Consider the following 57,671-nt stretch of genomic DNA (forward strand, 5'->3'; position numbering starts at 1 on the left):
CCTGCCCGGGGGCCGACCCCCGGACCCCCAGCAGCGGCCGGGCCACCGGCGTCAGCGCCCGTTGAACGCGTCCTTCAACCGAGAGAACAACCCCTGCGGCCCGGGCTGACTGTGCCTGCCCGGGGGCCGACCCCCGGACCCCCAGCAGCGGCCGGGCCACCGGCGTCAGCGCCCGTTGAACGCGTCCTTCAACCGAGAGAACAACCCCTGCTGCCCGGGCTGGAACTGGCCCGTCGGCCGTTCCTCGCCGCGCAGCTTGGCCAGCTCGCGGAGCAGGCGCTCCTGCTCGACGTCCAGCTTGCTCGGGGTCTGGACCTCGACGTGGACGATGAGGTCGCCGCGTCCGCCGCCGCGCAGGTGCGTGACACCGCGGCCGTGCAGCGGGATCGACTGGCCGGACTGGGTGCCCGGGCGGATGTCGACCTCCTCCATGCCGTCCAGCGTCTCCAGCGGCACCTTCGTGCCGAGGGCGGCCGCCGTCATCGGGAGCGTGACCGTGCAGTGCAGGTCGTCGCCGCGCCGCTGGAACATCGCGTGCGGCAGTTCGTGGATCTCGACGTACAGGTCACCGGCCGGGCCGCCGCCGGGACCGACCTCGCCCTCGCCCGCGAGCTGGATCCGCGTGCCGTTGTCGACACCGGCCGGGATCTTGACGGTGAGCGTACGGCGGGACCGCACGCGCCCGTCGCCCGCGCACTCCGGGCACGGCGTGGGCACCACGGTGCCGAAGCCCTGGCACTGCGGGCAGGGCCGCGAGGTCATGACCTGGCCGAGGAAGGACCGGGTGACCTGGGACACCTCACCGCGGCCGCGGCACATGTCACATGTCTGAGCGGAGGTCCCCGGCGCCGCGCCCTCACCGCTACAGGTGTTGCAGACGACCGCCGTGTCGACCTGGATGTCCTTCGTCGTGCCGAAGGCCGCCTCGTCGAGCTCCACCTCGATGCGGATCATCGCGTCCTGGCCGCGGCGGGTGCGCGAGCGCGGACCGCGCTGCGACGCCGTGCCGAAGAACGCGTCCATGATGTCGGAGAAGTTCCCGAAGCCGCCGGCCCCGAAGCCGCCCGCGCCGCCGCCTCCGGCCTGCGAGAGCGGGTCGCCGCCGAGGTCGTAGACCTGCTTCTTCTGCGGGTCCGACAGCACCTCGTAGGCGGCGTTGATCTCCTTGAACCGCTCCTGGGTCTTCGGATCGGGGTTGACGTCCGGGTGCAGCTCGCGCGCGAGCCGCCGGAAGGCCTTCTTGATCTCATCCTGCGACGCGTCGCGGCGCACGCCGAGTACGGCGTAGTAGTCCGTGGCCACTACGACTCCGCCAGGATCTGTCCGACGTACCGTGCCACTGCGCGTACCGCTCCCATCGTTCCCGGGTAGTCCATGCGGGTCGGTCCGACCACGCCGAGCTTGGCGACAGCCTCGCCGCCCGAACCGTAGCCGACCGACACGACGGACGTGGAGTTGAGTCCTTCGTGGGCGTTCTCATGACCGATACGTACGGTCACGCCCGGATCCTTCGCCTCGCCGAGCAGCTTGAGGAGCACGACCTGCTCCTCCAGCGCCTCCAGCACCGGCCGGATCATGAGGGGAAAGTCGTGCCCGAAGCGGGTCAGGTTGGCGGTGCCGCCGATCATCAGCCGCTCCTCGTTCTCCTCGACGAGCGTCTCCAGAAGTGTGGAGAGCACCATGGAGACCGTACCCCGGTCCTCGTGCTCGAATGCCTCCGGCAGATCCTCCACCAGACTCGGCACATCTGTGAAACGGCGGTTCGCGACACGGCTGTTGAGCCGCGCGCGCAGATCCGCGAGCGATGCCTCGCCGAAGGGCGCCGGGCAGTCGACCACGCGCTGCTCGACCCGCCCGGTGTCCGTGATCAGCACGAGCATCAGCCGCGCGGGCGCGAGGGCGAGCAGCTCCACGTGCCGCACGGTCGAGCGGGTCAGCGACGGGTACTGCACGACGGCGACCTGGCGCGTGAGCTGGGCCAGCAGCCGTACCGTACGCGCCACGACGTCGTCGAGGTCGACGGCACCCTCGAGGAAGTTCTGGATCGCGCGCCGCTCGGGCGCGGTCATCGGCTTGACGCCGGCCAGCTTGTCCACGAACAGCCGGTAGCCCTTGTCGGTGGGGATGCGCCCGGCACTGGTGTGCGGCTGGGCGATGTACCCCTCGTCCTCGAGGGCCGCCATGTCGTTGCGGACGGTGGCCGGCGAGACGCCGAGGTTGTGCCGCTCGGTGAGGGCCTTGGAGCCCACCGGCTCCTCGGTGCCGACGTAGTCCTGGACGATGGCGCGCAGCACCTGAAGCCTGCGTTCACTGAGCATTCGCGCACACCTCCAGAAGTCGTCCGCCTGGTGTCCTGCCTGTCGTGCCTGGCACTCTGCGCGTGCGAGTGCCAGCATTCCCCGCCCAGTGTACGGCGGTGGGGTGCACCCCCGGCAAGGCTGGTCGCCTGCTGCCGTGCCCCGGGCGGGGGTCACCGCTAGCGTCGCCGTATGACGGTGACTTGGGAAGAGCTCGGGTGGGAGCGGGTGGCCGCCGGGGTGGGGCGGTGCCGGCTGCCGGTGTGGGACTGCACGGCGGGGCTGGTCGCCGGAGAGGGCGCGGTCCTCATGATCGACGCGGGGTCGAGCCCGGCCGAGGGCGTGCGGTTGCGCGACCAGGCGCAGTCGCTCACCGGTCACGGTGTGACGCATCTCGCGCTGACCCATCCCCACTTCGACCACGTCTTCGGTGTGGCGGCCTTCACGGACGCGGAGGTGTTCGGCGCGGTGGGCGTGGACGCGGTGCTGACGCGCGTACGGGACCGCGAGGAGCTGCTCGCCGACGCGGTACGGAACGGCCTGGCGGAGACCACCGCGCGGGAGTCGGCGGACCGGCTGACCCCGCCCCGCCATCTGGTCTCCGGCGAGTGGACCCTCGACCTGGGCGGCGGGCGCCAGGTGCTGCTGGCGAACGTGGGCCCCGGACACACCGCGCACGACCTGGCGGTGCTGGTGCCGGGTGATCCGGAGGTGGTGTTCTGCGGCGACCTGGTCGAGGAGTCCGGCGAGCCGCAGGCGGGTCCCGACGCCGTGCCGTCGCACTGGCCGGCCGCCCTGGACCGGCTGCTCGACCTGGGCGGGGAGGACGCGCTGTACGTGCCCGGTCACGGAGCGGTGGTGGACGCGGCGTTCGTCCGCGCCCAGCGGGACACGCTGGCGACACGCTTCGGCGTGTCGCCGTGACCACCCACCGGCTTCTCTTATCGTCATTCGAATGCGCCAGTACTCGCCCGATCTGACCCCGCCGTGGAAGAAGCCGCAGCCGGTGCCCGAGGTTCCGGCGGAGCCGGACCTGGTGGTCGAGGAGGCCGGGACCGGCTTCTGCGGTGCGGTGATCCGCTGCGAGGCGGGCACGGTGACACTGGAGGACCGCTTCGGCAAGCACCGGGTGTTCCCGATGGAGCCCCGCGGTTTCCTGCTGGAAGGCAAGGTGGTGACGCTGGTCCGCCCCACGCCGGGCGGCCCCGCGCGTCCCACCCGCACGGCCTCAGGTTCGGTGGCCGTCCCCGGCGCCCGCGCCCGCGTGGCCCGCGCCGGGCGCATCTACGTCGAGGGCCGCCACGACGCCGAGCTGGTCGAGAAGGTCTGGGGCGACGACCTGCGCATCGAGGGCGTGGTCGTGGAGTACCTGGAGGGCGTCGACGACCTGCCGTCGATCGTCGACTCCTTCGCCCCCGGTCCCGACGCCCGTCTCGGCGTCCTGGTGGACCACCTGGTGCCGGGCAGCAAGGAGTGGCGCATCGCCGAGTCGGTGACGAGCGACCACGCCCTGATCGTCGGCCACCCCTACATCGACATCTGGGAGGCGGTGAAACCGTCGTCCCTGGGCATCGAGGCATGGCCTCGGATTCCGCGCGGCCAGGACTGGAAAACAGGGGTGTGCAGGGCGCTGGGCTGGCCGGAGAACACGGGTGCGGCCTGGCAGCGGATCCTGTCGGGGGTGCGCTCGTACAAGGACCTGGAGCCGGAACTGCTGGGCCGGGTCGAGGAACTGATCGACTTCGTGACGGCTCCGGCGTAGCTGCTGAGCTGCGGGCAATCGTGCCGCCAAGGGTGGCACGGGTGGGCGCAGCGGCACCCCGCTACGCCGGGCTGCGCAACGCCCCGGCCCCAGCACCAACGGGCAGCACCTCAGTCCACGAGGTCCCGAACCACCGCATCGGCCAGCAACCGCCCCCGCAACGTCAGCACGGCACGCCCCTCCTCGTACGGAGCGGCATCCAGAAGCCCGTCCGACAACGCCCTGCGCGAGGCGGCAAGCCCCTCCTCCCGCAGCAGAGACAACGGCACGCCTCCCCGCAGCCGCAGCTCCAGCAGAATCCGCTCGACCCGCCGGTCCTCGTCCGACAGCACCTCACGCCCGGCCCCCGGCGACCTCCCCGCCGCCAGCGCCGCCGCGTACGCCCCGGGATGCTTCACGTTCCACCAGCGCACCCCGCCCACATGACTGTGCGCGCCGGGCCCGGCCCCCCACCAGTCGGCCCCCCGCCAGTACAGCTCGTTGTGCAGACAGCGCCCCGCCTCCGAGGTCGCCCAGTTCGACACCTCGTACCACTCGAAGCCCGCGCCCGAGAGCACCTCGTCCGCGATCAGGTACCGGTCGGCGTGCACGTCGTCGTCGGTCATCGGCACCTCGCCCCGGCGGATCCGACGAGCCAGCTGCGTCCCCTCCTCGACGATCAGGGCGTACGCGCTGACATGGTCCGGCCCGGCCCTCAGCACCGCGTCGAGCGAGGCCCGCCAGTCGTCGTCGGACTCCCCCGGTGTGCCGTAGATCAGGTCGAGATTCACATGCTCGAACCCGGCCGCCCGGGCCTCCGCGACACACGCCTCGGGCCGCCCCGGCGTGTGCGTGCGGTCCAGCACCTTCAGCACATGCTGCTTCGCGCTCTGCATGCCGAACGAGATCCGGTTGAATCCGCCCTCCCGCAGGGCGGCCAGATACGCCGGATCCACCGACTCCGGGTTCGCCTCGGTCGTGACCTCGGCGTCCGGCGCCAGCCCGAACTCGTCGCGGATCGCCCCCAGCATCCGTACGAGATCACCGGCGGCCAGCAGCGTCGGCGTACCCCCGCCCACGAACACCGTACGAACGGGTCGGGGGTCGTCCCCCAGCACCTTCCGCGCCAGCCGGACCTCGTCGGCCAGCGTCTCGGCGTAGTTGTCGCGCGAGGCCAGCACGCCACCGGTGCCGCGCAGCTCGGTCGCCGTGTAGGTGTTGAAGTCGCAGTAGCCGCAGCGGGTCGCGCAGTACGGAACGTGCAGGTAGAACCCGAGCGGGCGGTCGGCGGCCCCGGCGAGCGCGGACGCGGGCAGCGCGCCGTCGTCGGGGACGGGCTCGCCGTCGGGGAGTGCGGAAGGCATACGTTCCATTGTCCAGCACCCGGGCGGTCATTCCGCCTGGAGCACCAGCAGCGCCAGATCGTCCGCCGGGGGCCGCGCCCCGAACTCGTGCACGAGCCGCTTGATCCGCTCGGCTATCAGCTCGGCGTCCAGCCCGGCGCAGCCCGCCAGCGCCGCCGCCAGCCCGTCCCCGTCGTCGAACTGGCGGGAGCCGGAGCGGCGCTCGGTCACACCGTCGGTGACGCACAGCAGGGTGTCGCCGGAACGCAGCTCGAAGGTCTCACTGGTGTACGTGGCGTCCTCGACGACGCCCAGGAGGGTCTGGGGCTGCGCGGCCGTGTGGACCTCACCGCCCGCCCCGAGGAGCAGGGGCAGCGGGTGCCCGGCGGAGGCGACGGTGCAGCGGACGCCGCCGTCGAAGGGGACCAGCTCGCCGTACAGCAGAGACAGGAAGCGCGTCTGGGGGCTGTCGCCGGGCGGGGTCGGACGGGCGCCCGCGGCCACCAGCGCGCGGGCCGCCGCGTCCGCGGCCTCCGTGGCGTCGTCGAGCAGAAGCTGGTTGAGGCGGTCGAGAACGTCGGCGACCCGGTAGCCTTCCCTGGCCAGCAGCCGCAGCCAGGGCCGGGCCAGGCCGATCACCACGGCGGCCTCGGGACCCTTGCCCTGGACGTCGCCGACGGCGAAGCACCAGCGGCCGTCACCGGCCGGGAACAGGTCGTAGAAGTCGCCGCTGGGCCCGCCCTTGTCGCACGGCTCGTAGACGAGGGCGCTGCGCACCCCGGGGATCTCGGCCACGGCACCGGGCAGCAGTCCGCGCTGGAGTACGGCGCTGATGGTGGCCTGGCGGGCGTACTGGCGGGCGGCGCCGATGGCGAGCGCGACCCGGCGGCTGAGGTCCTCGACGAGGCCGGTGATCTCGTCGGGGAAGCCGGCGGCCCCGGACCGTCCGATGACGAGGGTGCCCAGCGGGCGTCCGCCGGCGACGAGCCGGTATGCGAGGGCCGAGCCCGGCTCGCCGGGGGCGTCACCGAGCGCCTCACCGGGCCAGGGGTAGTCGGCCGGCCCGGACCTCCCCCGCTCTCGACTGTGCTCGAACGGGGGCGCCCCCGACGGGTCGTACGGGTGCGGTGCGTCCTTCTCCAAGGCCCGGCGCAGTTCCTCGATGCGGTTCTCGCTGCCGTGCCAGACCCGGGCCAGCCGGGCGCCCGCTCCGGCCCCGCCGCCCCAGCCGCCGCCGGTGGCCTCGTCCTCCAGCCACACCGCGCACCAGTCGGCCAGCCGGGGCACGATCAACTGCCCGGCGAGGGCGGCGACCAGGTCCTCGTCGAGCTGCCCGGCGAGGAGGTCGGAAGCCTCGGCGAGGAAGGAGAGGGCCCCACGGCCCAGCCAGGCGCCGTCGCGCCCGTCACGGCCGTCACAGTCCTCGTACCGGTCCCGCCAGTCCCGCAGGTCCCGCCAGTCCCGCAGGTCCTGCCAGTCCCGCAGGTCGCGCGAGCCACGCGGGTCATGGTCATGGGAGCTGCCAGGGTCATGGGTGTCCCGTAGGGGGTGCCCGGTGTGCCCATCCTGTCGCTCGTTCCCGCCGCGCCCGGCACGCCGTCGGCCCTGGTCGCCCTCCCGGTCGTCCTGACCAGGGGGCGGATCCGGCGCCAGGATCTCCGCCACCCGCAGCCCGCGCGCCAGCGCGTGCTCCCCGGCGTACGCCTCGATCTGATCGCCCGCCGCACAACCCCCGGCGGGCAGTCGCGCCCACACGGTCTTCCGGCCCGTGCGGTACGTGATGCCCCAGGCCTCGGAGAGCGCTCCGACGAGCCGCAGGCCACGCCCGTACTCCGGGGTGTCGTGCGGCGTTTCCGGCTCGCCGCCGCGCGGGGCGCGTGAGGGGTGGTGGTCGGAGACCTCGACGAGGAGCGCGGCCGTGTCCTTGCCGTCGCCTTCCAGCCGGCACTCCAGCTCGACGTCGGTGCCGGCGTGGACGACGGCGTTGGTGACGAGTTCGCTGACGACGAGCAGGGCGTCGTCGGCGAGACGGTCGGTGAGGTGCTCGGCGCCGGGCAGACCGAGGCCGGTCCACTCGGCGAGCGCCGCGCGCAGCAGGGCGCGGGCGGAGCCCGGCGCGAGGGAGCTGCCGGACAGGGTCGCGTACGCCCGCGCGCGCTCCTTCTCGGGCGCCTCGGAAGCGACCACGGACACCTCGGACGCGAGCACGGGCGCCTCAGATGCGAGCACGGGCGCCTCAGTAGTCAGCCCCGGCGCCTCGGAAGACAGTGCGCACTCCTCGGAGACGGCCCCCTCATGCACGGGCACCGGCATCTCCGAAGCGTGGGCAGGCGCCTCGGAGGCGCGGGAAGCGGTCTCCCGTTGCGTCGGAATGGCCCCCATGGACAGCTCCCCGGGCAGTTCGTACGAATACGCCACAGTCGATGCCGACAGGGTGACAGACTGGCCACGCCCATAAGCGCCGAGTTACCGAAGTGGGCCGCCATGAGTGAGAACAGTGGTACTCCTGTGGTCGAAGACGGGCACGAAGACGGTCAGATTCGTGCATCCGATCTCCGTCCCCTGCTCGCAGCCATGACAGCCGCACGCGACGGCGACTTCACCAAGGTGCCGGAAACCGGCCACGGGATGGTGGCCGAACTCTCCTCGGTCTTCAACCAGATCATGGACCGCAGCGTCCACTTCACCACCGAGGTGCGGCGGGTGAGACGGGAGCTGGTGCGGCACGGCCGGCTCGACGAGCGGCTCTCGGCCAGCCCGGGACAGGGCCTGTGGACGTCGCGCGTCAACGACGTGAACCAGCTGCTCGACGCCCTGGTCGCCCCGGCGGCGAACGCCACGCGCGTGCTGGACGCGGTGGCCGGCGGCGATCTGACCCAGCGGGTCGATCTGCACGACGGCACGCGGGAGTTACGCGGCGACCTCCGGCGCCTCGGCCGGGCCGTGAACAAGATGGTGGACCAGCTCTCCCTGTTCACCGGCGAGGTGACGCGGGTCGCGCGCGAGGTCGGCACCGAGGGGCGGCTCGGTGGCCGGGCCAAGGTGCAGGGCCTGTCGGGCAGCTGGCGGGACGTGACCGAGGCCGTCAACACGATGGCCGCCCGGCTGACGGCCCAGGTGCGGGACATCGCGGCGGTCACGACGGCGGTGGCACGCGGCGACCTGACCCGCACGGTCACGGTGGAGGCGACCGGCGAGCTGCTGGAACTGAAGCTGACCGTGAACACCATGGTCGACCAGCTCTCCGCCTTCGCCGACGAGGTCACCCGCGTCGCCCGCGAGGTCGGCACCGAGGGCCAGCTGGGCGGCCGAGCCCAGGTGCGGGGCGTGTCCGGGGTGTGGAAGGACCTCACCGACAACGTCAACTTCATGGCGTCGAACCTGACCTCGCAGGTCCGCAACATCGCCCAGGTCACGACTGCCGTGGCCAACGGCGACCTGTCCCAGAAGATCACGGTCGACGCGCAGGGCGAGATCCTGGAGCTCAAGTCGACCATCAACACGATGGTCGACCAGCTCTCCGCCTTCGCCGACGAGGTGACGAGGGTCGCCCGCGAGGTCGGCACCGAGGGCAATCTGGGCGGCCGGGCTCAGGTCCGGGGTGTCTCGGGCGTCTGGAAGGACCTCACCGACAACGTCAACTTCATGGCCGACAACCTCACCTCCCAGGTGCGGAACATCGCCCTCGTCTCCACCGCCGTCGCCCAGGGCGACCTCGGCAAGAAGATCACAGTGGAGGCCAAGGGCGAGATCCTGGAGCTCAAGTCCACCATCAACACGATGGTCGACCAGCTCTCCGCCTTCGCCGACGAGGTCACCCGCGTCGCCCGCGAGGTCGGCACCGAGGGCAACCTCGGCGGGCAGGCGCAGGTCCGGGGCGTCTCCGGCGTCTGGAAGGACCTCACCGACAACGTCAACTTCATGGCGCTGAACCTGACCTCGCAGGTCCGCAACATCGCCCAGGTCACGACTGCCGTGGCCAACGGCGACCTGTCGAAGAAGATCACGGTCGACGCGCGTGGCGAGATCCTCGAATTGAAGGACACCGTCAACACGATGGTGGAGCAGCTGCGCGCCTTCGCCGACGAGGTCACGCGCGTCGCCCGCGAGGTCGGCACCGACGGCCGGCTCGGCGGCCGGGCCCAGGTGCTGGGCGTCTCCGGCGTCTGGCGTGACCTGACGGACAACGTCAACTCCATGGCCGACAACCTCACCTCCCAGGTGCGCAACATCGCCCAGGTCGCGACGGCCGTGGCGCAGGGCGACCTGTCCCGGAAGATCGACGTGGACGCGCGCGGCGAGATCCTGGAGCTGAAGACCACGATCAACACGATGGTCGACACGCTGTCCTCCTTCTCCTCGGAGGTCACGCGCGTGGCCCGCGAGGTCGGCTCCGAGGGCCAACTCGGCGGCCAGGCCCGGGTCGAGGGCGTCTACGGCACCTGGAAGCGCCTGACGACGAACGTCAACGAGCTGGCCTCGAACCTCACCACCCAGGTCCGCGCGATCGCCGAGGTCGCCTCCGCCGTGGCCCAGGGCGACATGTCCCGCTCGATCACGGTCGAGACCCGCGGTGAGGTCACCGAGCTGAAGGACAACATCAACCTGATGGTGGCCAACCTGCGCGAGACGACCCGCGCGAAGGACTGGCTGGAGTCCAACCTGGCGCGCCTGGCCGCCCTGATGCAGGGCCACCGCGACCTGATGGAGGTCGCCGACCTGATACTCCGCGAGCTGACCCCGCTGGTGAACGCCCAGTACGGCGCGTTCTACCTGGCCGACCCCGACGAGGACGGCGCGGCCCTGCGCACCACCGTGCCGACGAAGGGCCTGGCCTTCATCGCCGGCTACGGCGCCGCCCAGGACGCGACCGTCGAGACCGGCGCCCTCCCGGTGCACGGTCTGGTGGCGCAGGCGGCCCGGGAGAAGAAGCGAATCCTGGTCGAGGGCGCCCCGCCCGACTACATCAAGATCAACAGCGGCCTCGGCGAGGCGGCTCCCACGACGATCGTCATCATCCCGATCCTCTTCGAGGACAAGCTCCTCGGCGTCATCGAGCTCGCCTCCTTCTCTCGCTTCTCCGACGTGCACCTGGCGTTCTTCGACCAGTTCGTCAACACCATCGGCGTCGCCATCAACACGATCATCGCCAACTCCCGCACGGAGTCCCTGCTCGGCGAGTCCCAGCGCCTCGCCATGCAGCTCCAGGAACGCTCGGACGAACTCCAGAAGCAGCAGGGCGAGCTTCAGCGCTCCAACGCCGAACTGGAGGAGAAGGCCGCCCTGCTGGCCACGTCCTCCCAGTACAAGTCGGAGTTCCTGGCGAACATGTCGCACGAGCTGCGCACCCCGCTCAACTCCTTGCTGATCCTGGCCCGGCTGCTCTCCGACAACCCGGACGGTCATCTCTCCGACCAGGAGGTGCAGTTCGCCACGACGATCCACCGCTCGGGCTCGGACCTGCTCCAGCTGATCAACGACATCCTGGACCTGTCGAAGATCGAGGCCGGCCGGATGGACGTACGCCCCAAGCGGCTGCCCCTCATCAAGCTGCTCGACTACGTCCACGCCACGTTCCGCCCGCTCACCCTCGACCGGGGGCTCGCCTTCGAGCTGGCGGTCGGCGAGGACGTACCGCGCGAGATGTACTCGGACGAGCAGCGCCTCCAGCAGATCCTGCGCAACCTCCTCTCCAACGCGGTCAAGTTCACCGCGACGGGCAAGGTCGAGCTACGGGTCGACCGGGTCCAGGACGCCGAGCACCGATGGGGGTCCCCCCGCTCATGGGGGTCCCCCCGCTCATGGGGGTCCCCCCGCTCGAGCGAAGTCGAGAGTGGGGGAGAGGCCGAGAGTGGGGGAGTCCGGGACACCGACGACGTCATCGCCTTCGCCGTGTCCGACACCGGCATCGGTATCGCGCCGGAGAAACTCCCGGTGATCTTCGAGGCGTTCCAGCAGGCCGACGGCACCACCAACCGCAAGTACGGCGGCACCGGGCTCGGCCTGTCCATCAGCCGGGAGATCGCGGGCCTGCTCGGCGGTCGGATCGTCGCCGAAAGCGAACCCGGCAAGGGCTCCACGTTCACCCTGTACGTGCCTGTCGTGAGCCCCGGTCACACGGCACCGGGACCGGCCCCCGAGGACCGCCCCGAACTGCCCCTGCCCCTCCAGCCGGCCACCGCCGGACCGTTCCCGGCCGCGTACGACACGGACGAGGCCTGGCCCTTGCCGACCAGGCTGGAGGCGTGGACGTCCGGCAGGCCGGGCCGGATCCTGGCCGGGCGGCGGGTGCTGATCGTCGACGACGACATCCGCAACGTCTTCGCCCTCACCCATGTCCTGGGCCGCGTCGGCATGACCGTGCTGTACGCGGAGAACGGCCGCGAGGGCATCGAGACGCTGGAGCGCAGCGCGGACGTCGAACTGGTCCTGATGGACATCATGATGCCGGAGATGGACGGCTACGAGACCATCTCCGCCATCCGCCGCACCCCGCGCTGGGCGGACCTGCCCATCGTCGCCCTGACCGCGAAGGCGATGCCCGGCGACCGTGAGAAGTCCATCGCCCGCGGCGCCAACGACTACGTGCCCAAGCCGGTGGACATCGACCGGCTGCTGACGGTCGTCTGCGAACTGCTGAACCCTGAGGACCCCGAGGACACGAAGGAGGAGGCACGGACGTCATGAGCACCACGGGCACACACGACGAACGCGCCGGAATACTCCTCGTCGACGACATGGAGGACAACCTGACGGCCCTGGAGGCCGTCCTCGCCTCCCTCAACGAACCGCTGGTGCGCGCCCGTTCCGGCGAGGAGGCGATGAAGGCCCTGCTGCGGCAGCCCATCGCCCTGGTCCTGCTCGACATCCGCATGCCCGGCATGGACGGCTTCGAGACGGCCGCCCACATCAAGCGCCTGGACCAGACCCGCGACGTCCCGATCATCTTCCTGACCGGCGCGGAGGACGACTCGGGCTACGCCTTCCGCGGCTACGCGACAGGCGCCGCCGACTACCTGACCAAGCCCTTCGACCCCTGGGTCCTCAGGGCGAAGGTCAGCGTCTTCCTGGACCTCTACCGCAAAGGCAGAGAGGTGGAGCGCCTGCGGACGGAGGTCCAGGAGCTGAAACGCCGGGTGGATGAAGGTACCTAAGGGGCGCGGGGCTGTGCCGATTTGCGGCTCCGCCGCGTGGGCGCGAGCAACCACAACGGACCCGCAGCCGCTCACACAGCCCCCGCCACCCCCTACGCCTCGCGAGACCCCTCATACATCTCGTCGATCAGGTGCCGGTACTCCCGCTCCACCACCGGCCGCTTCAGCTTCAGACTCGGCGTGATCTCCCCGTGCTCCACATCGAGATCCCTCGGCAGCAACCGGAACTTCTTGATGGTCTGCCACCGCTGAAGCCCCTCATTGAGCTGCTTCACATACCCGTCGACCATCTCCACCGTGACCGACGAGGACACGATCTCCGCGTACGACTTCCCCTCCAGCCCGTTCTCCTTCGCCCACTCCGCGATCGCGACCTCGTCGAGCGCGATGAGCGCCGTGCAGAAGTTCCGGTCGGCCCCGTGCACGAGGATGTTGGAGACGTACGGGCAGACCGCCTTGAACTGCCCCTCGACCTCGGCCGGCGCGATGTACTTGCCGCCCGACGTCTTGATGAGGTCCTTCTTGCGGTCGGTGATCCGCAGATACCCGTCGGGCGACAGCTCCCCGATGTCCCCGGTATGGAACCAGCCGTCCGCCTCCAGCACCTCGGCGGTCTTCTCGGGCAGCTTGTGGTAGCCCTCCATGACGCCCGGGCCGCGCAGCAGGATCTCCCCGTCGTCGGCGATCCGCACCTCCGTGCCGGGCAGCGGCTTGCCGACCGTACCGGTGCGGTAGGCCTCGCCCGGGTTCACGAACGACGCCGCCGAGGACTCGGTCAGGCCGTAGCCCTCCAGGATGTGGATGCCGGCGCCGGCGAAGAAGTACCCGATCTCGGGTGCCAGAGCCGCCGAACCCGAGACGCACGCCCTCAGGTTCCCTCCGAAGGCCTCCCGGATCTTGGCGTACACCAGCGCGTCCGCGACCTTGTGCTTCGCGCCCAGCCCGAACGGCACGGACGCGGTTCCGGTACGCCGGAAGTTGTCCTGGGCGACCTTGGCGTACTCGCGGGCGACCTCGGCGGCCCACTGGAAGATCTTGTACTTGGCCCCGCCACCCGCACGGGCCTTCGCGGCGACGCCGTTGTAGACCTTCTCGAAGATACGCGGCACGGCCGCCATGTAGGTCGGCTGCACCACCGGCAGGTTCTCGATGATCTTGTCGACCCGGCCGTCCACGGCGGTGACGTGCCCGACCTCGATCTGGCCGGAGGTGAGCACCTTGCCGAAGACATGCGCGAGGGGCAGCCACAGGTACTGCACGTCCTCGCCACTGATCAGGCCGGTCGCGGCGATCGCCTTCGCCATGTACGACCAGTTGTCGTGCGGGAGGCGCACGCCCTTGGGGCGGCCGGTGGTGCCGGAGGTGTAGATGAGGGTGGCCAGCTGGTCCTTGCTGATCGCGCCGACCCGGTCCTTGATCAGATCGGGGTCCTTCTCCAGCCGGGCCGCGCCGCGCTTCTCCAGCTCGTCGAGGGTGAGGATCCAGTCGGCGGTCTCGACCCCGGCCGGGTCGATGACCACGACGTGGGTGAGGTCGGTCAGCTCGGCGCGCTTCTCCTGCGCCTTGGCCAGCTGCTCGACGTTCTCCGCGATGAGCACCCGGCTCTCGGAGTCCGACAGGATGTACGCCGACTCCTCGGCGTTGGTCTGCGGATAGACCGTGGTCGTGGCGGTGCCGGCGCACATGATGCCCAGGTCGGCGAGGATCCACTCGATGCGGGTGCTGGACGCGAGGGCGACGCGCTGCTCGGGCTGCACGCCCAGCTCGATGAGCCCGGCCGCGATGGCGTAGACCCGCTCGGCGGCCTGCGCCCAGCTCAGCGACTTCCAGTCGTCCGGCCCCTGCCCGGAGGACGCGGGCACCGGATAGCGGTAGGCCTCGGCGTCCGGCGTGGCAGCCACGCGGTCCAGGAAGAGGCCCGCCACGGACGGCGGACGGTTCTCGATCAGTGTCTGTGTGTCGCTCACGACATCCTCCGGGGCCCGCGACAGTGCGGCTGGCTCAGGTGCGGCTGGTTTGTACTCACGGGGCTGTTCACACACTCTTGTTTAACTCGTGAGTAACTATGGAGCAGGGACAGAGTAAAGGGCGGCCAGCCGCTTCGTAAGGGTCCGCAGCCTGTCAGTTCGTACAGAGAGCTACCCCGCGTACGCGCAGGGGCCCGCCGCACTTTCGTGCGACGGGCCCCTGTTCCACCCGGTTTGCGGTGTAACCCACGGTAATCCGTGATTACTTCTTGCCCTTGCCCGACCCCGCGCTGTCATCACTCGACAGGACGGCGATGAACGCCTCCTGCGGAACTTCCACGGAACCCACCATCTTCATCCGCTTCTTGCCCTCCTTCTGCTTCTCCAGCAGCTTCCGCTTACGGGAGATGTCACCGCCGTAGCACTTGGCGAGGACGTCCTTGCGGATGGCGCGGATGGTCTCGCGGGCGATGACCCGGGAACCGATGGCGGCCTGGACCGGCACCTCGAAGGCCTGCCGCGGGATGAGCTCCTTGAGCTTCGCGACGAGCCGCACACCGTAGGCGTACGCCTGGTCCTTGTGGGTGATCGCCGAGAAGGCGTCGACCTTGTCGCCGTGCAGCAGGATGTCGACCTTGACCAGGCTGGAGGTCTGCTCGCCGGTGGGCTCGTAGTCGAGCGAGGCGTACCCCCGGGTCTTGGACTTCAGCTGGTCGAAGAAGTCGAAGACGATCTCGGCGAGCGGGAGGGTGTAGCGGATCTCGACCCGCTCCTCGGAGAGGTAGTCCATGCCGAGCAGGACACCGCGCCGGGTCTGGCACAGCTCCATGATCGAGCCGATGAACTCGCTGGGCGCCAGGATGGTGGCCCGCACCACCGGCTCGTAGACCTCCGAGATCTTGCCCTCGGGGAACTCGCTCGGGTTGGTGACCGTGTGCTCGCTGCCGTCCTCCATGAGGACCCGGTAGACCACGTTCGGGGCGGTCGCGATCAGGTCGAGTCCGAACTCGCGCTCCAGCCGCTCCCGGATCACGTCCAGGTGCAGCAGGCCGAGGAAACCGACGCGGAAGCCGAAGCCGAGGGCGGCGGAGGTCTCCGGCTCGTAGACCAGCGCGGCGTCGTTGAGCTGGAGCTTGTCGAGGGCCTCGCGCAGCTCCGGGTAGTCCGAGCCGTCCAGGGGATAGAGGCCGGAGAAGACCATGGGCTTGGGGTCCTTGTACCCGCCGAGCGCCTCCTGGGCCCCCTTGTGCTGGCTGGTGACGGTGTCACCGACCTTGGACTGGCGGACGTCCTTCACGCCGGTGATGAGATAGCCCACCTCGCCGACGCCGAGACCGTCGGCCGACAGCATCTCCGGCGAGTTCGTGCCGATCTCCAGCAGCTCGTGCGTCGCGCCGGTGGACATCATCCTGATGCGCTCACGCTTGTTGAGCTGCCCGTCGATGACACGGACGTACGTCACCACGCCCCGGTAGGAGTCGTAGACGGAGTCGAAGATCATGGCACGCGCGGGGGCGTCCTTCACGCCGACCGGGGCCGGGACCTGCTCGACCACCTTGTCCAGCAGCGCCTCGACACCGAGCCCGGTCTTGGCGGAGACCTTCAGCACGTCGTCGGGCTCGCACCCGATGAGGTGGGCGAGCTCGTCGGCGAACTTCTCGGGCTGCGCGGCCGGCAGGTCGATCTTGTTCAGCACGGGGATGATCGTGAGGTCGTTCTCCATCGCCAGGTAGAGGTTGGCGAGGGTCTGCGCCTCGATGCCCTGGGCGGCGTCGACCAGGAGGATGGTGCCCTCACAGGCGGCGAGCGATCGCGAGACCTCGTAGGTGAAGTCGACGTGCCCCGGGGTGTCGATCATGTTCAGGATGTGCGTGTTGCTCTTGTCGTGGGACGGGGCCCACGGGAGTCGCACCGCCTGGGACTTGATCGTGATGCCGCGCTCACGCTCGATGTCCATGCGGTCGAGGTACTGAGCACGCATCTGCCGCTGCTCGACCACTCCGGTCAGCTGGAGCATCCGGTCGGCGAGCGTGGACTTGCCGTGGTCGATGTGCGCGATGATGCAGAAGTTGCGGATCAGAGCCGGGTCGGTACGGCTCGGCTCGGGCACATGGCTTGGGATCGCGGGCACGCAGGGTCCTGATTCTTGAGGCGTCCGCAGTGTCTGCGGTCTCGGGTCGGATCGATACGTAGCCTCCATGGTCCCACGCGTGGGGACCATGGACGGGTTTGGGCCATGAATGAGCCCGCTGGTACCGTGGGGGGCTGTGCCTCATGCCCTCTCGCAGGAGGCACTCCTTCAAGAAATCACCCGGTACAGGACCGTGCGGCACCCGTGCGGCTCCGTGCCAGAACCTGAGAAGGCTCATTCGTGGCGAACATCAAGTCCCAGATCAAGCGGATCAAGACCAACGAGAAGGCGCGGCTGCGCAACAAGGCCGTCAAGTCCTCCCTCAAGACCGCGATCCGCAAGGCCCGTGAGGCTGCTGCCGCGGGTGACGCCGAGAAGGCCACCGAGTACCAGCGCGCTGCCGCGCGTCAGCTCGACAAGGCCGTCTCGAAGGGCGTCATCCACAAGAACCAGGCTGCCAACAAGAAGTCGGCGCTGGCTCAGAAGGTCGCCGCGCTCAAGGGCTGACATCTGATGTGACGCCGGAGGGAATCGAGCGGGCCCTCTCTCATCCGCTCCCGTCCGGCACCCCTCGGGTCCGCGCGCGGCCTGCGTTCGCCACGCGGGCGCGGATCCAACAGCTTGAACCGTAGGCCGGGTGCCCTCCTGTTCCCCATGGGAAGGCCCCGGCCTTCGACCTGTTCAGGACCAGAATTCGTTGTTCTTGTCGATGTCCTCGACACATTCGTCGAGGTCGGTGACCTTGTCCCCGACGATCCGGAAGATGATGCATCCGGTGTCGTCCAGGTGCTTGCCGTTGCGCTCGGCCGTGAAGCGGGTCATGCCGACCGCGTGGCCGCGGCCGTCGACACAGACGCCGATCAGCTCGGCACGTGCCGTCCCGTTGGTCTCCGTGCCGAGCCGTTCGTACATCTCGATGATCGCGTTCACCCCTTTGAAGTCGCCCGACAACGGGTGCTCTCCGGGTACGTGGTGCGTGGCGTCCGCCGCGATCAGCCCGCGCAAGGTGTCCATGTCACCGCGCGAGAAGGCCTCGAATCCCTTGCGGACCAGTGCTGCGTGCGGGTGTTCAGCCATGGCCTTCGCCACCTCTCCGTCTCTTGGCGATGTACGGCTGACACCCCCGATTCTCCCTCCGCACGGCTCTGGCGGCACAGTGGAGACATGGACGCGGACGACAGGAACGTGCTGGCCGGAGCCCGTGTGGCGACCAGGCTTCCCGCCCAGGACCTGGACCGGGCGCGGCGCTTCTACTCCGAGAAACTCGGTCTGGAGCCGGTCGATGAACGGCCCGGTGGGCTGCTGTACCGGTGCGGCGGCGCGGAATTCGTGCTGTTCCGCTCGACGGGAGCCTCGCCCGGCACCTTCACCCAGATGGGAGGTGGGCGACATAGAGGCCGCCGTGGCGGAGCTCAAGCGGCGCGGCGTGGCCTTCGAGGAGGTCGACGTGCCCGACTTCCGCACGGAGGGCGGGATCGCCGAGATCGAGGGGAACTACCCGAGCAAGGGCGCACGGGGTGAACGCGGCGCCTGGTTCCACGACAGCGAGGGGAACCTGCTGGGGATCGGGGAGCCGGTCGTCTGAGCGGAGGCTCGGTGGCCCGGGTGACCGGGCGACCGGGGTAGCCCCGGTGGCGCGGGTGACCGGGGCGCGGGCGACCTTGGTGACCGGTGGCCCGGGTGATTGGGGGCACGGGTGATTGGGGGCACGGGTGACCGGTGGCCCGGATGGCCGGTGGCCCGGGTGATCGGGGGCACGGGGTACTGCTGCGATTACCCCCGGCCCCTGGAGCGCGCCGCCCGTGCGATGGTGACCACCGCCTTCTCCAGGGCGTACCCGGGATCGTCCCCGCCACCCTTCACCCCCGCGTCCGCCTCGGCCACGGCCCGCAGCGCCACGGCCACCCCGTCCGGAGTCCAGCCCCGCATCTGCTGCCGCACCCGGTCGATCTTCCACGGCGGCATGCCCAGCTCCCGGGCGAGATCGGCCGGCCGCCCGCCACGCGCCGACGACAGCTTCCCGATCGCCCGGACGCCCTGCGCCAGCGCACTCGTGATCAACACCGGCGCCACTCCGGTCGACAGCGACCAGCGCAACGCCTCCAGCGCCTCCGCCGCCCGCCCCTCGACCGCCCGGTCGGCGACCGTGAAGCTCGACGCCTCGGCCCGGCCCGTGTAGTACCGCCCGACGACCGCCTCGTCGATCGTCCCCTCGACATCCGCGACCAGCTGCGAGACCGCCGACGCCAGCTCCCGCAGATCGCTCCCGATCGCGTCGACGAGCGCCTGGCACGCCTCCGGCGTGGCGGACCTCCCCACCGCCCGGAACTCCTGCCGCACGAACGCCAGCCGGTCCGCCGGCTTCGTCATCTTCGGGCAGGCCACCTCACGCGCCCCCGCCTTGCGCGCCGCGTCGAGCAGCCCCTTGCCCTTGGCCCCGCCGGCGTGCAGCAGGACCAGGGTGATCTCCTCGGCGGGCGCCCCGAGATAGGCCTTCACGTCCTTGATCGTGTCGGCCGACAGGTCCTGCGCACTGCGTACGACGACGACCTTGCGCTCCGCGAAGAGGGACGGACTCGTCAGCTCGGCGAGCGTGCCGGGCTGCAACTGGTCCGGGGTCAGGTCGCGTACGTCCGTATCGGCGTCGGAGGCCTTCGCGGCGGCCACCACTTCCTGCACGGCACGGTCGAGCAGCAGCTCCTCCTGGCCCACGGCGAGCGTCACCGGGGCGAGAGGGTCGTCATTCGCAGTCTTCCTGGCCATCGCGACAAGCATCCCACGCGGCACTGACAGCGGGCCCCAAGGGCTTACGGCTCCCTGCCAGGGAACCACCACTCGCCCCGCCGGAGGCCCACGGCTCCTCCCGCCAGAGGCCTACGGCTCCTCCCGCCACCCTTCCCACTCCCCCGCGAACCGGTCCAGCTCCCCGGGGTCCAGCCGCTCTTCCTCGTCCCTCAGGACGACCAGCCACTGCGCGTCCTCGGCATCGTCCTCGCCGGCCAGCGCGTCCCGCACGAGCTGCGGCTCCTCGACGACGCCGAAACGCTCGGGAAGCGCCTGCACCACCTCTTCCGCCGCATCCCTGTCGGGCAGCACCAGCACATGTCGCACATCACTCACGCCGGCCATTGTCCGACACCCCGCCGCGGCCGAACCGCCGGCTCAGCTCTTGCGGACGGCCTGCACGTCGAGGGCGACCTTGATGCTCGGTCCCACCACCGCGATGCCACGGGCCAGCATCGTCTGCCAGCTCACCGTGAAGTCGTCCCGGTGCAGTTCGGTCGTGGCCCGGCAGGCCACCCGCACCTCACCCTCCATGCCGTTGCCGAGCCCCAGGTACTCCGTGTCCAGCGTGACCGTGCGCGTCACGCCGTGCAACGACAGCGCCCCCGTCACGGCCCACCGGTTCCCGCCCTTGTGCACGAACCGTTCGCTGTAGAACTCGAGGGTCGGGAACTTCGCGACGTCCAGGAAGTCCGCCGACCGCAGATGGTCGTCGCGCATCCTCACGTTGGTGTCGATGGACGCCGCGTCGATCACCACGTGCATCGCCGACTGCTCCAGCGGCTCGGTGATCCGTATGACTCCCGCGAAGGACTTGAACTGTCCGTGGATCCGGGCAAGTCCGATGTGCCGCGCGGTGAAGCCGATCGAGGAGTGCGCCGACTCGATCTCCCAGTCGCCGGGCCCGGGTAGCTCCGGCGGCCGGGCCACCTGGAGCGTCACGTCACCGAGCGACGCGAGCGAGTTCTCGGCGACCTGCGTGGTCGCCCGGTACGGCGTGTACCCCTCCGCCGACACGGCGAGCCGGTACTCGCCCGCGGGCACCGTCGTGACGAACGACCCGAACGGATCCGCTCCTCCGCTGACCACCGGACGCCCCATGGTGTCGATGACCGCGAACTCCGCGTGTCTGACCGGTTCGTTGACCGGGTCGAGCGCCCGGCAGGCCAGCACCCCTGCGCTCGGCGGCATCGGCACAGCCGCCAGGGGGCTCGTCCGTTGCACCCGGTTGGTTCGGCTTCCCAGCCAGCGACCGATCATCTGGACACCTCGCGCGACTCGAATGCAGTTGTTTGATCACTGTTCACCGAGGAGGCATTCGACCACCGATGAGGCTTTCGAGGCAACACGGGACCACATCACGGGAATCCAGCACTTGTGCTGGGACTACGCACGAGTAGCACCATGTGGGCCAAGCAGGGTTTCTGCCCCCTCTACCCCTTCTGCTCTCACTACCCCCTTATCCCTCTTACCCCTCTTGTCCCTCTGTCTCTCTGTCTCTCTTGTCCCACTGTCTCTCTGTCTCTCTTGTCCCACTGTCTCTCTTGTCCGGATCAGCCGTCCTGGCCGGTGCCCCGAACCGTCGGCACCGATCCGAGCTCGATACCGAACCGCTCCCGGTACACCCCGAGCACCTCCTCGTCCGTCCCCAGCTCCCGCTCCTCCCGGCTGCCGTCGGCACCGGTCGCCGTGAACCTGCGGCCGCTGAGCGTGATCCGCCCTCCGTCCTCCATGACCCGCGAACAGACCAGCGACCGCGTGAAGTGCGACACCGGCGACGTGCTGTGCCACCACACCCCGGCCACGAAGTCCCCGAGCACCCGCGGCCGTATCTCCATGCGGTACTGCGGTCTGCCGTCGCGGATCACGTCCAGGTCCGCCGCTTCCACCGTGTCGTGCCCGCCGCACACCCCCGCCGCGTCCGGCTGCGCCTCGACGATCCGGAACGTGCCCCCGGGATCCGCCTGTTCTCCCCTCTCCCCGAACGCCAGCGGCAGGTGGCTGTGCGCCCCGAACCCGACGTCGGCCAGCCAGTCGCCCCCGTCCACCGTCCGCACCCGCAGCGCGAGATGGTCGTAGGGGATTCCGAGCCGTTCCTCGTCCCCGTAGACCCGCGCCGCGAGCAGCGCCACGTCGTAGCCCAGCGCGGCGAGCAACGCACCGAAGGCGCCGTTGAGTTCGTAACAGAACCCGCCCCGCCGGGCGCCCACCACCTTGTCCAGCAGTCGCTTCTCCTCCAGCACGATCTCCTCGCCGAGATGGATCGACAGGTTCTCGAACGGCACGGTCTGGAGGTGGCGCAGGTGCAGTTGGCGGAGCACGTCGACGGTGGGCCACGCCGGGTGCTCGACTCCCAGGCGGCGGAGATAGGCATCAACCTGTGCAGAGTGCATGTCCTCAGTCTCGCGCCACCCTCAGCTCTCCGTCCTCTCCTACGACCGCCAGCGCGCCGTCCCGGTCCGTCCGCAGCACCGCCGCACCCCCGGCGCGCAGCGCCGCGACCGTGCCGGGCGCCGGATGCCCGTACGTGTTGTCCGCACCGCAGCTGATCAGGGCCAGCCGCGGAGCCGCCCGGCGTATCAGGCCGGGGTCCTGGTAGGCCGAGCCGTGGTGGGCGACCTTCAGCACGTCCACGCTCTCCAGTGCCTCGGCCGCCCGTGATCTCGCCAGAGCCCGCTGGGCCGGGGGTTCGAGGTCCCCGAGGAGCAGCAGGCGCAGTCCGGCCGACCGGACCAGCATGGCGACACTGGCGTCGTTCGGCCCCTCCGGCGCCGGGTGGGCCGGGAGCAGCTGCGGATGCGAGCCCGGGGGCGGGCTCGGGGGCGGCCACACCACCTGCCAGGACAACTCCCCCGTGCGGCGCTGCTCCCCGGCGGCGGCCCGCGTCACGGGAACCCGCCGGGCCGCCGCCTGTCTCCGTACGAACGCGGCCTGGTCCGGGGGCTCTTCAAAACCGGTCGTCTCGATCGCGCCCACCGCCCGTCCGCGCAGCACCCCGGGCAGGCCCGCCACGTGATCGGCGTGGAAGTGGGTGAGCACGATCAGCGGAATCCTGGTGATGCCGAGTGAGCGCAGGCAGTGGTCGACGAGTTGCGGATCGGGCCCCGCGTCCACCACCACACCGGTTCCCTCGCCCGCCGCGAGCACCATGGCGTCGCCCTGCCCCACGTCGCACATCACCAGCCGCCAGCCGGGCGGCGGCCAGCCCGTGACCACCCGGGTCAGCGGCGCCGGCTGCGCGACGACCAGCACCAGCAGCAGTCCGCAGGCCCCGCACCACCAGGGATGCCCGAGCAGCCGCCGCCCCACGAGCAGCACGACCAGCGTCACGGCCGCGAGCAGCGCCGCACCCGCCCAACTGCCCGGCCAGTCCACTCCCGCTCCCGGCAGGGCCGCCCCGGTACGGGCGACCTCCGCGATCCACTCGGCGGGCCAATGCGCGCACCACGCCAGGGCCTTGGCCGCCGGCATGGCCACCGGTGCCATGGCCAGTGCCGCGAAGCCCAGCACGGTGGCCGGCGCGATCGCGAACTCCGCGATCAGATTGCACGGCACCGCCACCAGGCTCACCCGCGCCGACAGCACGGCGACGACGGGCGCGCACAGGGCCTGCGCGGCGGCAGCGGCGGCCAGCGCCTCGGCGAGCCGCGTCGGCACCCCGCGCCGCCGCAGTCCGGCGCTCCAGCGCGGCGCGAGCGTGAGCAGGGCGCCGGTGGCCACGACGGAGAGCAGGAATCCGTAACTCCGCGCCAACCACGGGTCGTACAGCACCAGCAGCAGGACCGCCGTCGCCAGCGCCGGGATCAGTGACCTGCGGCGGCCGGTCGCGAGGGCGAGCAGCGCGACGGCTCCGCAGGCCGCGGCCCGCAGCACGCTCGGATCCGGTCTGCACACGACGACGAACCCGAGTGAGAGCGCGCCCCCGAGCACCGCGGTCGCCCGCAGGGAGACACCGAGGCGAGGCGCGAGCCCCCGCCGCTCGACGTGCTGCGCCAGGCCCGGCGGCCCGAGCAGCAGGGCGAGCAGAATCGTGAAGTTGGCCCCGGAGACGGCCAGCGTGTGCGTCAGGTCGGTCTCCTTGAAGGCCTCCTCCAGCTCCGGGGTGATCCGCGAGGTGTCCCCCACGACCAGCCCCGGCAACAGCGCCCGAGCATCCGCCGGCAGCCCGTCGGTCGCCTCCCGCAGCCCTGCCCGCAACCGCCCGGCGAGCCGCTGAGCAGCCGAGGGCTCTCCCACCACCTCCGGTTCGGCCTGGCCCCGCACCCGCAGCACGGCCGCGACCCGGTCACCGCCCGTCATCGCGGGCGCCAGCCGCGCGCTGACCCGCAGCCGCGTCGAGGGCAGCAACCCGAGCCACGGCGACCGCACCGGCCCACCGGCGGTCTGCCGCCCGCCCCCGACAGACCCGGTCGCGGGTACCGGCTGCCCGTTCCCGACGGCCCCGGTCGCCCCGCCCGCGGGTGCCGACCGTCCACCCTCCGCGGCCCGGGCGGCCGACCCCACGTCGACGATCATCAGCACCGGCGCCCGCGTGACCACGGTCGCGCCACCCGCCTCCTGGACGCGCCGTACATCGGCGTCGATCAGCACGGCGGTCGGGGCGACGTGATCGCCCCGGACCTTCGGCCGGGTGAGCCGGGGGTCGGAGGTGAGCTCGACCTCGGCGGTCACCGTCGCGTAGTCCCGCGCCAGGCCGGGCACGGGTCCCCGGCGCAGATCCGCCCCGTGCAGCCCGGCCGATGCGGCAGCCGCGGCCACGCACAGCAGCACAGCTGCGGCCGACGCCCGTGACCAGGATGCCCACCCCGCTCGCCGAGCCAGCGGCAGCAGGCCGACCGCGGCCAGACAGCCGATCACGACGCCCAGGACCCACCCCGGCGACGCGTCCAGCACCAGCGCCGCCGTGCCCCAGGCCGCGAGGGCAGGCGGGACGAGCCGTAGATCCGTGGGTCCTTCCTGCCTCGGACGGGAGCTGCCCAGCCGTTTACCGGAGGAGGCGTGCACGGACGACCGGGTGGGCGAGGCCGACTGGGCGGGAGCCGCCGACCCGGCGGTGAAGGCCTCAGGTGCCGCCTCGTCCCGCCGCGCCGACAGCTCAGGAACCCTCCTCATGGCCGTACGAGATTCCGCAGGTCGGCGAAGCGGCGGTCGCCGATGCCGTTCACCTCGCGCAGCTCGTCCACGGAACGGAACCCGCCGTGCTGCGTGCGGTAGTCGATGATGTGCTGCGCCAGCACGGGGCCGACCCCCGGCAAGGTGTCGAGCTGGTCGGCGGTGGCCGTGTTGAGGGAGACGGGCGCCCCCGGCATCACGCCGCCCGCCGCCGCACCGGCGGTGCCTCCGGCAGCCGTACCACCCGCCCCGGTCCCCGGGGCGGGAGCCGGTGCCCCGACGATCACCTGCTCGCCGTCCACGAGGAACCGGGCGCGGTTGAGACCGTCGGTGTTCGTGCCGGGCTTCACCCCGCCCGCCGCGCGCAGCGCGTCCGCGACACGCGAGCCCGACGGCAGCCGGTGGATCCCGGGTTCACGGACCTTGCCGCCGACGTCCACGACGATCTCGGCCGCCCCTGCCGCACCTGTCGCCTTCGCCGCGCCTACGGGCGCACCCGGTCCTCCTTCCGGCTCGGCCAGTCCGCCCTGCCCCTGCTCCCCGTACGGCGCCGCCGCTCGCACCACCTCGGGCGGCCGCACGGACTGAGTCCGGCCGACCCAGAAGTGCTGCACGGCGAACGCCGCGGCGACGACGAGCAGCACCGTCAGCGCGAGCACGCTCCGCCGCTCCAGGCCGCACCTCGCCTGCAACCACACGGGCATGCGCTCCCGCACCGCGAGCCCGGCCCGCTCCCGCCAGGCCCCTTCCCCAAGGCGATCTCCGCCGACTGTCCCGGCGCCCGGCCCACCGTCGACACCGACGGGGACACGGACGGACCCCACATCGGCATCCAGGCCGGCTTCCGCAGCAGCCCCCGGCTGACCCGGCTCTCGCCGGACACCCCCTGGGGCAACCGTCTCCTCGGGCGGACCGTGCCCCGACTCCCGCCGCTCCCCGCCTCGTTCGGCAGGCTCACCGAACAGCACCTCCGCGCGCCGGCGGAGTTCCTCCGCCGAGGCATGACGATGCCGTGCCCGGCCGCGTGCGACAGGCCGGTGACGGCGGTGACGGATGCGGCCGTCGGACGCCGGTCCACGGCCCGGCCCGCTGGTCGCAGTCGCTGTGCGTGAACGTGATCGAAGTGCCATGCGACGAGGATCGGCCACGTCGGCACACTTGCGATGATCTTGGTCAATTCCCGGGGAGAACGGCCGGCTTGTGGATACCCCGGCCACCCACACGGGTGATCAGAGCCCGCCGTAACCGTTCACTGCGGCGAAACCACGACCCCCAGCAACCCGGGCCCGGTGTGCGCCCCGATCACCGCCCCGACCTCGCTGACATGCAGATCGGCAAGCCCGGACACCCGCGCCCGCAACCGGTCGGCGAGGGCCGACGCCCGGTCCGGGGCGGCGAGATGGTGGACGGCGACATCGACCTGGGCGCTGCCCGCACGCTCGGCCGCGATCTCCTCGAGGCGGGCGATCGCCTTCGACGCGGTCCGCACCTTCTCCAGGGGTTCGATACGGCCGTCGGCCAGTTGCAGCAGCGGCTTCACCGCGAGCGCCGAGCCCAGCAGGGCCTGCGCGGCACCGATACGGCCGCCGCGGCGCAGGTAGTCGAGGGTGTCGACGTAGAAGTAGGCGGACGTGCCCGCGGCCCGCTTCTCCGCGGCGGTGACGGCCTCGTCCACCGTGCCGCCCGACTCCGCGGTCTCCGCCGCGGCGAGCGCGCAGAAGCCGAGCGCCATCGCGATCATGCCGGTGTCCACCACCCGCACCGGCACCGGCGCCTGCCGCGCGGCCACGACGGCCGCGTCGTACGTACCGGAGAGCTCGGCGGAGAGATGGAGGGAGACGATGCCGGTGGCGCCGGACTCGGCGACCTTGCGGTACGTCTCCTCGAAGAGGGCGGGGCTGGGCCGCGAGGTCGTCACCGGGCGCCGCTTCTGCAAAGCCTGGGCGAGGGCGCGGGTCGAGATCTCGGTGCCCTCCTCCAGCGCCCGGTCGCCGAGGACGACGGTCAGAGGCACCGCTGTGATGCCGTGGCGCTCCATCGTCCGGGCCGGCAGGTAGGCCGTTGAATCGGTGACGATCGCGACATGGCGGGACATGAGCTGGAGGTTACCTGCCGTAGTTCCCGTGCGGCAGCCCCGCCCCCGTGCCCTGTGACGCGAGTGGCCGGATCAAGTGGTGCTCTCCGGGCGGGGCTTCTTCTGCCAGGGGTAGGTGGGGCGCGGTCCCGGCGGGGTGATGGCGGGCCGTGCCGACTCGTCCGCCCGGCTCGGCTGCGGGGTCTCCGGCCAGGTCTGCCCGGCGGTGGCGGCATCGGCGGCGGGCGCCTCGGGCCACGGCGTCGCGGCGGGCTGCGGCTCCGGCGAGGAGGCGGGCCGGGACTCAGGCGTCGTCGTCCAGTGCCGTAGCGCCCCGGCCTCCATGTCGATCTGGGCGCTGAGTGTGTCCAGGTCGTCCCCCGCGAAGCGGCGGGCGCGGTCGCGAGCGGCCCAGCGCAGGGCGTCCGCCGACTGTGTGATGCCTTCGGTGCGCTCGCGCAGTACGGGCAGCCGCTCGCCGAGCGCGGTGCGGTCGGGTTCGGACTCCAGGCGCTTCAGCTCGTCGTCCAGCTCGTGCCCGTGCGCACTGAGCCGTTCGAAGAGGCCGATGGACTCCTTCAGGGACTCGTCCTCGGCGACGGCCGCGTTCAGCGCGTCCTGGGTGGCACGCATCGAGGTACGCAGTTTCAACCGGAGTTGGGCGAGTTCGCCCGCGGCGCCCGGCTGGGCGAAGGACTTGGCCCGCAGGGTGTGCTCCTCGACCGTGCGGCGGGCCTGCGTGATGCTGCGGTCCACGCCGCGCTTGGCGGCGCCGACCACCTTCACCGTGGCGTACGCACCGAGCCCGAGAAAGAGCACGAAGAGCAGAGCGAAGACTGCGATCACTGCTTCCACCGGCTCCTCCTCAGGGCGTCTCGGCACATCTCACGCCGCTCTTCCACGGTAAACGCAAAAGGCAGGCTCGGAGTTCCAGAAAACCCCGAACCTGCCCGTAGGGGACTACCCCGAGAGCGGTCGCAGTGCCTGTCGGCTACGCCGGAACGATGTTCACCAGCTTCGGCGCCCGCACGATCACCTTCCGGATCCCGGCCCCGCCCAGCGCGGCGACGACCTTCTCGTCGGCCAGCGCGACCTTCTCCAGCTCGTCCTCGGAGATCGACGGCGAGACCTCCAGCCGCGCCTTGACCTTGCCCTTGATCTGCACGACGCAGGTCACGGTCTCGTCGACCACGTACGCCGGGTCTGCCACCGGGAAGTCCTGGTGCACCACCGAGTTCTCGTGCCCCAGCGTGCGCCACAGCTCCTCGGCGATGTGCGGGGCCAGCGGCGCGACCATCAGCACCAGCGGCTCGGCCACGGAGCGCGGCACCGCCCCGCCCGCCTTGGTCAGGTGGTTGTTCAGCTCGGTGACCTTGGCGATGGCGGTGTTGAACCGCATGCCCTCCAGATCCCCGCGCACGCCGTCGATCGCCTTGTGCAGGGCGCGCAGCGTCTCCTCGTCCGGCTCCGCGTCGACGACGGTCACCTCGCCGGTCGCCTCGTCGACGATGTTGCGCCACAGCCGCTGCAGCAGCCGGAACTGGCCCACCACCGCGCGCGTGTCCCAGGGCCGGGAGACGTCCAGCGGGCCCATCGCCATCTCGTACAGACGCAGCGTGTCGGCGCCGTACTCGGCGCAGATCTCGTCCGGAGTGACCGCGTTCTTCAGGGACTTGCCCATCTTGCCCAGCAGCCGGGAGACCTTCTCGCCCTGGTAGAAGTACGCGCCGTCGCGCTCCTCCACCTCGGCGGCCGGCACCGCGATGCCACGGCTGTCGCGGTAGACGTAGGCCTGGATCATGCCCTGGTTGAACAGCTTGTGGAACGGCTCCGCGGAGGAGACGTGCCCCAGGTCGTACAGCACCTTGGACCAGAAGCGCGCGTACAGCAGGTGCAGCACGGCGTGCTCGGCGCCGCCGACGTACAGGTCGACGCCGCCGTGCGGCTGGCCCTCGCGCGGCCCCATCCAGTACCGCTCGACCTCCGGGTCGACCAGCTTCTCGGAGTTGCGCGGGTCCAGGTAGCGCAGTTCGTACCAGCAGGAACCGGCCCAGTTGGGCATGGTGTTGGTCTCGCGGCGGAACCTGCGCGGGCCACGGCCGTCGCCCAGGTCCAGCGTGACGTTGACCCAGTCCTCGTTGCGGGACAGCGGCGTCTCGGGCTGGGTGTCGGCGTCGTCCGGGTCGAAGGTGCGCGGCGAGTAGTCCTCGACCTCGGGCAGCTCCAGGGGCAGCATCGACTCGGGCAGCGCGTGGGCGATGCCGTCCTCGTCGTAGACGATCGGGAAGGGCTCGCCCCAGTAGCGCTGGCGGCTGAACAGCCAGTCCCGCAGCCGGAAGTTGACGGTGCCCTCGCCGACGCCCTTGCTTTCCAGCCACTCGGTGATGCGCGCCTTGGCCTCGACGACGCCCAGGCCGTCCAGGGAGATGCCGTCGCCCGCGGAGTTGACGATCTTCGCGTCGTACGAGGCGAAGGCGTCCTCCCAGGTGCTGGTGTCCGTGCCGCGGCCGTCCGCCGGCTCCACGACGCAGCGGATGGGCAGCTCGAAGGCACGCGCGAACTCGAAGTCACGCGTGTCGTGCGCCGGGACGGCCATGATCGCGCCGGTGCCGTAGCCCATCAGCACGTAGTCGGCGATGAAGACCGGGACCTGCTCGCCGTTGACCGGGTTGGTCGCGTACGCGCCGATGAAGACGCCGGTCTTGTCCTTGGCCTCGGCCTGCCGCTCCACGTCGGACTTGGACGCGGCCTGCGCGCGGTAGGCGGCGACGGCCTCACCGGGGGTGGCGTGGCCGCCGGTCCACACCTCGTGGGTGCCCTCCGGCCAGGCGGCCGAAGTGAACTTCTCGACCAGCGGGTGCTCGGGCGCCAGCACCATGTAGGTGGCGCCGAACAGGGTGTCCGGGCGGGTGGTGAAGACGGTGATGCGCTCGCCGTCGATCGGGAAGTCGACGCGGGCGCCCTCGGAACGGCCGATCCAGTTGCGCTGCTGGAGCTTGATGGCCTCGGGCCAGTCCAGCTCCTCCAGGTCCTCCAGCAGCCGGTCGGCGTAGGCCGTGATGCGCATGTTCCACTGGCGCAGCTTGGCCTTGAAGACCGGGAAGTTGCCGCGCTCGGAGCGGCCCTCGGCGGTGACCTCCTCGTTGGCCAGCACGGTGCCCAGCCCGGGGCACCAGTTGACCGGCGCGTCGGAGGCGTAGGCCAGCCGGAACCCGCCCAGGACGTCGGCCTTCTCGGCGGCGCTCAGCTCGCTCCACGCGCGCGTGTGCCCCGGCACGGGCCGCTCACCCGACTCGAACCGGTCGATCAGTTCGGAGATCGGGCGGGCCTTCTTCGCCTCGTGGTCGTACCAGGAGTTGAAGATCTGGAGGAAGATCCACTGGGTCCACTTGTAGTACTCCGGGTCGATCGTGGCGAACGACCGGCGCTTGTCGTGGCCCAGGCCCAGCCGGCGCAGCTGGGACTTCATGTTCTCCATGTTGGCTTCGGTGGACGCGCGCGGGTGCGTGCCGGTCTGCACCGCGTACTGCTCGGCGGGCAGGCCGAAGGCGTCGAAGCCCAGGGTGTGCAGGACGTTGTGGCCGGTCATGCGCTGGAAGCGGGCGAAGACGTCCGTGGCGATGTAGCCCAGCGGGTGGCCGACGTGCAGGCCCGCACCCGAGGGGTACGGGAACATGTCCATGATGAATTTCTTGGGCTTGGCGACGGCCCCCTGGTCGTCCGCCAGGTCGCCCTTCGGGTTGGGCGCGCCGTAGGTGCCGTCGGCGTCCCAGAAGTCCTGCCAGCGTGCCTCGATCTCGGCAGCCATGGCGGCCGTGTAGCGGTGCGGCGCTGCCACCTCGGAGGCGGCAGCGGAGTTCGTCTCGCTCATGATCCTCAAAGCTCCATCGATCGTCTCTGCCTGCGGCTGTGTCGTTCGAGAAACGAAAAATCCCCTCGCACAGGAGGGGACGCCGCGCCGATTCCGGCCACTCGACTCGTCCGGTGGCCGGGACTGATCAGCGCGGCCCGCTAAGCAGAAGGCGTACGGCACGCATGGCGTTAGGGTACCGCAGGCCCCCAGCGCGCCGCGACGCGCTTCCGGTGGGCCGTCTCGGTGCCCAAAAAGCTGAACCAGGGTCAAAAGTTACTTCGCGTAACAGTCACTAAGGGACATCACAACAACCACATTGTCCTTTGATAACAACGCAATAACTCAAACCTCGTACCCATCGGTATGGCGCGGCTTAGAGTGCGGCAGCGGGACCGCTTTCCCGAACCGCTCGGAGTTGCCCCCATGAACCCTCATCGCAGTAACAGCTCGCTACACCCGGTCACCGGGATGTGGGGAGGCCGGTCGTGACGAACTACGACTCCACGGCAGACGACACGTTCGCCGAGTTCCTCAACTTCGGCGCCGGCGTGCTGTCCCTCGTGTGCCTGTCCTGCTCGGTGATCTGGGGGCTCGTCGCCCAGGACCGGGTCCTGCTGGACGCGCGCAGGCGCATCCTGGCGCAGGCCGTGCACCGGACCACGGCGGTCGCCTCGATCGTCTTCCTCCTGGTGCACATCGGGGTCAAGCTGGCGCTCGCCCACACCACGTGGGTCGCGGTGTTCATCCCCTTCGGTCTCATCGCCAGCGACAACGACGAGATCATGGGCCGGTCGTTCCTCGTCGGTCTCGGCACCCTGGCCAGCATGCTCATGATCTTCGTGGGCGTCACCGGCGTGCTGCGCAACCGCTTCGCGTCCCCGGCGCCCGTCGCGGCCCGCTGGCGGGCCATGCACATGCTGGCCTACCCGGCCTGGTGCGCCGCGCTGGTCCACGGCCTCTACGCGGGTCGCCAAGCCAAGCCGATCTTCGTCATCCTGTACTGCCTGTCCCTGGCCGGTGTGGCCGGCGCCCTCGCTCTGCGCGCCGCTCCGCGCCCGGTCAAGCGCAAGGTCGCCGACAAGTTCGCCCAGCTCATCGGGCCCGGGGACGGTCTGGGCCGCCGGGACCTGGAGGAGAGCCGGGCCCGGGCGGGCACCGGCTCCGCGCTGCCCGGCTACGAGGGCCGGGACATGCCCGTGGGGGCCATGGCCTCCCCGTCGGGGCCGCGGTACGAGAAGGCGGAGCGCCCCGCGCCGCAGGAGTCCACGAACGGCTTCGCCGCGGCCTACCGGGCCCTCTCGAGCCCGCCCCTGGGCCAGCAGGCGTTCGCGCCGGGGCCGACCGACCGCACGGAACTGCCGCTGGACATGCAGCCCACCCAGGCCATCCCGACCGTGGACGGCCCCTCCAGCACCTCGGGCAACTGGCCGATCCCGTCCCCGCCGCCGGTCGGCGAGGCCCCGCCGTCGGCCTACGACCCGCTCCAGGACACGGGCTTCAACATTCCGCCCTACGACCCCCTGCAAGACACCGGACAAAGCATCCCGGCCTATGGCAATCCAGGCGTCGCCGGCTACGGATCGAGTGACGTGTACGACACGGGTGAGACGAACGCCGTCTACGACACGTACTACCCGAACGACACGTACAACAGCGGTCCCGCCAATGAAACACTGCCCGGTGCGTCCTACGACTTCGACGCACCGGGTTCGGGCGAACCTTGGAACACGCCTTCCGGAGGCTTTAAGTGAACGAGGCTTTGCCTGACGTACCCGAAGTCCGCGTGGTCGGTCTTCCCCAGCTCACGTCCGGCTTCGACCTTGTCGATCGGCTCGATCTGCCCATGCACCTGAAGGTGCACGGGCCGCTCGAGCCGATGGGCGGCGAGCAGCTCGCGCAACTCGCCGAACGCATCAACCTGAAGGGCCGCGGCGGCGCGGGCTTCCCCTTCCACAAGAAGCTGCGCTCGGTCGCCGAATCGGCGATCAAGCGCGGCGTCCGGCCGGTCGTCGTCGTGAACGGAAGCGAGGACGAGCCGGCCTGCCGCAAGGACACGGTGCTGATCAACCGCGCTCCCCATCTGATCCTCGACGGCGCACTGCTGTGCGCGGAGGCGCTGGGTGCCCGCACGCTCGTGGTGGGGGTCACCCGTGAGTCCACACAGCGCTCCATGGAGGCCGCGCTCGCCGAACGCGGCCTCAGCAACGGCCGTAGATCGGCGCTCCGCGCACGTGTGCAACGCAATCCGGTCCGTATGGTCACCGGCGCCGCCGCGTCGCTGATCCGCTCCATCGACGGCGGCCCGGCCATCCCGCCGGGCCGCAAGGTCAGCGCCTCGCAGAACGGCGTCGGCGGCGCGCCCACGTTGCTGTCCAACGCCGAGACCTTCGCCCAACTGGCCATCGCCGCCCGCATCGGCCCGGAGCGCTACGGCAACACCGGCCTGTACGACGAGCCGGGCACCGTCATGCTCACGGTCTCCGGGGCGGTCGCCCGCCCCATGGTCATCGAGGTCCCGACGGGCGTGCCGCTGCGGTACGTCCTCCAGCTCGCCGGCGCCCCGCCGGTGCCGCAGGGCGTGCTCACCGGCGGCTACCACGGCAAGTGGATCGACGCGGCGACGGTCAACGAGGCGATCGTCTCCCGCAACTCGCTGGACGCGGTGGGCGGTGCGCTCGGCGCCGGCGCGATCCTGCCGATCACTCAGGACACCTGCCCACTGGGCGAGTCGCTGCGTGTCGCCCAGTGGCTGGCGGAGGAGAGCGCCGGCCAGTGCGGCCCCTGCTACCTCGGCCTGCCGGCCGCCGCGCGCGGCCTGGAGGACATCCTCAACGGCGGCGGACCGGCCGCTCTGGAGGCACTCAAGCAGGTCGCCAAGAACGTGAAGCGGCGCGGCGCGTGCTCGCACCCGGACGGCTCCGCGATGTTCATCGAGTCGACCATCAAGGCTTTCACGGACGACCTGGCCGCCCATGTCCTCGGAAACGGCTGCGGACGGCCCGTGGAGGGCGTTCTGCCGCTCTTCGAGGGCGGCAGGGCCCCTACGGGCATCCCGGGCGGCGGCGAGTCCGAGGAGAACGGCCCCAGCCGCCAGAAGATCTACGTCGACTGGACGCTGTGCCGGGGCCACGGCCTGTGCGCGGACATCCTCCCCGAGGTGTTCCAGCTCGGCGCCGACGGCTTCCCGACCGTGGCGCAGGCGCAGGTGCCGCGGTACGCCGAGGCCAAGGCTCTACGCGCGGTGCGCCGCTGCCCGGCGCTTGCCCTGCGCATCGAGGAGGACACGCGCGCTCAGGGCGGCGCGCCGTCCCGCAATCTCCCGGTCCTGTCCCAGGGCCGCGGCCGCCGCGCTCTCGGCCGCTGAGCACGCGTACGGCGGGCTTCCCTCTGGGGAGTCCGCCGTACGCGCACACGGACACCGCACACGAAGAAGGCGGGCCATCCGATCGGATGGCCCGCCTTCTCATCTGCTGTGGAGCTAAGGAGAATTGAACTCCTGACCTCCTGCATGCCATGCAGGCGCTCTACCAACTGAGCTATAGCCCCTTGTTGCGCCCCTCCGGGTTTCCCCGGCGGCGACGCCAACATTACTGGTCCACCGGGCCCAACACCAAATCGATTTCGCCTCGTACGCGGATGCCCGCTATGCCGGATGTGTACCGACCCTGCGGGCTCTACGCCGTGACGAACGAATAGAACCGCTTGAGCGTGCAGTGCTCCTCCAGAAGCCGGCCGTAGATCGGCTCGCCCTCCAGCTCGCGGTACGTCTCGATCGGGTCGCCCTTTATGATCAGCGCCCGTGCGCACTCCTCGCACCAGTACTGGTAGTCGGGATTGATCGGCTCCATGTCGCGGACGATCGGAGTCCCGCTGCCACACCAGTCGCATTTCCGCCTGTGTGCACCCATCGATCAGCTCCAGCTGTGGCCGCAGGCCGTGCACACGTAGGAGATCCCGCCGTTGTCGCCGAGCATCTGGGCCACGTGCGCGGAACCGCAGGAAGGGCAGCTGAGGCGGGTGGACATCTCCCCTGTCAATGCTGCTCCGAGGAGGTGGTCGACCTCCCGGATGCTCGCAGGCATCGCTACTCCCTCCCGTCGGGCCGCGCCCCCTTCCGGCCATTTGATTCTGCCACGGCCGGGCCAATACGGTCAGCGACGCCTCAGTACCAGTCCGGACACGGCAACCCGGCGGGGCCGTAGAGGTATACGCCTCAGGGACTCGAGTGACTCAAGCCGGAGCATGAAAAATCCCGCTCCCTGACGGGAACGGGATCTTGACGTGGAGCTAAGGAGAATTGAACTCCTGACCTCCTGCATGCCATGCAGGCGCTCTACCAACTGAGCTATAGCCCCTCGCCACGCGGCGGAGCCGCATGATGATTTTGCCCTCCCCGCCTGGCGGGGCGAACAAGAAGAACTTTAGCCTGCGACCTGCCTGAAAGTGAAATCCGGGGTCAGTCGTCGTCGCCGAGCACCGGTTCCGGCAGGGTGCCGGCGTTGTGCTCCAGCAGGCGCCAGCCGCGGGCGCCTTCACCGAGGACGGACCAGCAGCAGTTGGAGAGTCCGCCGAGGCTCTCCCAGTGGTGGGGGTCCAGGGCGAGGAGGCGGCCGATGGTGGTGCGGATGGTGCCGCCGTGACTGGCCACGACGAGCGTGCCGTCCTCGGGGAGCTTCTCGGCGTGCCGCAGCACCACGGGGGCGGCGCGGTCGGCGACCTCGGTCTCCAGTTCGCCGCCACCGCGGCGCACCGGCTCGCCGCGCTTCCACGCGGTGTACTCGTCGCCGTGCCGGGCGATGATCTCCTCGTGCGTCAGGCCCTGCCAGACACCCGCGTAGGTCTCGCGCAGCGCCTCGTCGTGGGTCACGTCGAGGCCGGTGAGCGCGGCGAGCTCGGCGGCCGTGTTCGCGGCCCGCTTCAGGTCGGAGGCGACGATCGCGTCCGGCTTCAGGGAGACGAGCAGCCGGGCGGCGCGGCGCGCCTGGGCGACGCCGGTCTCGGTGAGTTCGACGTCCGTGGTGCCCTGGAAGCGGCGCTCCACGTTCCACGCGGTCTGGCCGTGCCGCCAGAGGATGATGCGGCGGCCCCGGCCCTTTCCGGCGGACGCCTCACTGAAGGAGGTCACCGCCAGTCACCGTCCAGCTCCGCCGCCTCCTCGGCCGCTTGCACCTTGGCGTGCTCCTCGGCCTTGCCGCGGGTGGCCTTGGCGTCCTCGGGCAGCTCCAGCTCGGGGCAGTCCTTCCACAGCCGCTCCAGGGCGTAGAAGACGCGCTCCTCGCTGTGCTGGACGTGGACGACGATGTCGACGTAGTCGAGCAGCACCCAGCGGGCCTCGCGGTCGCCCTCGCGGCGCACCGGCTTGGCGCCGAGTTCCTTCTGGAGGCGTTCCTCGATCTCGTCGACGATCGACTTGACCTGGCGGTCGTTGGGCGCGGAGGCCAGCAGGAAGGCATCCGTGATGGACAGCACGTCACTGACGTCATAGGCGACGATGTCGTGTGCCAGCTTGTCGGCGGCCGCCTGGGCGGCGGTGTTGATCAGCTCGTGAGAGCGGTCGGTCGCGGTCACTACAAGGCTTTCCGTCGGCGGTCACTTGCCACCAAGGGTCTCACGGACCGCCGCGCGCCCCCCACGCGATTACGGGGACCGCGTGGGGAACACACTCCTGCCGGCTAGTCGGACGACGGCTTGTAGTCCTGGCCGAGGACGACGGCGACGTCGGCGCTCGCCGAGATCCTGCCCTTGGTGACGGAGCCCGCGGGCAGGCCCAGGGTCTTGGCGACCTCGGCGGCGTCGGCCTTGTCGGCGGCTTCGGCGTAGGTGACCTTGGACGTGGCCTGGGCGGAGCCGGGCGTGCCGCCCTCAAGGAAGGTGAAGCCGCCGTTGAGGAGCACGACGCGGGCCTTCTCCGTGTTGTCCTTCACACCGCTGGCGTTCTGGACGGAGACGCTGACGGCGGCGTCCTTGTCGGGGCTCTTGGCGGTGCCGCCGAGGACGTTCTTGACCACGCCCGCGCCGGCCTGGGCGCTGAGCGTGCCGTCGGCCTGGACGGGCAGCAGGTCCGTCCGGTAGTCGCCGCCCTTGGCGAGGTCGGAGAGCCCGGCGAGGAAGGAGCCGAGGTCCTTGTCGGTCAGGGACGGGTCGAGGATCTGCTGCAGCGTCTGGATCGTGGTCGTCGCGGCCTGCGGGTCGGAGGACAGCTTGCGCAGGAGGCCCTGCAGGACCTGCCCGAAGCGCTCCAGCTGGGCGTTCTGGGCCTCGCCGGGGGCGCGGTAGGTGGCGTAGGCGACGGCCGTCTTGCCGCTGAGGGTCTGGGCCTTGCCCTTGTTGACCAGGGGGGCCGTGCCCTTCTTCTTGGCGGCGGGGTCGGGGACGTCCGTGTCGGTGTCGACGTCGATGTTGCCGACGAGGTCGACGAGGTTCTGGAGGTAGGGGGTGTCCAGGCGCCAGGTGCCCTGGATGTCGGTGCCGAGGACCGTGTCGAGCGCGTCGCGGGTGCCGTCGGAGCCGTCGTCCTCGACCGACTTGGCGAGCGTCGTCGTGGTGCCGTCGTCGCTGGTCAGGGCGAGGGAGTTGGGCAGCAGGACGGTGGTGCCCCGCTTGGTGGTGGTGTTGTCGACGAGGAGGGCCGTGGCGGTGCCGCCGCCCTTGGTGTCGTGCAGGTGGACGACGATCACGTCGCGCTTCTGGGCGCCCGCGGCCGTCGCGGTTCCCGTCGCGGAGTCGTCGGAGGACAGGCCGGGCAGCTTCCCCGCGTACCAGAGGTAACCGACGCCGCCGACCGCGGCGAGCGCCAGGACGACGACCAGGGCGACGATCCGGCTGCGGGCACGGCGCCGGGCCTCCTCGCGGCGCTCGGTGCGGTTCTCGGTGAACTTCAGCCAGTCGATGACGTCTTCGGAGTTGCCGTCGGGCTCCTCGACGAAGGCGAACTGTTCGGTGTGGTACTCCGGTTGGGTCCGCTCGCGGACTTCCTCGTCGTCGGCCGGGCCCGCCTGCTGCGGGATGTGGGCGGTCTGTTCGGCGACGCGGGGCTGCTGGGCCGTACCGGGGCCGGCCGCGGCCTGGCCATAGGGGTCGTGCGACGCGGCGCCGCCCTGGTGCTGCCCGGAGGCGTAGGGGTCGTAGGAGCCGTAGCCGGGCTGCTGCTGACCGGTGCCGTAGTCGTACGCGGGCGGGGGCTGCTGCCCGGGGGTGGCGTACGGGTCGTAGCCGTAGCCCTGCTGCCCCGCCTGTCCCTGCTGGGAGTACGGGTCGTAGGTCTGGGTCTGCTGTGCCGGGACCTGGCGGTAGACAGGCCGGCCGTACTCGTCGTAGCCGACGAGCTCGTACTGGTCGGCGCCGTGGTCCGCGGCCCCCGCGTCGTATCGGTCGTTCACCGGTGCCCCTCTCGGCTCACTCGCCGCGGTACAGCTCGCGCTTGTCGATGTAGCGCACGACTCCGTCCGGCACCAGATACCAGATGGGGTCGCCCTTGGCGACTCTCGCACGGCAGTCTGTGGAGGAGATGGCGAGAGCGGGAACCTCCACGAGTGAGACGCCACCCTCCGGGAGTCCGGAGTCGTCCAGGTGGTGGCCCGGCCGGGTGGCCCCGATGAAGTGCGCGAGGGAGAACAGTTCCTCGCTGTCCCGCCAGGTGAGGATCTGGGCGAGCGCGTCGGCGCCGGTGATGAAGAACAGGTCCGTGTCGGGGTTGAGCGCGCGCAGGTCGCGCAGGGTGTCCACGGTGTAGGTGGGGCCGCCGCGGTCGATGTCGATGCGGCTCACGGAGAACTGCGGGTTCTCGGCGGTGGCGATGACCGTCATCAGGTAGCGGTCCTCGGCCGGGGAGACGCTGCGGTGACTCTTCTGCCAGGGCTGGCCCGTCGGGACGAAGACCACCTCGTCGAGGTGGAACGCCGCGGCGACCTCACTGGCCGCCACCAGGTGCCCGTGGTGGATCGGGTCGAAGGTGCCGCCCATGACGCCGAGGCGGCGCTTGCCCAGCTGAGGCCGGCCGCTTCCGGGGCCGTCGATCTGGCGGTGCGCCGTGGCGGCACGGCGGGGCTCCGAGTGTCGCTCGGTGCCGCTCGCCGTGTCCTGTGCCGGGTCGTGCGGCGTCTCGTGCGCCGGACCGGTAGGCATGTCCTGCTCTCCCATGCGTGCAGACCCTACCGGCCCTGCCTGAGGGCTCCGGCCGCCCCCGGGTTCCCCTGGGCGCCCCGCGCGGAGCGCCCCGCCGGGCTCAGCGGTCGCGGTTGAAGCGGGTGGTGACCCACAGCATCAGCAGCAGGATGAAGAGAGCGGCACCACCGGTGAGGTAGGGACTGAGGCTCTCGTGGTTTCCGCCGTGCTCCTCGCCCTCGGCGGCGAGGGTGACCAACTGGGCAGCGGTGCTGTGGAAGCTCATCTTCGGCAGGACCTATCGCATGTGGGCGGGTTAAAGACGTCGGCTCATCGTAAGCGGGCGTCCCGACCGCGATCACCCCGACTCCGCCTGTTGTGACAGAGAGGCGGTGCGTGCTCCCGCCCGGCCCCGGCCCCGGGGCCCGGCGCGGAACCTCCCCGGCGCCTCAGTCGTCCTTTCGTCTGTAGCCACGCAGCAGGAACCACGCGGTCAGCACACAGCCCAGGATCATCACGATCAGTACGTACCTCAGCATCCCCGGCCCTCCTTGCCGCTCGGCGGCGGTCGCGGCCTCGGTGAGCCAGGCGGCCGCGGGGTGGTGCTCCATGGCGGTGGTCTCCTTCGCTGTACTGCCCGACCACCGTAACTCCGCCTAGGCTGGGCTCTGCCTCGGGGAAGCAAAAGGCCGCACAAGTGGCCGTAAAGGTCACACAGACGCACATGGGGGAAGACATGTCCGACGGCCACGAGCACAGCGGGCACGAGAACGTGCCGAGCAGGCAGCGCAGGCGCTTCCCCGGAATCTCCTCGCGTACGTACGAGCATCCGGCCGACCGCTCCGCCCTGGTGGCGCTGCGCAAGCTGAGCGGTTTCGACACGGTGTTCAAGGCGCTCAGCGGCCTGCTGCCCGAGCGCAGTCTCCGGCTGCTGTTCCTGTCCGACTCGGTGCGGGTGTCGGACCAGCAGTTCTCGCATCTGAACGTGATGCTGAGGGACGCCTGCTACATCCTGGACCTGGAGAAGGTCCCGCCGATGTACGTGAACCAGGACCCGCAGCCGAACGCGATGTGCATCGGCCTGGACGAGCCGATCATCGTCGTCACGACGGGGCTCGTCGAGCTGCTCGACGAGGAGGAGATGCGGGCGGTCGTCGGGCACGAGGTGGGGCACGCGCTGTCCGGGCACTCGGTCTACCGGACCATCCTGCTGTTCCTGACCAGCCTCGCCGTCCGGGTCGCCTGGATCCCGCTGGGCAACCTCGCGATCATGGCGATCGTGACCGGGCTGCGGGAGTGGTTCCGCAAGTCGGAGCTGTCAGCGGACCGGGCGGGGCTGCTGGTCGGGCAGGATCTTCAGGCGTCCATGCGGGGTCTGATGAAGATCGCGGGCGGCAACCACCTGCACGAGATGAACGTGGACGCGTTCCTCGCCCAGGCCGAGGAGTACGAGGCGGGGGGCGACCTGCGCGACTCGGTGCTCAAGATCCTGAACGTGCTGCCGCGCTCCCACCCCTTCACCACGGTACGGGCGGCCGAGCTGAAGAAGTGGGCCGAGTCGCGGGACTACCAGCGGATCATGGACGGGCACTACCCGCGGCGCGACGAGGACAAGGACACCTCGGTCCGGGACTCCTGGCGGGAGTCGGCGAACCACTACACGACCCAGGTGAAGAGCTCCAAGGACCCGCTGATGAAGCTGGTCACCGACCTGGCCGGCGGTGCCGGCGACCTGGGCGACCGCGTCCGCAGGGGCTTCGACGGCTTCACGAACCCGGCTCGGAAGCCGCCCCGGGGGCCTGAGACGCCGGGCCCGTCGGACTCCCCGGGAGACGACCGGCCGCCGCGCGACGACAGCTGAGGCGCCCGTACGGGCGTCGGGAGGGCCACAGCGTTCCAGTGCGCCCTGGGGCGCCCTGGAACGCCCGGGGGAGGCCCGCCCTCACACCCTCGGCTGCGCGCTCGTCGCCAGGGAGCCGCACAGGGCCGTGGCGCTGCCCGTGGCGTAGGGGTCCGTGCCGGCTGGGCCGCCTTCCTTGGCCGTCTGGCCGGCCAGGAGGGGGCGCAGGTGGTTCGTGGAATCCTCGGCGCAGGAGAGTGGGCCGGCCTGCACGTAGGAGACGACGAGCTGGGCCTGGTGCAGACGCAGGTCGTCACGGTCGAAGCGGAAGTGCAGCTCGCGCCGGACGGTGAACAGGGAGACCTCGGCCTTGTCACCGGCCCCGGCGGGCCGCAGTGCGTAAACGAACGTGTGGTCGGCGGTGACCTCGAGCGTGGACGAGTCGACCTCGGCGGCCTGGAGCGTGCCCTGGGCCCGCACCTTGCGGTCGGCCAGCTCGGCGCGGGAGGGGTCGAAGCGGACGAGCCAGCCGGTGGGCGCGTGGCGTCCGTCCGCGGTGGGGCGGGCAAAGCTCTGATCGAACTGGCCCAACTGGTCGGGGTCCAGCAGGACACGGACGGCGCGGACCTCACGGCCCGTGAGCACGTCCGGGTCGAGGGCGGAGCGGACGATGTAGTCCTTGGCGGTGGTCAGGGCGTTCACGACCTGGCTGTCCGAGAAGTGCGCGGTGCGCCGGGAGGCGGGCAGCGGCACGCCCTGCGCGCCGGTCTTGAACTGTGCGGCGGGGCTGCGCTCGTACAGATACGCCGTGTCGGCCGTGCCGGGCACCTTGCCTTCGGGAGCGAGCGGGATGACGGTCATCCGCAGGGGTTCGGCGGTCTCCAGGGCGGCGGGGGTCTGGTAGGGGTGCCGTACACCCATGTAGATCGCGGTGCCGAAGGCGACGGCGATCAGCAGGACCAGGACCAGTGCCTGCCGGGACAGGCCCCGGCGCAGGGGCGGGGCGCGGCGCACGGCGGGCGCGTGGTCGCTGATCCGCTCCTGGGCGGAGTACTCCTGGAGGCGGGCAGCGCGGACGAACGATTCGTCGAAGACGACGGATCGGTACTCGTCCTCTCCACCTCCGGGAGCGCCCTCTGGTGTCCCCTCAGGTGGGTCTCCAGGCCCGCCCATATCTTCAGGGTAGGTCGCCGGAAGCTCGGGTAAACGCCCCGCTGCACCACAAGTTCTGACAGGTCCTCACCAGGAGGGGCGGTTCCGGTCAGGGGTTGCGCGGGATCACCGAGACGGCGGGCCGGGAGTGGTCCGCGGAAGCGGAGGGAGCCGCCCCGCTGCCCTGTTCCAGCCCGGTCGAGGTGGGCGCCGGCACGGGGTCCTGGCGGTTGGAGGACGCACCCCGGTAGACCGCCGTGAAGGCCAGCGCGACCATGCCGATGCCCATCACGAGGGCGAGCAGCCAGGCGACGGGGCGGTGCCAGCGGACCTGTTTGGAGTACGGCCCCGTGCCGTCGTAGTGGTCATCGAGGACATCGGGGTCGTCCAGCTCGTCCAGCTCGGGATCATGGCCGAAATCGCCGTACCCGTCGTCGTACCGCTCGCCTCTGGAGTGGGCGCGGCGCGCCTCCGCCTCTGCTCTCGCCTTGGCGGCGGCCAGGAGGCGCTCCACGGCGGTCGGCTCGTGCACCACGGCCGCGCGTACGAAGGCCTCGTCGAAGACCACGGAGGCGAACTCTTCGTCCGACACCCCGCGGTCGTGGTCGTCGTCGGGCTCCCGGCCGTCAGCAAACGGCGTGCCCCCCACGTCCTCCGGCACGGTTCCAGAGTAGACCTGGGGGGTCATTTTGGGCAGACGGTATGGAAATTCATCCGCCGGTTGAGACGGCGTCCACAGGGTGCGGCAGGGCGCGCGCCCCGGCCGGCCCGCCCTGCCGCACACGCATGCGCCGTTTCACATACCTACGTGGTAGGCGGCTCACCTGCGTGGCAGGCGGCTCAGCGCCGTACGTGCCCGTCCCCGGTGACGATGTACTTCGTGCTGGTCAGTTCGGGCAGACCCATCGGGCCGCGGGCGTGCAGCTTCTGTGTGGAGATGCCGATCTCCGCGCCGAAGCCGAACTGGCCGCCGTCGGTGAAGCGGGTGGAGGCGTTGACCGCGACCGTGGTCGAGTCGACCAGCTGGGTGAAGCGGCGGGCGGCCTGCTGGGAGGTCGTGACGATGGCCTCGGTGTGGCCGGAGGTCCACAGCCGGATGTGCTCGACGGCCTTGTCCAGCGAGTCCACGACGGCCGCGGCGATGTCGTACGACAGGTACTCCGTCTCCCAGTCCTCCGCCGTCGCCTCGACGACCGTGGCCTTGGAGTTCTTGGCATGTGCCAGGACACGCTCGTCGGCGTGCACGGTCACCCCGGCCTCCGCGAGGGCGTCCAGGGCCCGGGGCAGGAACTCGGCGGCGATGTCCTGGTGGACCAGGAGGGTCTCGGCGGCGTTGCAGACGCCGACGCGCTGGGCCTTGGAGTTGATCAGGATCTCGACCGCCATGTCCAGGTCGGCCTGCGCGTCGACGTAGACGTGGCAGTTGCCGGTGCCGGTCTCGATGACCGGGACGACGGACTCCTGGACCACCGTGTTGATCAGGGAGGCGCCGCCGCGCGGGATGAGCACGTCGACCAGGCCGCGGGCTCGCATCAGCTCGCGCACGCTGTCGCGGCTCTCCCCGGGCACGAGCTGGATGGCGTCGGCAGGCAGCCCGGCCCCGCCCACGGCGTCGCGCAGGACGCGCACGAGGGCGGTGTTCGACTGGTACGCCGAGGAGGAGCCGCGCAGCAGGACGGCGTTGCCGGACTTCAGACAGAGCGCGGCGGCGTCGACGGTGACGTTCGGACGGCCCTCGTAGATGATCCCGACGACGCCGAGCGGCACGCGGACCTGGCGCAGGTCGATGCCGTTGGGCAGCGCGGAGCCGCGTACGACCTCGCCGACCGGGTCGGGCAGCGCGGCGACGTCGCGCACGTCCGAGGCGATGGCGCGGACCCGCTCGGGGGTGAGCGTGAGCCGGTCGATCATGCCCTCGCTGATGCCGGCCTCGCGGGCCTTGGCGACGTCCTTGGCGTTGGCCTCGACGATCTCGCTCGTACGGACCTCCAGCGCGTCGGCGATGGCGAGCAGCGCGTCGTCCTTGTCGGCCCGTGGCAGCGGCGCGAGGCTCGCGGCGGCGGCCTTGGCGCGGTAGGCGGCCTCGGTGACCGGGGACATGGAGTCGTACGGCGAAAGCGTGGTCATGAGGGAAGCGTAGTGCGCCGGGCGGGACCGTTCACCGCTCGTTCCACACCCCGAGACACTTCCCGAGACGGCTGCCGGACCGGGTCAAAACGGATGGACTCCGACCGGCGACGCCGGCGGCGGTCCGTAGCCCTCGGCGATGCGCTGGTGGTAGGTCGCGCGGTCGATGACCTCAAGGCCCACGATCTCCCAGGGCGGCAGCCCGGCGGTCTGCCGGTGCTCGCCCCACAGGCGCAGGGCGACGGCGGCCGCGTCGTGCAGGTCGCGGGCCTCCTCCCAGTAGCGGATCTCCGCGTGGTCGACCGCGTATCGGCTGGTCAGCAGGAAGGGGTGGTCGTGGGCGAGCTGTTCCAGGGCGCGCCGGACCTCCTTGAGCGGGGCTTCCCTGCCGGAGACGCTGAGGGTGACGTGCCACAGGCGCGGGGTGTCACCGGGCTCCTCGCCCTCGAAACGGTCCCCGGCCGTCACGCTCGTCAGGGCCCGCTCCTCACCGGCCGCGCGGGAGCCGGCACCACCACGGGACGCCGTGGCCCCAGGGCGCACTCGTCTCACGACGGCCTCCTTTGCACAGTGGCGCTGCTGCGGAATATGTCCCCGAGACAAAGTTGAGCAGGCCGCAGGAGATCGCGGGGCGGTTTTGCGGAACGTCCACCACCGGGGGCGGACGTTTCGACACATTACGGGTGCAGGAGCACCAGGTCGTCTCTGTGTACGACCTCGCGTTCGTACGCGGGTCCGAGTTCGCGCGCCAGTTCGCGGGTCGAGCGGCCGATGAGCCGGGGGATCTCCTTGGCGTCGAAGCTGACGAGCCCGCGGGCCACGGCCCGTCCCGTGGTGTCCCGCAGCTCGACCGGGTCGCCGGCACTGAACTCGCCCTCGACGGCTGCGATCCCGGCGGGCAGCAGCGACTTGCGGCGCTCCACGACGGCCTCGACGGCACCGTCGTCCAGGGTGAGGGCGCCCTGCGGGGTGGAGGCGTGCTGGAGCCACAGCAGCCGGTCGGCGGAGCGCTTGCCGGTGGGGTGGAAGTAGGTGCCGGTGTCCTGACCGGTCAGGGCGTCGGCCGCGTGGATGGCGCTGGTGAGCACGACGGGGACGCCGGCGGCGGCCGCGATCCGGGCGGCCTCGACCTTGGTGACCATGCCGCCGGTGCCGACGCCGGCCTTGCCCGCGCTGCCGATCTGGACGTCCGCGAGGTCGGACGGGTCGCGCACCTCGGCGATGCGGGAGGTGCCGGGCTTGCCGGGGTCGCCGTCGTAGACGCCGTCCACGTCGGACAGCAGGACCAGCAGGTCGGCGTGGACGAGGTGGGCGACGAGGGCGGCGAGGCGGTCGTTGTCGCCGAAGCGGATCTCGTCCGTGGCGACGGTGTCGTTCTCGTTGACGATCGGGAACGCGCCCATCGCGAGCAGCTTGTCCAGGGTGCGGGAGGCGTTGCGGTGGTGGGCGCGGCGGCTCATGTCGTCGGAGGTCAGGAGCACCTGGCCGACGCGGACGCCGTAGCGGGCGAAGGAGGCGGTGTAGCGGGCGACCAGCAGCCCCTGGCCGACGCTGGCGGCGGCCTGCTGCCGGGCGAGGTCCTTGGGGCGGCGGCGCAGGCCCAGCGGGGCGAGGCCGGCCGCGATGGCACCGGAGGAGACCAGGACAATCTCGCGCTCACCGCCGCCCGCCCGTCTCCCACCACCGCCCTCAACCGAGGCCCTACGGGCCACCCCCTGGTTTCGGACCTTGGCGAGCACGTCGACCAGCGCGTCCACGCGGTCGGCGTCCAAGCCGCCCGACGCGGTCGTCAGTGAGGAGGACCCGACCTTGACGACGATCCTGCGGGCCTCGCCCACGGCCTGCCTTGCCCCTGCCACGTCGCCGTCCGTCCCCTCGCGTCGATTCGGTCGCTCACCAGGAAATCTACGGGACGGGCGGACGGCGCGCGGCGCCGGTCCACGCTACGGACGGTGCCGCCCGCGTCACGGGACGGCAGTCACCCTTCTTCGGTCCCACCACGCGACAGGAATGCGATCTTCCGCTACGGTCCCACGACACGACGGGACGGCAGCCGCCCTCTACGCCCCGACGACACGCGCGTGTCGTCAGGAGGTCGCCGCGCGTTAACCCGGACGGCCGACCTGCGCCGACCCGACGCTCCTGGAGTGACCGCAGTGCCCCTACCTCTCCCCCGCCCACCGGCCCTGCTGAAGGGCCTGGTCGCCATCGTCCTGGCCGCCGCGTTCGCCGCTCAGGCGGTCGCGGCGCTGCTGCCCCACGTACCGCTGCTGCTCGCCGCGACCACCGTCTCCCTCGCCACCGAGGGCGTCCTGTACCGGTGGCAGCGCGGAGTGCTGTCGCTGTTCGCCAAGTCGCACGCGGACATCACCGTGCGGCACGTCCTGCGGGACCTGCTGCTGGTCGTGGGCCTGCTGCGGATCGGCGAGCAGGACCGGGAGACCGTGTACGCCCCGCTCGTGGCCGGGCTGCTCGCCTTCTACGTGCTGCACTGCGCGATCCAGGCGGTCTCCGTGCTGGTGCGCCGGACCCGCACCCTGCCGGTGGTGACCCGGAACATCGACGCCTCGGCGCTGCGGCTGTCCAAGGCCCCGTCCCTACTGCTGCGCCGTCCCGGCCACCGGCTGCTGGTGTTCGGCCTGCCGGCGACGGCGGGGCTGCTGGCCGCCGCGCCGGGCGACGAGCCGGTGTACGCGGCAGCGGGCATCGCGCTCTCCCTCGCGCTCGCGCTGACCGGCCTCGGCGCACTGCTCTTCCGGCTGGTGCCGGGTCGCCGACCGGCCGGCGAGCAGGAGGTGCTCGACTGGTTCGACGCGTGGCTGGCCGAGTACCGGCCGACCGTGGGCCTGTACTTCTCCGGCGGTGCCTCCTCGGCCTACCAGGCGAACATGTGGCTGGAGCCGCTCGCAAAGACCGACGGGAAGCCGGTCATCGTGCTGCGCGAGCGGTTCATGGTGCAGAAGATCGCGGCGACGGACATCCCGATCGTGTGCGTGCCGAGGGTGTCCACGCTGATGCGTCTCGAGCACTCCACGCTCCAGGTCCTCATCCACCCCTCGAACTCCGGCAAGACCTCCCAGGTGCTGCGCATCCCCACGATCAGGCACACCTTCGTCAACCACGGCGAGAGCGACAAGCTGTCCTCCTGCAACCCGTACGCGAAGGCGTACGACGAGGTCTGGGTGGCCGGGCCCGCCGCGCGCGAGCGGTACGCGCTGGCCGAGGTGGGCGTCGAGGACAAGGACGTGGTGGAGACGGGCCGTCCGCAGCTGGACGCCGTACGGCCGTACGCCGGTCGGCCGACAGGAATGCGCACGACCGTGCTGTACGCGCCGACCTGGGAGGGCTGGGACGGCAACCCCGGCAACACGTCGGTGATCGCGGCGGGGGAGAACCTGGTGCGGGCGCTGCTCGCGGACCCGGGCGTGCGGCTGCTGTACAAGCCGCATCCGCTGACGGGTTCGGTGGACCAGCGCGCGGGCGCGGCCGACCTCCGCATCCGGGAGCTGATCCGGGCGGCCAACCGAGAGCGGACCGGGGCGCGTCGTCCCAGGGGTGGTGCCGAGCTCGCCCGGCTCACCGAGGAGCTGGAACGCCTCACCACGGCCGTCTTCCGGGCCGGGGCCGACACGGTGGAGCGGATGCGGGTGCAGCCGGCGCCGGAGCCGGGCCGGGCCGAGGCGGTGGCACGGGCGGCGGCGGCCTGGGAGGAGGCGTACTGGGCCTCGCTGCCGGAGGGTGAGCACCAGATCATCACGGACGCCCGGCCCGCGCTGTACTCCTGCTTCAACGTGGCCGACCTGCTGATCAGTGACGTGTCGAGCGTGATCAGCGACTTCCTGGCGAGCGAGAAGCCGTACGCGGTGGCGAACACCAGCGGGTTGCCCGAGGAGGCCTTCCGCGCAGCGTTCCCGACAGTGGCGGCGGCGACCGTGCTCACGCCGGACGCGGCCGGGGTGCCGGGCCTGCTGGAGACGGTCCGGCACCCGGAGAAGGACGACCTGGCCGAGGCACGCGCCGCGTTGAAGCTGCGCCTGTTGGGCCCGGCCGATCCGCCGTCGCAGGAGCGCTTCAACGCGGCCGTGCGGGCCCTGTGCGAGGAGGCCCGGGCCCACCGGGCACGGGTGGCGGAGCGCCTGACGGCGGAACTGCCCGGCCAGCGCACGGAGCCGGCGAGCGACGGGGTCGGCCTGCCGGCGGCCGCACCGCGCTAGCGGACAGCACGACGAACCAGCAGACAGCACGACGAACCGACCGGCGAACGGCCGCGTGGCCGTGGGCGATCGACCCATCGGCCCCGCGTCCGCGCTCAGGCCGCCTGCCGCACCTCACGCGACGTCAGCACCCGCCGCGCCTTGCGTACCGCCCGGCGTACGAACGTGTCGACGCCGCCCTCCCGGTAGCCCGGGAAGGCTCGGGCCTCGCGCGGCTCGGCGAGGTACACCGAGTCGGGGATGCCCGCGGCGCGGTCGCGGAAGTGCGGATAGGCCAGGTAGACGCGGCGGCCCTTCTTCTCCAGGAGGGCCGCCGCCTGCTTCTTGCCCTTGACGAACTTCACGACGTCCAGCAGCAGTTCGGGACGCTGCTCGGCGACCAGATGCAGCCGCAACCGCTCGTGGACCTTGAGGCGCTGAGCGACGCCCTCGGTCCAGTACGCGTCCATCAGCGGCTTGGCCAGCTCGAACTTGTGCCGCCGTATCTCCTCGCTGTCCGTCAGGTACTTGGGGCCGAACTGCGGCAGCAGCGTGACGAGGAAGGGCCGGACCATCAGCTGGTCGCGCCGGCCGCCCGCGGGGACGAGCTCGGCGATGAGGTTCATCAGGGCCCGCGCGGAGTCGAAGCGCAGCGTGTAACTGCCGCTCTTCGTCACGTGCTTGCCGTCGTCACGGCCCACCAGGTAGTAGCAGGTGTGGTCGGCGACCACGGAGACGCCGTCCGCCCGCAGGTACGCCTCCATCGTGAACAGCGCGTCCTCGCCGGTGAACAGCGACTCGTCGAACCGCATGCCGTACCGGTCGAGCAACTCGCGGCGGAACAGCTTCTGCGCGCTGAGCGTGAACTTGATGTTGGACGAGAAGACGTCCGTGCGCTCCACCGTCTTGCCCCACATGGACTTCGGCGCCGAGCGGTTGACGCCCTCGACCTTGCCGAGGACGACGTCCGTCCCGGCGCGGTCGGCCATGTCGACCATCCGCTCCAGGGCCTCGGGGCCCAGCCGGTCGTCGGCGTCGAGGAAGAAGACGTAACGGCCGGTCGCCTTGCCCAGACCGACGTTGCGCGGGCCGCTGGGGCCGCCGGAGTTCTCCTGCCGGAGCACCAGGACGCGCATGGGAGCGCGCTCGGCGAACTCCTCCAGGTACTCACCCGTACCGTCCGTCGATCCGTCGTCCACCGCGATGACCTCGATGCGCTCTGGATCGATGGTCTGCGCCTCGACGGATGAGAGGCACTCGATCAGATACGGCATCGCTTCGTACGCCCCGATGATCACACTCACATCAGGCTGCGCAACGGCCACGTTTCCCCCTAGTCAATGGGATATTCCCCCCGTATCGCCTCATTCGCTACTTGGTAGACGAGTGATCGAGGCAAGCGGTTGCCTCGATCACATGTATTCGTGAGTCACGTCACATGGTGAACCGACAGGAAGCGGGAACGAGAAAGAGTTCGGCCCCCGAGGAACGCTCCTCGGGGGCCGAACTCTGAAGCAGGCGGCGGGGGTTCAGCTGGCGCCGACGCCGTCCGTGTCACCGGCGGAGGACACCCGCTGCCCGGGAACGGCGTTCGCCAGTTCCGCATCGGCGGCGGCGGCCGTGATCCGTGACTCCTGGCCGACGTTGCGTGTCTCGGCCTTGATCGCGAGGTTCGCGACGGCGGTGTTGAACTGGTCGATGGACGCCGGCTCGTCCGGGCCCAGAAGGTACTGCTTGAGCTCCTTGCGGTCCTCGGCCAGCGGATCGGCGGCCGGGTCGCGCACCGCGCCGAGCAGCTCGCCCAGCTCGGCCGCGCTGTTGGACAGGATCACCGCGGCACGCACCGCCGTGTTGTTCCGCTTGAACTCCTCGGCACCCAGCTCCGCGGAGTCGGTGACCGCGTACGGCTTGCCGCTCGCGATGAAGTCGGAGACCACGCTGGAGATGTCGGAGACCATCGCGTCCGAGACGTTGAAGCAGTCGTACAGCCGGGGCGTGGCGCCGGTGATGACGCGGTGCTCCCAGGTGGGGAAGGAGCGCCAGTAGGCGTCGTTCCACTCGGTACGCAGCCGGGCGACCTCCTCGTGCCGGGCGACGTCGACCTGCCCGTCACGGGTGGCCTCGGCCTCGTCGCGGCCCTTGTCGCCGGTGCCGACCAGCTGGGCGATCCGGGCCTCGATCCGGGCCAGCTCGGTCTTGGCCTGCGCCTGGGCGGCACTGTCGGTGGCGAAGCGCGAGTCGGCTGCTCGCTCGGCGGCGGCCTTCTGGACCAGGGCGGTGATGCGCTGGTGGGCGGCCTTGGCCTCCTTGCTGCGCGTGCCGGTGAACGGGTGCGGCTTGTACAGGACGCGGACCGGCGGGTCGGCCGTGATCAGCCTGCGCACGATGTTCTCGCCGGCCAGCAGGATGGAGGTGTTGCCGGGGTTGTCGTCCCAGCCCTCCCAGGTGGGGGCGTACAGCACGGTCGGGATGCGTCCCTCGGGCACACCCTGCCAGGTCTGGATCGGGGCGAGCTGCGGGCGGCCGACCTCGGCTATGTCGTCGTCGCGGACACCGACGTCGGCGATGGCGTAGCGGTCGCGGCCCGCGCGTCCGGCCGTCCACACCTCGTCGTAGACCTTGCTGAACGGGTTGACGCTGGCGAGCTTGTCGCTGTCGCCGTGGCCGATGAAGACGTGCTTCATGGTGGGCACGCGCAGCATGTGGATGTTCTTGCCGACGTTCGCCGCGTAGAGCGCGACCCGCACCGTGGACAGGTCCATGTTCATCAAGTGCACCCCTCCGGGCACGCAGATGACGGGGACCGTGGTCGGCGCCAGGTTGTTCAGAATGGCCCGCTCACGCAGGATGATCAGCGGCTTGGAGTCCAGGTTCTCCATGGTGTCCAGCCACATGTTCACCTGGTACGCGGAGTCCTTCGAACCGGAGAAGTACAGGACCGTCTCCGGCTTGTACTCGCCCAGCCAGTCGTCGACGGCGGCCAGCACCTTCTCGGCGTTCGGCGGGATCTTCCGGCCACGCACGTACGGCATGAGCGCCAGGACGTACAGGGACGCGACCGCCACCGTGATGCCGATGCCGACGAAGCCGACGAGGGCCGACTTCACCTGCGCGGCGAGCAGGATGCCGGCGACCGCGAAGAGGTCGAGGTGCAGCATCTTCTCGGCGGAGCGGTGCAGCAGCCGGCGCGGCGGGGCGTCCGGGATGCGGATGCGGGACTTCAGGTCGACGTTGCGGGTGGCGACCGGCATGCGGCGGCGGTTGCGGATCAGCTGGACCAGCGCGCCGTGCGGGGCCTGGAGACCGTAGAAGGCGATGAAGCAGGCGATCGCCCCGTAGTAGATCAGGTTGTCCGCGAGGGACAGCCGGGCCAGCAGCAGGACGAGGAGCAGCTGCCGGATCAGGAAGCGGATCGACAGGCCGGCGCGGACCTTGCTGAGGCGGTTGATCAGGTAGCTGCCCTTGCGGTGCAGATAGTGGTCCGCCAGGTACGTCACAGCGGCCGCTGCCGCGAAGGCGGGGACGCTCGGGACGAGCGCGGCCAGCATGAGGCAGGGGAAGCCCAGCATCATGAGGACCGCCGCGGCCAGCTGGGCCGCGCTGCCCACCCGGGCGACGCGAATAGCGGTGGATATCACGGAGAAAACCTGCTCTTGGGAGGGGTGTGCCGGTCTTGGTTCGAGAATGCGGCTGGTCTGTGAATATTCGCGGGACTGTATGGATTCAGGCCCCTGCGAACGCTCCTGTTGACGAACCTCGTTAACAGGAGGGCGCAGAGGCCTGAATTACTGAAGTCTATTTGGCGCCAATTATTACACGCCGTCCTGCCGGTCCAGCACCGATGCCAGCGCCCCCTCGAAGCCGGAGGCGCGGGCCGCACCGGCGGTCGGGTCCTGCTGGCGGACGTCGATGACGTGGCCGGTCAGCTCGGACAGCAGCACGTCGAGCGAGGTGCGGGCCACGGCCTCGGAGGACAGCAGCGAGCCCGTCGGCTCCTGGCCGAAAGCCTTGGTGCGCATCGGGGTGGCGGTGCGCTCAGGGTTGATGCAGTTGACGCGGACGCCGTCGCCGGCCCACTCGTCGGACAGGGCCTGGGTGAGGTTCACCATGGCGGCCTTGGTCGAGGAGTACAGGCTGTACTCGGCGCGACCCCGGGTGTAGCTGCTGGAGGTGTACAGCAGCAGCTGGCCCTTGGTCTCGGACAGGTACTTGTACGACGAACGGGCGATCTGCACCGGGGCCAGGTAGTTGACCTTCAGCGCCTCCTCGATGGTGGCGTTGTCGGTCTCGGCGAGCTTGCCGATGCGCAGCACGCCCGCGGTGTTCACCACGAAGTCGATGCGGCCGGTCTCGGCGTACGCCTTGGACAGGGCGTCGTCGACCTCCTCCGGGTTCTCCACGTGGGTGCCGGTGGTGGAGCGGCCCAGCGCGTAGACCTTGGCGCCGTAGGACTCGGCGAGCTCGGCGATGTCCTTGCCGATGCCGTAGGAGCCGCCGAAGACGACGACCGTCTTGCCGGTCAGCAGCTCGCGGTAGGCCTCCTCGGAGACCTGCTCGGGCGCGGCCGTGGAGGCGAGCTGGAAGAGCTTGTCGGCGATGAAGACGTCGACGGGCTGGGTGACCTTCATGTTGTACTCGTCACCCGCGACGACGTGGATCGGCACGTCCGGCAGGTACTTGAGCACGACGGAGCAGTCGTCGGTCGCCTGGAAGTTGGGGTCGCCGGCGGCGACCTCGTAGGCCCGCTTGATCGTGGACAGCTTGAAGGCCTGCGGCGTCTGGCCGCGGCGCAGCCGGGAGCGGTCCGGGATCTCGGTGATGAACTCGCCGTCCTCGCCGTGCGTGCGCGTGACGATGATGGTGTCCGCGGACGGGATCGCCACGTCGACGGCCTGGTAGCGCTCCAGGGCGACGACGCAGTCGTCGATGACGCGCTGCGAGAGCAGGGGGCGCACGGCGTCGTGGAAGAGGACGTTGGCGTCCTCGCCCTCGGCCAGACCCTCGCCCAGGGCCGAGATGGCGCGCTCGGTGGTCTCGTTCCGCGTGGCGCCGCCCTCGATGATCTTCGAGACCTTCTTGAATCCGGCCTTCGCGACAATCTTCTCGATGTCGGGCACATAGCCCGGCGCCATCAGCACGATGATGTCGTCGATCGAGTCGGCGTTCTCGAAAGTGGTCAGCGTGTGCTCGATGACTGCCTTGCCGGCGATCTTCAGCAGCTGCTTGGGGATCGACAGACCCACGCGCTGACCGGTGCCACCGGCCAGGATCACTGCGGTGGTGCGGGGCTTGGCTATGTGCTGGGACACAGGTGACCTACCTTGGGGCGACAGGGAACTTCGAAATGGTCCCACTTGTGGTTACCGCAGTGCAAGGTGAGCGCCCTCTGCCGCATATGTGCGCGCAACCTGTCATTCACCTCCCACTCCTGGTGATTGGCGAGACGGCTGCGCGGGCCCCGGGAAAAGCGCTGTGAGTAACTCCACAGATGCTCAGCGACGTCGGAGCCGCTCGGGACGGCGGTGACCGAGGACCTTCACGAGTTCCTTGGACGATGTCCGGTGCACGGTACGCGCTTTGACAGTGCCTCGTGTACCGGCCCCGCCGCTCGCCGGGGCGGGCCCCACCGCCGCGGTGCGTGGATCTTCACGTCCCGGGGCGAGGGGCTGCACGCGTTCTTCATAGGCCCGGGCGCGAATACGGTTCGCCCGGCCGTTCATTGCCGCGGAATTACTGGTCAAGATTCCGCAGCATTTCGGTCTCGGCGAGAGCAATACGCGGCAAGCCCGGGTCGGACTTCCCACATGGCTCACCCGTCTCGTACGACGAGGAGCCCGGCACTCCGAGGAGTACCGGGCTCACGGGAGCGTCAGGCGTCGGGTCAGACCACCTCGACTCCCGGCCGGCCCGCCTCGACTCGCAGCCTGGCCAGCGTGCTCGGCGTCGCCGACGGCTGCCGTACGGTGTCGACCACCCTCACCTGGGCGTCGATGCCGGCGCGGCCGATGTCGAAGAGGTGGTAGCCGCGGTGGGCGTCGAGCAGCTTCCAGTGCGGGTTGTCCGGGCGCCGCGGGTCCCACTCCTTGCGGAAGGCCGCCTGGTCCTGGTCGCCGTTGCTGGAGATGGAGGTGCCGACGAACTCGGCGCCGACGACCGCGGAGTCGGCGTCGGCGTAGTCCTCCTTGAGGTCGCTGATCATCGTCAGGTGCCGGTCGCCGGAGAGCACGACGGGGTTGCGGACCTGCTTGAACTCCTTCAGGAAGCGGTTGCGTTCGGCCTGGTAGCCGTCCCACGCGTCGTAGAACCAGAGCTTGCCCTCGCCGACCTGGAGGTCCGTCTCGGCCATCATGATCTGCGAGGCGACCAGGTTCCAGCGGGCCGGCGAGTCCTGGAGCCCGTTCAGCAGCCACTGCTTCTGCCGCGCGCCCAGCATGGTCAGGGACGGGTCCTGGGCACCGGCCTGGCTCTTGGCCTGGTCGCTGCGGTACTGCCGGGTGTCCAGGACGTTGAGCCGGGCCAGCCGGCCGAACTCCAGGCGGCGGTACATCTTGATGTGCGGTCCGTTCGGGACGGCCGTCGCCCGGACCGGCATGTGCTCGTAGAACGCCTGGTAGGCCGCGGTCAGCCGGGCCACGAACGCGTCGTGCGGCTGCTTGTCCGGGTCCTGGGGGATCTCGCCGGCGAAGTCGTTGTCCACCTCGTGGTCGTCGAAGCTCACCACGAAGGGCGCGTTCGCGTGCATCTCCGCCAGGTCCGCGTCGGTGCGGTACTGGGCGTACCGGTTGCGGTACTGGGCGAGGCTGAACGGCTCACCGGTCCCCTCGTGGCGTCGTACGCCCGTCGCCGACGGCGTGGACTCGTAGATGTAGTCGCCGACGAACACCACGACGTCCGGGTCCTGGTCGAGCATGTCTGCGTATGGCGTGAAATAGCCGTGCTGCCAGTTCTGGCACGAGGCCAGCGCCATGCGCAGGGAGCCACCGGAGCTGTAGGGGTGGGGCGCGGTACGGGTGCGGCCGACGGGCGAGAGCTGCCCGCTGGTGCGGAAGCGGTACCAGTACGTACGGCCCGGGCGCAGCCCGCGTACGTCCACGTGAACGCTGTGCCCGTACTCGGGCCGGGCCTGGGCGGTGCCCCGGCGGACGAGCTTTCTGAATCGCTGGTCCTCCGCGAGCTGCCACTCCACCGGCACCACCCGGTCGGGCATACCGCCGCCGTTCAGCGGGTCCGGGGCGAGCCGGGTCCACAGCACGATGCCGTCCGGCAGCGGGTCTCCGGAGGCGACGCCGAGGCTGAACACGCCGTCGGGCAGCGGTGTCTCGGCCCCGTGGGCAGTGGCCGGAAGCCACAGCTGGGCGGAGGCTGCGGCGCCGAGGACCGCGGCACCGGCGGTCAGAAAACGGCGTCGGTCGGGGGATACTGCTCCGGTCATCGTCTGACTCCCTTACCTCGCTGGCCACTTGGACACTGGGAAGCTTCACGCTCGCGGGCGGTCCGCCCGCTGAACGCCGGAGTTCACGTACATGACAACTAAGCAGACAAAAGGAGACCCGCCGCCAGCGCTGGAACAAGCCGTTGCTGGAGCGGGTCTGACAGGTGATCAGTCAGCGAAACCGGTGCCGAGCCGGGCGTCCGTGGCGGTGGTGCCGAGGAGCGTGTTGCCGAAGGTCGTGGTGGCGTTGGGGCTCACGACGGTTGCCGCGGCGGACCTGAAGTACCACACGGACCCGGCGTTGCCGTTCTCCCCCGGCGCGCCCGCGGCCAGGTCGGCCAGGCCGTCGTGGTTGGCGTCGGCGAGGTGGACGGCCCTGCCGAAGGCGTCGCCCTTCTCGGGGGTGCCCGGCACGTTGGGCGTGTCCTGCGTGACCACCTGGGCGCCGGTGCCGGTGAGTCCGCGCGCGGTGCCGGGCAGCACGACGACAGCTCCCGCGTCGGCCACACTGCCCAGGTTCTCACCGGGCAGCCCGGTCGCCACGTCCGGGAATCCGTCGCCGTTGACGTCGGCGACCCGGACATCGCTCCCGAAGCCGTCGCCCGCCTCGGCGCTGCCGGGCACGCCGGGGCTGTCCTGGTTGAGGTGCTTGGCCTTCACACCGTCGGGCCCGTCCGGGCCGCCCGGGATCCAGGTGACCCGGCCGCCCTTTGCGGCGGGGGTGTCGAGGTCGCTGTCGTACCCGTCGACGGCCCGGCCGACCACGATGTCGTCGTAACCGTCCCGGTCGACGTCCCCGATGTCGAGGTTCTCGCCGCCCTGGAGCCGGTAGCCGTCGCCGCCCTGCACGGTGGTGTACGGCTTGAGTCCCTGCTTGGTTCCCAGCCAGTACACGACCCGGCGGGCGTCGAACTCGTCGCCGTCGTTCTGGGTGGCGGCCACGTCCGTGACACCGTCGCCGTTGACATCGCCGGTGGCCAGGTCGAGGTAGCGGGTGTCGAACTCGTCCGTCACGAGCTGCTCGCCGTGGGTCGTGGAGCCGTCCCGGGCGAACGGGCCTTTCAGCACGCGCAGATTGAACTGGTTCTGCACGGTCACCAGGTCCTCGGCACCGTCGCCGTTCGTGTCCCCGACAGTCAGGCGCCCCTGGCGGCCGAGCCAGTCGTAGGCCTTCCCGGTGGCCAGGACGGCTCCGCCGGACAGGCCCTTCGCACCGCCCCACAGGACCTCGACCAGCCCGGACTCCTCACCGCCGTCGGCCGTGTCCTCGCCACCCACGCCGACCACCAGGTCCGCGTACCCGTCACGGTCGAGGTCGGCGGTGGTCAGCGCGCCACCGAACGCGTCGTCCGTCTCGGGGCTGCCGGGCACGCCGGCCGTGCTCTGGCTGAGCACCTGCCTCTTCGTCGCGTCCAGCCCGTTCTTCGAGCCATAGACCACGGCGACGTATCCGGCGCCCTTCTTGCCGCCGACGGTCGCGGTCGGGGCGGCCACGGCGAGGTCGGCGTAGCCGTCGCCGTTGAAGTCGTCGTGGAGCTTCGCCGCGGTGGACGGGGCGGCGGTGGCGGCGTGCGCGGCCGTCGGGGTGGCGACGGCCGCGACGACCGCGATGGCCACCGCGACTCCTCGGCCGATCCTGCGCTTGCTCATGGATTGAGGCACGTGAACTCCGGTGATCTGCTGGGCAGTTGCAACGCGGTGAGGAACAAGATCCTCACCCGCGCCGCCCAGTACGACTCACCGGGGAACCACTTGGTTGCCTTGGAATCCGTTGCGTATTTGCTTTCCGTTAACTCAGAACGGCTCGAAGTCGTCGAACTCCCGCTGCGCCTCGTCCCGCTCGGCCTGTCGGTCCCGGCGGCGCTGCGCGGCCGGTCGCGCCTCCTCCAACCGGTGGTCCTCACCGCGTCGGCCGAGCATCTCGGCACCGGCCATCACGGACGGCTCCCAGTCGAAGACCACGGCGTTCTCCTCGGGACCGATGGCGACACCGTCGCCACCGCGGGCGCCCGCCTTCATCAGCTCCTCTTCGACCCCGAGCCGGTTGAGCCGGTCCGCCAGGTAGCCGACCGCCTCGTCGTTGTTGAAGTCGGTCTGCCGCACCCAGCGTTCGGGCTTCTCCCCGCGCACCCGGAACAGGCCGTCGGCCTCGCGCGTCACCGTGAAGCCGGTGTCGTCCACGGCCTTGGGCCGGATCACGATCCGCGTGGCCTCTTCCTTCGGCTTCGCCGCCCGCGCCTTCGCCACGAGATCCGCGAGCGCGAACGACAGTTCCTTCAGCCCCATGTGCGCCACGGCCGACACCTCGAACACGCGGTACCCGCGCGCCTCCAGGTCGGGCCGCACCATCTCGGCCAGGTCCTTGCCG

At 70.8% G+C, this 57,671-nt stretch carries 44 protein-coding genes, 2 tRNA genes and 1 pseudogene (1 of these 47 only partly in view); 10 read left to right on the forward strand and 37 right to left on the reverse strand.

The window, feature by feature from the left end; genetic code table 11:
• Positions 1 to 165 precede the first annotated feature (165 nt).
• Together dnaJ and hrcA are read right to left on the reverse strand one after the other, a co-directional pair.
• Positions 166 to 1,302, reverse strand: coding sequence for a molecular chaperone DnaJ (gene dnaJ, locus ACZ6TU_RS12610; protein ID WP_467668571.1), 1,137 nt, complete (start codon positions 1,300 to 1,302; stop codon positions 166 to 168).
• Complete coding sequence (gene hrcA, locus ACZ6TU_RS12615) at positions 1,302 to 2,318, reverse strand: heat-inducible transcriptional repressor HrcA (protein WP_467668569.1); 1,017 nt, start codon at positions 2,316 to 2,318, stop codon at positions 1,302 to 1,304. The genes dnaJ and hrcA overlap by 1 nt, the downstream gene beginning before the upstream one ends.
• 171 nt (positions 2,319 to 2,489) lie before the next feature.
• Here hrcA and ACZ6TU_RS12620 point away from each other — a divergent pair, with 171 nt between their 5' ends.
• Both ACZ6TU_RS12620 and ACZ6TU_RS12625 read left to right on the forward strand, forming a co-directional pair.
• Positions 2,490 to 3,221 carry an MBL fold metallo-hydrolase gene (locus ACZ6TU_RS12620; RefSeq protein WP_469548089.1) on the forward strand — a complete coding sequence of 244 codons (732 nt, stop codon included), beginning with the start codon at positions 2,490 to 2,492 and terminating at the stop codon, positions 3,219 to 3,221.
• Positions 3,222 to 3,252: 31 nt separating this feature from the next.
• A complete protein-coding gene (locus ACZ6TU_RS12625) occupies positions 3,253 to 4,059 on the forward strand; it encodes a DUF3097 domain-containing protein (RefSeq protein ID WP_467668566.1) in 807 nt (268 codons plus the stop codon).
• A 110-nt stretch (positions 4,060 to 4,169) separates the two neighbouring features.
• Here the strand turns inward: ACZ6TU_RS12625 and hemW are convergent, their stop codons facing one another.
• Both hemW and ACZ6TU_RS12635 read right to left on the reverse strand, forming a co-directional pair.
• On the reverse strand, positions 4,170 to 5,402 hold the full coding sequence (gene hemW, locus ACZ6TU_RS12630; protein WP_467668564.1) for a radical SAM family heme chaperone HemW: 1,233 nt from the start codon (positions 5,400 to 5,402) through the stop codon (positions 4,170 to 4,172).
• 27 nt (positions 5,403 to 5,429) lie between these two features.
• The gene (locus tag ACZ6TU_RS12635) at positions 5,430 to 7,763 is read right to left on the reverse strand and encodes a SpoIIE family protein phosphatase (RefSeq protein WP_469548090.1); all 2,334 of its coding nucleotides are present in this window, start codon (positions 7,761 to 7,763) and stop codon (positions 5,430 to 5,432) included.
• A 102-nt stretch (positions 7,764 to 7,865) separates the two neighbouring features.
• Between ACZ6TU_RS12635 and ACZ6TU_RS12640 the strand changes: the two genes are divergently transcribed.
• Together ACZ6TU_RS12640 and ACZ6TU_RS12645 are read left to right on the forward strand one after the other, a co-directional pair.
• On the forward strand, positions 7,866 to 12,068 hold the full coding sequence (locus ACZ6TU_RS12640) for a HAMP domain-containing protein (RefSeq protein WP_469548091.1): 4,203 nt from the start codon (positions 7,866 to 7,868) through the stop codon (positions 12,066 to 12,068).
• Positions 12,065 to 12,535: a response regulator gene (locus ACZ6TU_RS12645; RefSeq protein ID WP_469548092.1), complete on the forward strand. Its 471-nt coding sequence runs from the start codon at positions 12,065 to 12,067 to the stop codon at positions 12,533 to 12,535. Before ACZ6TU_RS12640 ends, ACZ6TU_RS12645 begins: the two co-directional genes overlap by 4 nt.
• A 92-nt stretch (positions 12,536 to 12,627) precedes the next feature.
• On the opposite strand, the gene ACZ6TU_RS12650 is transcribed toward ACZ6TU_RS12645, so the two are convergent.
• A complete protein-coding gene (locus tag ACZ6TU_RS12650) occupies positions 12,628 to 14,502 on the reverse strand; it encodes an AMP-dependent synthetase/ligase (protein WP_467668556.1) in 1,875 nt (624 codons plus the stop codon).
• Between the two features lie 262 nt (positions 14,503 to 14,764).
• Complete coding sequence (gene lepA / locus ACZ6TU_RS12655) at positions 14,765 to 16,633, reverse strand: translation elongation factor 4 (RefSeq protein ID WP_469548093.1); 1,869 nt, start codon at positions 16,631 to 16,633, stop codon at positions 14,765 to 14,767.
• Between the two features lie 240 nt (positions 16,634 to 16,873).
• Between lepA and rpsT the strand changes: the two genes are divergently transcribed.
• Positions 16,874 to 17,140 (forward strand): 30S ribosomal protein S20, encoded by a 267-nt coding sequence (rpsT, locus tag ACZ6TU_RS12660; RefSeq protein WP_086849999.1) that lies wholly within the window; start codon positions 16,874 to 16,876, stop codon positions 17,138 to 17,140.
• Between the two features lie 174 nt (positions 17,141 to 17,314).
• On the opposite strand, the gene ACZ6TU_RS12665 is transcribed toward rpsT, so the two are convergent.
• Positions 17,315 to 17,710 carry a nuclear transport factor 2 family protein gene (locus ACZ6TU_RS12665; protein ID WP_467668552.1) on the reverse strand — a complete coding sequence of 132 codons (396 nt, stop codon included), beginning with the start codon at positions 17,708 to 17,710 and terminating at the stop codon, positions 17,315 to 17,317.
• A gap of 87 nt (positions 17,711 to 17,797) precedes the next feature.
• Between ACZ6TU_RS12665 and ACZ6TU_RS12670 the strand changes: the two are divergent.
• A pseudogene (locus ACZ6TU_RS12670) lies at positions 17,798 to 18,218 on the forward strand (VOC family protein).
• Positions 18,219 to 18,406: 188 nt separating this feature from the next.
• On the opposite strand, the gene holA reads toward ACZ6TU_RS12670, so the two are convergent.
• From holA to leuS, 9 genes are all read right to left on the reverse strand, one after another.
• A complete protein-coding gene (gene holA, locus ACZ6TU_RS12675) occupies positions 18,407 to 19,396 on the reverse strand; it encodes a DNA polymerase III subunit delta (RefSeq protein WP_467668548.1) in 990 nt (329 codons plus the stop codon).
• A gap of 111 nt (positions 19,397 to 19,507) precedes the next feature.
• On the reverse strand, positions 19,508 to 19,753 hold the full coding sequence (locus ACZ6TU_RS12680; protein WP_467668546.1) for a hypothetical protein: 246 nt from the start codon (positions 19,751 to 19,753) through the stop codon (positions 19,508 to 19,510).
• A 42-nt stretch (positions 19,754 to 19,795) separates the two neighbouring features.
• Positions 19,796 to 20,677 carry a YceI family protein gene (locus tag ACZ6TU_RS12685; RefSeq protein WP_467668544.1) on the reverse strand — a complete coding sequence of 294 codons (882 nt, stop codon included), beginning with the start codon at positions 20,675 to 20,677 and terminating at the stop codon, positions 19,796 to 19,798.
• Between the two features lie 293 nt (positions 20,678 to 20,970).
• Positions 20,971 to 21,810 carry an arylamine N-acetyltransferase family protein gene (locus tag ACZ6TU_RS12690; protein ID WP_469548096.1) on the reverse strand — a complete coding sequence of 280 codons (840 nt, stop codon included), beginning with the start codon at positions 21,808 to 21,810 and terminating at the stop codon, positions 20,971 to 20,973.
• Positions 21,811 to 21,814: 4 nt separating this feature from the next.
• Complete coding sequence (locus ACZ6TU_RS12695) at positions 21,815 to 24,529, reverse strand: ComEC/Rec2 family competence protein (RefSeq protein ID WP_469548098.1); 2,715 nt, start codon at positions 24,527 to 24,529, stop codon at positions 21,815 to 21,817.
• Positions 24,526 to 25,659, reverse strand: a complete 1,134-nt coding sequence (locus ACZ6TU_RS12700; protein ID WP_467668538.1) for a ComEA family DNA-binding protein — start codon at positions 25,657 to 25,659, stop codon at positions 24,526 to 24,528. The genes ACZ6TU_RS12695 and ACZ6TU_RS12700 overlap by 4 nt, the downstream gene beginning before the upstream one ends.
• Before the next feature lie 119 nt (positions 25,660 to 25,778).
• On the reverse strand, positions 25,779 to 26,624 hold the full coding sequence (locus ACZ6TU_RS12705; protein ID WP_467668536.1) for a DegV family protein: 846 nt from the start codon (positions 26,622 to 26,624) through the stop codon (positions 25,779 to 25,781).
• Between the two features lie 72 nt (positions 26,625 to 26,696).
• A complete protein-coding gene (locus ACZ6TU_RS12710; protein ID WP_467668534.1) occupies positions 26,697 to 27,458 on the reverse strand; it encodes a hypothetical protein in 762 nt (253 codons plus the stop codon).
• A 136-nt stretch (positions 27,459 to 27,594) separates the two neighbouring features.
• Complete coding sequence (gene leuS, locus ACZ6TU_RS12715; protein WP_467668532.1) at positions 27,595 to 30,474, reverse strand: leucine--tRNA ligase; 2,880 nt, start codon at positions 30,472 to 30,474, stop codon at positions 27,595 to 27,597.
• 467 nt (positions 30,475 to 30,941) lie between these two features.
• Here leuS and ACZ6TU_RS12720 point away from each other — a divergent pair, with 467 nt between their 5' ends.
• On the forward strand, positions 30,942 to 32,207 hold the full coding sequence (locus ACZ6TU_RS12720; RefSeq protein WP_467668530.1) for a cytochrome b/b6 domain-containing protein: 1,266 nt from the start codon (positions 30,942 to 30,944) through the stop codon (positions 32,205 to 32,207).
• On the forward strand, positions 32,204 to 33,820 hold the full coding sequence (locus ACZ6TU_RS12725; protein ID WP_467668528.1) for an NADH-ubiquinone oxidoreductase-F iron-sulfur binding region domain-containing protein: 1,617 nt from the start codon (positions 32,204 to 32,206) through the stop codon (positions 33,818 to 33,820). Before ACZ6TU_RS12720 ends, ACZ6TU_RS12725 begins: the two co-directional genes overlap by 4 nt.
• A gap of 109 nt (positions 33,821 to 33,929) precedes the next feature.
• Here ACZ6TU_RS12725 and ACZ6TU_RS12730 read toward each other — a convergent pair.
• The 10 genes from ACZ6TU_RS12730 to ACZ6TU_RS12775 all read right to left on the reverse strand — a co-directional run bounded on the left by ACZ6TU_RS12730 (position 33,930) and on the right by ACZ6TU_RS12775 (position 39,170).
• A tRNA-Ala gene (locus tag ACZ6TU_RS12730) sits at positions 33,930 to 34,002 on the reverse strand.
• Between the two features lie 128 nt (positions 34,003 to 34,130).
• Positions 34,131 to 34,364: a hypothetical protein gene (locus ACZ6TU_RS12735; RefSeq protein WP_006136074.1), complete on the reverse strand. Its 234-nt coding sequence runs from the start codon at positions 34,362 to 34,364 to the stop codon at positions 34,131 to 34,133.
• 3 nt (positions 34,365 to 34,367) lie between these two features.
• Positions 34,368 to 34,538, reverse strand: coding sequence for a hypothetical protein (locus ACZ6TU_RS12740; RefSeq protein ID WP_467668526.1), 171 nt, complete (start codon positions 34,536 to 34,538; stop codon positions 34,368 to 34,370).
• A gap of 200 nt (positions 34,539 to 34,738) precedes the next feature.
• Positions 34,739 to 34,811, reverse strand: a tRNA-Ala gene (locus ACZ6TU_RS12745).
• 101 nt (positions 34,812 to 34,912) lie between these two features.
• Positions 34,913 to 35,581: a histidine phosphatase family protein gene (locus tag ACZ6TU_RS12750; RefSeq protein ID WP_467668524.1), complete on the reverse strand. Its 669-nt coding sequence runs from the start codon at positions 35,579 to 35,581 to the stop codon at positions 34,913 to 34,915.
• Positions 35,578 to 36,024, reverse strand: coding sequence for a ribosome silencing factor (gene rsfS / locus ACZ6TU_RS12755; protein ID WP_467668522.1), 447 nt, complete (start codon positions 36,022 to 36,024; stop codon positions 35,578 to 35,580). The genes ACZ6TU_RS12750 and rsfS overlap by 4 nt, the downstream gene beginning before the upstream one ends.
• Positions 36,025 to 36,128: 104 nt before the next feature.
• Positions 36,129 to 37,835 carry an LCP family protein gene (locus ACZ6TU_RS12760; protein ID WP_467668520.1) on the reverse strand — a complete coding sequence of 569 codons (1,707 nt, stop codon included), beginning with the start codon at positions 37,833 to 37,835 and terminating at the stop codon, positions 36,129 to 36,131.
• A gap of 16 nt (positions 37,836 to 37,851) precedes the next feature.
• The gene (gene nadD, locus ACZ6TU_RS12765) at positions 37,852 to 38,595 is read right to left on the reverse strand and encodes a nicotinate-nucleotide adenylyltransferase (RefSeq protein WP_467668518.1); all 744 of its coding nucleotides are present in this window, start codon (positions 38,593 to 38,595) and stop codon (positions 37,852 to 37,854) included.
• 85 nt (positions 38,596 to 38,680) lie between these two features.
• Positions 38,681 to 38,845 (reverse strand): hypothetical protein, encoded by a 165-nt coding sequence (locus ACZ6TU_RS12770; protein ID WP_086602241.1) that lies wholly within the window; start codon positions 38,843 to 38,845, stop codon positions 38,681 to 38,683.
• A gap of 163 nt (positions 38,846 to 39,008) precedes the next feature.
• A complete protein-coding gene (locus ACZ6TU_RS12775; RefSeq protein WP_467668516.1) occupies positions 39,009 to 39,170 on the reverse strand; it encodes a hypothetical protein in 162 nt (53 codons plus the stop codon).
• Positions 39,171 to 39,295: 125 nt separating this feature from the next.
• Between ACZ6TU_RS12775 and ACZ6TU_RS12780 the strand changes: the two genes are divergently transcribed.
• Entirely contained in the window at positions 39,296 to 40,420 is a 1,125-nt protein-coding gene (locus tag ACZ6TU_RS12780) for a M48 family metallopeptidase (protein ID WP_467669092.1), read from the forward strand.
• 81 nt (positions 40,421 to 40,501) lie between these two features.
• Here ACZ6TU_RS12780 and ACZ6TU_RS12785 read toward each other — a convergent pair whose 3' ends face one another.
• The 5 genes from ACZ6TU_RS12785 to proB form a co-directional block, all read right to left on the reverse strand.
• Positions 40,502 to 41,572 carry an SCO2583 family membrane protein gene (locus ACZ6TU_RS12785; RefSeq protein WP_467668514.1) on the reverse strand — a complete coding sequence of 357 codons (1,071 nt, stop codon included), beginning with the start codon at positions 41,570 to 41,572 and terminating at the stop codon, positions 40,502 to 40,504.
• A gap of 88 nt (positions 41,573 to 41,660) precedes the next feature.
• Positions 41,661 to 42,212 carry an SCO2584 family spore wall biosynthesis protein gene (locus ACZ6TU_RS12790; RefSeq protein WP_469548105.1) on the reverse strand — a complete coding sequence of 184 codons (552 nt, stop codon included), beginning with the start codon at positions 42,210 to 42,212 and terminating at the stop codon, positions 41,661 to 41,663.
• Positions 42,213 to 42,391: 179 nt separating this feature from the next.
• Positions 42,392 to 43,678, reverse strand: a complete 1,287-nt coding sequence (locus tag ACZ6TU_RS12795) for a glutamate-5-semialdehyde dehydrogenase (protein WP_467668510.1) — start codon at positions 43,676 to 43,678, stop codon at positions 42,392 to 42,394.
• A gap of 84 nt (positions 43,679 to 43,762) precedes the next feature.
• Positions 43,763 to 44,221, reverse strand: a complete 459-nt coding sequence (locus tag ACZ6TU_RS12800) for a hypothetical protein (protein ID WP_467669091.1) — start codon at positions 44,219 to 44,221, stop codon at positions 43,763 to 43,765.
• Between the two features lie 134 nt (positions 44,222 to 44,355).
• Positions 44,356 to 45,537: a glutamate 5-kinase gene (proB, locus tag ACZ6TU_RS12805; RefSeq protein WP_467668508.1), complete on the reverse strand. Its 1,182-nt coding sequence runs from the start codon at positions 45,535 to 45,537 to the stop codon at positions 44,356 to 44,358.
• 297 nt (positions 45,538 to 45,834) lie between these two features.
• Here proB and ACZ6TU_RS12810 point away from each other — a divergent pair, with 297 nt between their 5' ends.
• Complete coding sequence (locus tag ACZ6TU_RS12810; protein WP_469548451.1) at positions 45,835 to 47,892, forward strand: hypothetical protein; 2,058 nt, start codon at positions 45,835 to 45,837, stop codon at positions 47,890 to 47,892.
• A 95-nt stretch (positions 47,893 to 47,987) separates the two neighbouring features.
• Here the strand turns inward: ACZ6TU_RS12810 and ACZ6TU_RS12815 are convergent, their stop codons facing one another.
• The 6 genes from ACZ6TU_RS12815 to obgE all read right to left on the reverse strand — a co-directional run.
• The gene (locus ACZ6TU_RS12815; protein WP_467668506.1) at positions 47,988 to 49,196 is read right to left on the reverse strand and encodes a glycosyltransferase family 2 protein; all 1,209 of its coding nucleotides are present in this window, start codon (positions 49,194 to 49,196) and stop codon (positions 47,988 to 47,990) included.
• A gap of 204 nt (positions 49,197 to 49,400) precedes the next feature.
• Positions 49,401 to 51,479, reverse strand: coding sequence for a hypothetical protein (locus tag ACZ6TU_RS12820; RefSeq protein WP_467669087.1), 2,079 nt, complete (start codon positions 51,477 to 51,479; stop codon positions 49,401 to 49,403).
• A gap of 204 nt (positions 51,480 to 51,683) precedes the next feature.
• Complete coding sequence (locus tag ACZ6TU_RS12825) at positions 51,684 to 53,180, reverse strand: D-ribitol-5-phosphate cytidylyltransferase (RefSeq protein ID WP_467668504.1); 1,497 nt, start codon at positions 53,178 to 53,180, stop codon at positions 51,684 to 51,686.
• Positions 53,181 to 53,752: 572 nt separating this feature from the next.
• Positions 53,753 to 55,303 carry an alkaline phosphatase D family protein gene (locus tag ACZ6TU_RS12830; RefSeq protein WP_469548109.1) on the reverse strand — a complete coding sequence of 517 codons (1,551 nt, stop codon included), beginning with the start codon at positions 55,301 to 55,303 and terminating at the stop codon, positions 53,753 to 53,755.
• Between the two features lie 168 nt (positions 55,304 to 55,471).
• Entirely contained in the window at positions 55,472 to 56,953 is a 1,482-nt protein-coding gene (locus ACZ6TU_RS12835) for an FG-GAP-like repeat-containing protein (protein WP_467668500.1), read from the reverse strand.
• A gap of 144 nt (positions 56,954 to 57,097) precedes the next feature.
• Positions 57,098 to 57,671, reverse strand: the end of a protein-coding gene (obgE, locus tag ACZ6TU_RS12840; protein WP_467668498.1) for a GTPase ObgE. The gene runs 863 nt beyond the window's last position; only the last 574 of its 1,437 coding nucleotides appear in the window; the start codon falls outside the window, past its right edge — the gene reads right to left on this strand; it ends in the stop codon at positions 57,098 to 57,100.

Source organism: Streptomyces sp. NPDC052064, from assembly GCF_055585925.1.

Excerpts from the sequence above, each read along its gene's own strand:
- hrcA (WP_467668569.1), bottom strand. The coding sequence starts at position 2,318 with ATGCTCAGTGAACGCAGGCTTCAGGTGCTGCGCGCCATCGTCCAGGAC.
- ACZ6TU_RS12620 (WP_469548089.1), top strand. The coding sequence starts at position 2,490 with ATGACGGTGACTTGGGAAGAGCTCGGGTGGGAGCGGGTGGCCGCCGGG.
- ACZ6TU_RS12625 (WP_467668566.1), top strand. The coding sequence starts at position 3,253 with ATGCGCCAGTACTCGCCCGATCTGACCCCGCCGTGGAAGAAGCCGCAG.
- hemW (WP_467668564.1), bottom strand. The coding sequence starts at position 5,402 with ATGCCTTCCGCACTCCCCGACGGCGAGCCCGTCCCCGACGACGGCGCG.
- ACZ6TU_RS12635 (WP_469548090.1), bottom strand. The coding sequence starts at position 7,763 with ATGGGGGCCATTCCGACGCAACGGGAGACCGCTTCCCGCGCCTCCGAG.
- ACZ6TU_RS12640 (WP_469548091.1), top strand. The coding sequence starts at position 7,866 with ATGAGTGAGAACAGTGGTACTCCTGTGGTCGAAGACGGGCACGAAGAC.
- ACZ6TU_RS12645 (WP_469548092.1), top strand. The coding sequence starts at position 12,065 with ATGAGCACCACGGGCACACACGACGAACGCGCCGGAATACTCCTCGTC.
- ACZ6TU_RS12665 (WP_467668552.1), bottom strand. The coding sequence starts at position 17,710 with ATGGCTGAACACCCGCACGCAGCACTGGTCCGCAAGGGATTCGAGGCC.
- holA (WP_467668548.1), bottom strand. The coding sequence starts at position 19,396 with ATGGCCAGGAAGACTGCGAATGACGACCCTCTCGCCCCGGTGACGCTC.
- ACZ6TU_RS12685 (WP_467668544.1), bottom strand. The coding sequence starts at position 20,677 with ATGATCGGTCGCTGGCTGGGAAGCCGAACCAACCGGGTGCAACGGACG.
- ACZ6TU_RS12690 (WP_469548096.1), bottom strand. The coding sequence starts at position 21,810 with ATGCACTCTGCACAGGTTGATGCCTATCTCCGCCGCCTGGGAGTCGAG.
- ACZ6TU_RS12695 (WP_469548098.1), bottom strand. The coding sequence starts at position 24,529 with ATGAGGAGGGTTCCTGAGCTGTCGGCGCGGCGGGACGAGGCGGCACCT.
- ACZ6TU_RS12700 (WP_467668538.1), bottom strand. The coding sequence starts at position 25,659 with ATGGCACTTCGATCACGTTCACGCACAGCGACTGCGACCAGCGGGCCG.
- ACZ6TU_RS12705 (WP_467668536.1), bottom strand. The coding sequence starts at position 26,624 with ATGTCCCGCCATGTCGCGATCGTCACCGATTCAACGGCCTACCTGCCG.
- leuS (WP_467668532.1), bottom strand. The coding sequence starts at position 30,474 with ATGAGCGAGACGAACTCCGCTGCCGCCTCCGAGGTGGCAGCGCCGCAC.
- ACZ6TU_RS12735 (WP_006136074.1), bottom strand. The coding sequence starts at position 34,364 with ATGGGTGCACACAGGCGGAAATGCGACTGGTGTGGCAGCGGGACTCCG.
- ACZ6TU_RS12740 (WP_467668526.1), bottom strand. The coding sequence starts at position 34,538 with ATGCCTGCGAGCATCCGGGAGGTCGACCACCTCCTCGGAGCAGCATTG.
- nadD (WP_467668518.1), bottom strand. The coding sequence starts at position 38,595 with ATGGGAGAGCAGGACATGCCTACCGGTCCGGCGCACGAGACGCCGCAC.
- ACZ6TU_RS12770 (WP_086602241.1), bottom strand. The coding sequence starts at position 38,845 with ATGAGCTTCCACAGCACCGCTGCCCAGTTGGTCACCCTCGCCGCCGAG.
- ACZ6TU_RS12775 (WP_467668516.1), bottom strand. The coding sequence starts at position 39,170 with ATGGAGCACCACCCCGCGGCCGCCTGGCTCACCGAGGCCGCGACCGCC.
- ACZ6TU_RS12780 (WP_467669092.1), top strand. The coding sequence starts at position 39,296 with ATGTCCGACGGCCACGAGCACAGCGGGCACGAGAACGTGCCGAGCAGG.
- ACZ6TU_RS12785 (WP_467668514.1), bottom strand. The coding sequence starts at position 41,572 with ATGGGCGGGCCTGGAGACCCACCTGAGGGGACACCAGAGGGCGCTCCC.
- ACZ6TU_RS12795 (WP_467668510.1), bottom strand. The coding sequence starts at position 43,678 with ATGACCACGCTTTCGCCGTACGACTCCATGTCCCCGGTCACCGAGGCC.
- ACZ6TU_RS12830 (WP_469548109.1), bottom strand. The coding sequence starts at position 55,303 with ATGACCGGAGCAGTATCCCCCGACCGACGCCGTTTTCTGACCGCCGGT.
- ACZ6TU_RS12835 (WP_467668500.1), bottom strand. The coding sequence starts at position 56,953 with ATGAGCAAGCGCAGGATCGGCCGAGGAGTCGCGGTGGCCATCGCGGTC.